This window comes from Brenneria roseae subsp. roseae (genome assembly GCF_003115845.1).
Classification (GTDB): domain Bacteria; phylum Pseudomonadota; class Gammaproteobacteria; order Enterobacterales; family Enterobacteriaceae; genus Brenneria; species Brenneria roseae.
Genome location: NZ_KZ819040.1, coordinates 1 through 56,410 on the forward strand (window position 1 = coordinate 1; position 56,410 = coordinate 56,410).

Annotated in this window: 62 protein-coding genes and 2 tRNA genes (1 of these 64 cut by a window edge); 36 read left to right on the forward strand and 28 right to left on the reverse strand. The window is 50.2% G+C overall.

Going from position 1 to position 56,410, the window contains the following annotated elements:
• The 11 genes from DDT52_RS21005 to DDT52_RS19380 all read left to right on the forward strand — a co-directional run.
• Positions 1-737: bacteriophage T4 gp5 trimerisation domain-containing protein (locus tag DDT52_RS21005; protein WP_425591568.1), on the forward strand; the 737-nt coding region annotated here is incomplete at its 5' end.
• Positions 734-1,312 carry a DUF4123 domain-containing protein gene (locus tag DDT52_RS19340; RefSeq protein ID WP_136157805.1) on the forward strand — a complete coding sequence of 193 codons (579 nt, stop codon included), beginning with the start codon at positions 734-736 and terminating at the stop codon, positions 1,310-1,312. The genes DDT52_RS21005 and DDT52_RS19340, both read left to right, overlap by 4 nt.
• The gene (locus DDT52_RS19345; RefSeq protein ID WP_136157806.1) at positions 1,312-2,160 is read left to right on the forward strand and encodes a hypothetical protein; all 849 of its coding nucleotides are present in this window, start codon (positions 1,312-1,314) and stop codon (positions 2,158-2,160) included. The genes DDT52_RS19340 and DDT52_RS19345 overlap by 1 nt, the downstream gene beginning before the upstream one ends.
• A complete protein-coding gene (locus DDT52_RS19350; RefSeq protein WP_136157807.1) occupies positions 2,150-4,054 on the forward strand; it encodes a hypothetical protein in 1,905 nt (634 codons plus the stop codon). Before DDT52_RS19345 ends, DDT52_RS19350 begins: the two co-directional genes overlap by 11 nt.
• A gap of 8 nt (positions 4,055-4,062) precedes the next feature.
• Complete coding sequence (locus tag DDT52_RS21060; protein ID WP_210732747.1) at positions 4,063-4,968, forward strand: hypothetical protein; 906 nt, start codon at positions 4,063-4,065, stop codon at positions 4,966-4,968.
• Positions 4,969-4,985: 17 nt separating this feature from the next.
• Positions 4,986-5,750 carry a hypothetical protein gene (locus DDT52_RS19360; RefSeq protein WP_136157808.1) on the forward strand — a complete coding sequence of 255 codons (765 nt, stop codon included), beginning with the start codon at positions 4,986-4,988 and terminating at the stop codon, positions 5,748-5,750.
• A 35-nt stretch (positions 5,751-5,785) separates the two neighbouring features.
• Complete coding sequence (locus tag DDT52_RS19365; RefSeq protein ID WP_136157809.1) at positions 5,786-6,055, forward strand: PAAR domain-containing protein; 270 nt, start codon at positions 5,786-5,788, stop codon at positions 6,053-6,055.
• Between the two features lie 84 nt (positions 6,056-6,139).
• Positions 6,140-6,424, forward strand: coding sequence for a hypothetical protein (locus DDT52_RS19370; protein WP_247595599.1), 285 nt, complete (start codon positions 6,140-6,142; stop codon positions 6,422-6,424).
• Positions 6,425-6,470: 46 nt separating this feature from the next.
• Positions 6,471-6,731: a hypothetical protein gene (locus tag DDT52_RS19375; RefSeq protein ID WP_136157810.1), complete on the forward strand. Its 261-nt coding sequence runs from the start codon at positions 6,471-6,473 to the stop codon at positions 6,729-6,731.
• A 253-nt stretch (positions 6,732-6,984) separates the two neighbouring features.
• Positions 6,985-7,227 carry a hypothetical protein gene (locus DDT52_RS21010; protein ID WP_168709810.1) on the forward strand — a complete coding sequence of 81 codons (243 nt, stop codon included), beginning with the start codon at positions 6,985-6,987 and terminating at the stop codon, positions 7,225-7,227.
• Complete coding sequence (locus tag DDT52_RS19380) at positions 7,211-7,477, forward strand: type VI secretion system PAAR protein (protein WP_136157811.1); 267 nt, start codon at positions 7,211-7,213, stop codon at positions 7,475-7,477. Before DDT52_RS21010 ends, DDT52_RS19380 begins: the two co-directional genes overlap by 17 nt.
• A 186-nt stretch (positions 7,478-7,663) precedes the next feature.
• Here the strand turns inward: DDT52_RS19380 and DDT52_RS19385 are convergent.
• From DDT52_RS19385 to rlmE, 6 genes are all read right to left on the reverse strand, one after another.
• Positions 7,664-7,750, reverse strand: a tRNA-Leu gene (locus DDT52_RS19385).
• 61 nt (positions 7,751-7,811) lie between these two features.
• Positions 7,812-8,144: a preprotein translocase subunit SecG gene (gene secG / locus DDT52_RS19390; protein WP_136157812.1), complete on the reverse strand. Its 333-nt coding sequence runs from the start codon at positions 8,142-8,144 to the stop codon at positions 7,812-7,814.
• A gap of 250 nt (positions 8,145-8,394) precedes the next feature.
• Positions 8,395-9,732, reverse strand: a complete 1,338-nt coding sequence (gene glmM / locus DDT52_RS19395; RefSeq protein WP_136157813.1) for a phosphoglucosamine mutase — start codon at positions 9,730-9,732, stop codon at positions 8,395-8,397.
• 8 nt (positions 9,733-9,740) lie between these two features.
• Entirely contained in the window at positions 9,741-10,574 is an 834-nt protein-coding gene (gene folP / locus DDT52_RS19400) for a dihydropteroate synthase (protein ID WP_136157814.1), read from the reverse strand.
• 127 nt (positions 10,575-10,701) lie between these two features.
• Entirely contained in the window at positions 10,702-12,636 is a 1,935-nt protein-coding gene (gene ftsH / locus DDT52_RS19405) for an ATP-dependent zinc metalloprotease FtsH (RefSeq protein WP_168709811.1), read from the reverse strand.
• A gap of 56 nt (positions 12,637-12,692) precedes the next feature.
• Entirely contained in the window at positions 12,693-13,322 is a 630-nt protein-coding gene (gene rlmE, locus DDT52_RS19410) for a 23S rRNA (uridine(2552)-2'-O)-methyltransferase RlmE (protein ID WP_109491393.1), read from the reverse strand.
• 142 nt (positions 13,323-13,464) lie between these two features.
• Here rlmE and yhbY point away from each other — a divergent pair, with 142 nt between their 5' ends.
• Entirely contained in the window at positions 13,465-13,758 is a 294-nt protein-coding gene (yhbY, locus tag DDT52_RS19415) for a ribosome assembly RNA-binding protein YhbY (protein ID WP_109491394.1), read from the forward strand.
• Positions 13,759-13,886: 128 nt separating this feature from the next.
• Here the strand turns inward: yhbY and greA are convergent, their stop codons facing one another.
• Complete coding sequence (greA, locus tag DDT52_RS19420) at positions 13,887-14,363, reverse strand: transcription elongation factor GreA (protein WP_136157816.1); 477 nt, start codon at positions 14,361-14,363, stop codon at positions 13,887-13,889.
• Positions 14,364-14,633: 270 nt separating this feature from the next.
• Between greA and dacB the strand changes: the two genes are divergently transcribed.
• On the forward strand, positions 14,634-16,067 hold the full coding sequence (gene dacB / locus DDT52_RS19425; RefSeq protein WP_136157817.1) for a serine-type D-Ala-D-Ala carboxypeptidase: 1,434 nt from the start codon (positions 14,634-14,636) through the stop codon (positions 16,065-16,067).
• 242 nt (positions 16,068-16,309) lie between these two features.
• On the opposite strand, the gene cgtA is transcribed toward dacB, so the two are convergent.
• The 4 genes from cgtA to rplU form a co-directional block, all read right to left on the reverse strand.
• Entirely contained in the window at positions 16,310-17,482 is a 1,173-nt protein-coding gene (gene cgtA / locus DDT52_RS19430; RefSeq protein ID WP_136157818.1) for an Obg family GTPase CgtA, read from the reverse strand.
• 249 nt (positions 17,483-17,731) lie between these two features.
• Positions 17,732-18,691 (reverse strand): DMT family transporter, encoded by a 960-nt coding sequence (locus DDT52_RS19435; RefSeq protein WP_136157819.1) that lies wholly within the window; start codon positions 18,689-18,691, stop codon positions 17,732-17,734.
• Between the two features lie 91 nt (positions 18,692-18,782).
• Positions 18,783-19,040, reverse strand: coding sequence for a 50S ribosomal protein L27 (gene rpmA / locus DDT52_RS19440; RefSeq protein ID WP_109491399.1), 258 nt, complete (start codon positions 19,038-19,040; stop codon positions 18,783-18,785).
• A gap of 20 nt (positions 19,041-19,060) precedes the next feature.
• Entirely contained in the window at positions 19,061-19,372 is a 312-nt protein-coding gene (rplU, locus tag DDT52_RS19445; protein ID WP_009114476.1) for a 50S ribosomal protein L21, read from the reverse strand.
• A 260-nt stretch (positions 19,373-19,632) separates the two neighbouring features.
• Between rplU and ispB the strand changes: the two genes are divergently transcribed.
• Positions 19,633-20,604 (forward strand): octaprenyl diphosphate synthase, encoded by a 972-nt coding sequence (gene ispB / locus DDT52_RS19450; protein WP_136157820.1) that lies wholly within the window; start codon positions 19,633-19,635, stop codon positions 20,602-20,604.
• Positions 20,605-20,635: 31 nt separating this feature from the next.
• Here ispB and DDT52_RS19455 read toward each other — a convergent pair whose 3' ends face one another.
• Complete coding sequence (locus DDT52_RS19455) at positions 20,636-21,007, reverse strand: DNA-binding protein (protein ID WP_136157860.1); 372 nt, start codon at positions 21,005-21,007, stop codon at positions 20,636-20,638.
• A 252-nt stretch (positions 21,008-21,259) separates the two neighbouring features.
• Positions 21,260-21,646, reverse strand: a complete 387-nt coding sequence (locus DDT52_RS19460; RefSeq protein ID WP_136157821.1) for a DNA-binding protein — start codon at positions 21,644-21,646, stop codon at positions 21,260-21,262.
• A 187-nt stretch (positions 21,647-21,833) separates the two neighbouring features.
• Between DDT52_RS19460 and DDT52_RS19465 the strand changes: the two genes are divergently transcribed.
• Positions 21,834-22,097, forward strand: coding sequence for a helix-turn-helix domain-containing protein (locus tag DDT52_RS19465; protein WP_136157822.1), 264 nt, complete (start codon positions 21,834-21,836; stop codon positions 22,095-22,097).
• Between the two features lie 65 nt (positions 22,098-22,162).
• On the opposite strand, the gene mdh is transcribed toward DDT52_RS19465, so the two are convergent.
• Positions 22,163-23,101, reverse strand: a complete 939-nt coding sequence (mdh, locus tag DDT52_RS19470; protein ID WP_136157823.1) for a malate dehydrogenase — start codon at positions 23,099-23,101, stop codon at positions 22,163-22,165.
• Positions 23,102-23,572: 471 nt separating this feature from the next.
• On the opposite strand from mdh, the gene argR reads away from it, so the two are divergent.
• On the forward strand, positions 23,573-24,043 hold the full coding sequence (argR, locus tag DDT52_RS19475; protein ID WP_109491404.1) for a transcriptional regulator ArgR: 471 nt from the start codon (positions 23,573-23,575) through the stop codon (positions 24,041-24,043).
• A 98-nt stretch (positions 24,044-24,141) separates the two neighbouring features.
• Here argR and tsaD read toward each other — a convergent pair whose 3' ends face one another.
• Positions 24,142-25,155 carry a tRNA (adenosine(37)-N6)-threonylcarbamoyltransferase complex transferase subunit TsaD gene (gene tsaD / locus DDT52_RS19480; RefSeq protein WP_136157824.1) on the reverse strand — a complete coding sequence of 338 codons (1,014 nt, stop codon included), beginning with the start codon at positions 25,153-25,155 and terminating at the stop codon, positions 24,142-24,144.
• Positions 25,156-25,382: 227 nt separating this feature from the next.
• Here tsaD and rpsU point away from each other — a divergent pair, with 227 nt between their 5' ends.
• The 3 genes from rpsU (at position 25,383) to rpoD (ending at position 29,485) form a co-directional block, all read left to right on the forward strand.
• Positions 25,383-25,598 (forward strand): 30S ribosomal protein S21, encoded by a 216-nt coding sequence (rpsU, locus tag DDT52_RS19485; RefSeq protein WP_001144069.1) that lies wholly within the window; start codon positions 25,383-25,385, stop codon positions 25,596-25,598.
• A gap of 136 nt (positions 25,599-25,734) precedes the next feature.
• The gene (gene dnaG / locus DDT52_RS19490; RefSeq protein ID WP_136157825.1) at positions 25,735-27,489 is read left to right on the forward strand and encodes a DNA primase; all 1,755 of its coding nucleotides are present in this window, start codon (positions 25,735-25,737) and stop codon (positions 27,487-27,489) included.
• A 160-nt stretch (positions 27,490-27,649) separates the two neighbouring features.
• Complete coding sequence (rpoD, locus tag DDT52_RS19495; protein WP_136157826.1) at positions 27,650-29,485, forward strand: RNA polymerase sigma factor RpoD; 1,836 nt, start codon at positions 27,650-27,652, stop codon at positions 29,483-29,485.
• A gap of 108 nt (positions 29,486-29,593) precedes the next feature.
• On the opposite strand, the gene mug is transcribed toward rpoD, so the two are convergent.
• On the reverse strand, positions 29,594-30,097 hold the full coding sequence (gene mug / locus DDT52_RS19500; protein ID WP_136157827.1) for a G/U mismatch-specific DNA glycosylase: 504 nt from the start codon (positions 30,095-30,097) through the stop codon (positions 29,594-29,596).
• A 143-nt stretch (positions 30,098-30,240) separates the two neighbouring features.
• Here mug and DDT52_RS19505 point away from each other — a divergent pair.
• Positions 30,241-30,316: transfer RNA gene (locus DDT52_RS19505), tRNA-Ile, on the forward strand.
• Positions 30,317-30,509: 193 nt separating this feature from the next.
• On the opposite strand, the gene copM is transcribed toward DDT52_RS19505, so the two are convergent.
• The 3 genes from copM to DDT52_RS19520 all read right to left on the reverse strand — a co-directional run bounded on the left by copM (position 30,510) and on the right by DDT52_RS19520 (position 32,133).
• Positions 30,510-30,872, reverse strand: a complete 363-nt coding sequence (gene copM / locus DDT52_RS19510; protein ID WP_136157828.1) for a CopM family metallochaperone — start codon at positions 30,870-30,872, stop codon at positions 30,510-30,512.
• Between the two features lie 243 nt (positions 30,873-31,115).
• Entirely contained in the window at positions 31,116-31,613 is a 498-nt protein-coding gene (gene spy, locus DDT52_RS19515) for an ATP-independent periplasmic protein-refolding chaperone Spy (RefSeq protein WP_136157861.1), read from the reverse strand.
• Between the two features lie 223 nt (positions 31,614-31,836).
• Positions 31,837-32,133 (reverse strand): hypothetical protein, encoded by a 297-nt coding sequence (locus DDT52_RS19520; protein WP_136157829.1) that lies wholly within the window; start codon positions 32,131-32,133, stop codon positions 31,837-31,839.
• Between the two features lie 223 nt (positions 32,134-32,356).
• Here DDT52_RS19520 and DDT52_RS19525 point away from each other — a divergent pair, with 223 nt between their 5' ends.
• Complete coding sequence (locus DDT52_RS19525; RefSeq protein ID WP_136157830.1) at positions 32,357-34,360, forward strand: NADPH-dependent 2,4-dienoyl-CoA reductase; 2,004 nt, start codon at positions 32,357-32,359, stop codon at positions 34,358-34,360.
• 1 nt (position 34,361) lies between these two features.
• Here DDT52_RS19525 and rlmG read toward each other — a convergent pair whose 3' ends face one another.
• Positions 34,362-35,501 carry a 23S rRNA (guanine(1835)-N(2))-methyltransferase RlmG gene (gene rlmG / locus DDT52_RS19530; RefSeq protein ID WP_136157831.1) on the reverse strand — a complete coding sequence of 380 codons (1,140 nt, stop codon included), beginning with the start codon at positions 35,499-35,501 and terminating at the stop codon, positions 34,362-34,364.
• Positions 35,502-35,681: 180 nt separating this feature from the next.
• Here rlmG and DDT52_RS19535 point away from each other — a divergent pair, with 180 nt between their 5' ends.
• The 3 genes from DDT52_RS19535 (at position 35,682) to sstT (ending at position 39,501) form a co-directional block, all read left to right on the forward strand.
• Positions 35,682-36,674 carry a Gfo/Idh/MocA family protein gene (locus tag DDT52_RS19535; protein ID WP_136157832.1) on the forward strand — a complete coding sequence of 331 codons (993 nt, stop codon included), beginning with the start codon at positions 35,682-35,684 and terminating at the stop codon, positions 36,672-36,674.
• Positions 36,675-36,935: 261 nt separating this feature from the next.
• Entirely contained in the window at positions 36,936-37,889 is a 954-nt protein-coding gene (locus DDT52_RS19540; protein ID WP_136157833.1) for a TerC family protein, read from the forward strand.
• Between the two features lie 364 nt (positions 37,890-38,253).
• The gene (gene sstT, locus DDT52_RS19545) at positions 38,254-39,501 is read left to right on the forward strand and encodes a serine/threonine transporter SstT (protein WP_136157834.1); all 1,248 of its coding nucleotides are present in this window, start codon (positions 38,254-38,256) and stop codon (positions 39,499-39,501) included.
• Between the two features lie 117 nt (positions 39,502-39,618).
• Here sstT and DDT52_RS19550 read toward each other — a convergent pair whose 3' ends face one another.
• The 4 genes from DDT52_RS19550 to uxaC all read right to left on the reverse strand — a co-directional run bounded on the left by DDT52_RS19550 (position 39,619) and on the right by uxaC (position 44,743).
• Positions 39,619-40,161 (reverse strand): YgjV family protein, encoded by a 543-nt coding sequence (locus tag DDT52_RS19550; RefSeq protein ID WP_109053962.1) that lies wholly within the window; start codon positions 40,159-40,161, stop codon positions 39,619-39,621.
• A 91-nt stretch (positions 40,162-40,252) separates the two neighbouring features.
• The gene (locus DDT52_RS19555) at positions 40,253-41,743 is read right to left on the reverse strand and encodes a UxaA family hydrolase (RefSeq protein ID WP_136157835.1); all 1,491 of its coding nucleotides are present in this window, start codon (positions 41,741-41,743) and stop codon (positions 40,253-40,255) included.
• A gap of 18 nt (positions 41,744-41,761) precedes the next feature.
• Positions 41,762-43,213, reverse strand: coding sequence for a tagaturonate reductase (locus DDT52_RS19560; RefSeq protein WP_136157836.1), 1,452 nt, complete (start codon positions 43,211-43,213; stop codon positions 41,762-41,764).
• Between the two features lie 120 nt (positions 43,214-43,333).
• Positions 43,334-44,743 carry a glucuronate isomerase gene (gene uxaC / locus DDT52_RS19565; protein ID WP_136157837.1) on the reverse strand — a complete coding sequence of 470 codons (1,410 nt, stop codon included), beginning with the start codon at positions 44,741-44,743 and terminating at the stop codon, positions 43,334-43,336.
• Between the two features lie 495 nt (positions 44,744-45,238).
• Between uxaC and exuR the strand changes: the two genes are divergently transcribed.
• The 9 genes from exuR to DDT52_RS19610 all read left to right on the forward strand — a co-directional run bounded on the left by exuR (position 45,239) and on the right by DDT52_RS19610 (position 51,095).
• Positions 45,239-46,015 carry a transcriptional regulator ExuR gene (gene exuR, locus DDT52_RS19570; RefSeq protein WP_136157838.1) on the forward strand — a complete coding sequence of 259 codons (777 nt, stop codon included), beginning with the start codon at positions 45,239-45,241 and terminating at the stop codon, positions 46,013-46,015.
• Positions 46,016-46,633: 618 nt separating this feature from the next.
• Positions 46,634-47,308 (forward strand): DedA family protein, encoded by a 675-nt coding sequence (locus DDT52_RS19575; protein WP_136157839.1) that lies wholly within the window; start codon positions 46,634-46,636, stop codon positions 47,306-47,308.
• Positions 47,309-47,409: 101 nt separating this feature from the next.
• A complete protein-coding gene (gene mzrA, locus DDT52_RS19580; RefSeq protein ID WP_109054005.1) occupies positions 47,410-47,736 on the forward strand; it encodes an EnvZ/OmpR regulon moderator MzrA in 327 nt (108 codons plus the stop codon).
• A gap of 4 nt (positions 47,737-47,740) precedes the next feature.
• The gene (locus DDT52_RS19585) at positions 47,741-48,118 is read left to right on the forward strand and encodes a DUF1090 domain-containing protein (protein ID WP_247595600.1); all 378 of its coding nucleotides are present in this window, start codon (positions 47,741-47,743) and stop codon (positions 48,116-48,118) included.
• A 187-nt stretch (positions 48,119-48,305) separates the two neighbouring features.
• Entirely contained in the window at positions 48,306-48,611 is a 306-nt protein-coding gene (locus tag DDT52_RS19590; protein WP_109053954.1) for an ElaB/YgaM/YqjD family protein, read from the forward strand.
• Between the two features lie 13 nt (positions 48,612-48,624).
• Complete coding sequence (locus DDT52_RS19595; RefSeq protein WP_136157841.1) at positions 48,625-49,020, forward strand: phage holin family protein; 396 nt, start codon at positions 48,625-48,627, stop codon at positions 49,018-49,020.
• Positions 49,017-49,301, forward strand: a complete 285-nt coding sequence (locus DDT52_RS19600; RefSeq protein WP_136157842.1) for a YqjK-like family protein — start codon at positions 49,017-49,019, stop codon at positions 49,299-49,301. The genes DDT52_RS19595 and DDT52_RS19600 overlap by 4 nt, the downstream gene beginning before the upstream one ends.
• Before the next feature lie 306 nt (positions 49,302-49,607).
• Positions 49,608-50,003, forward strand: a complete 396-nt coding sequence (locus tag DDT52_RS19605) for a DoxX family protein (RefSeq protein ID WP_136157843.1) — start codon at positions 49,608-49,610, stop codon at positions 50,001-50,003.
• A gap of 102 nt (positions 50,004-50,105) precedes the next feature.
• Positions 50,106-51,095, forward strand: a complete 990-nt coding sequence (locus DDT52_RS19610; RefSeq protein WP_136157844.1) for a glutathione S-transferase family protein — start codon at positions 50,106-50,108, stop codon at positions 51,093-51,095.
• A gap of 94 nt (positions 51,096-51,189) precedes the next feature.
• Here DDT52_RS19610 and DDT52_RS19615 read toward each other — a convergent pair whose 3' ends face one another.
• Positions 51,190-52,086, reverse strand: a complete 897-nt coding sequence (locus DDT52_RS19615) for a LysR family transcriptional regulator (RefSeq protein ID WP_109053950.1) — start codon at positions 52,084-52,086, stop codon at positions 51,190-51,192.
• A 110-nt stretch (positions 52,087-52,196) separates the two neighbouring features.
• Between DDT52_RS19615 and DDT52_RS19620 the strand changes: the two genes are divergently transcribed.
• Together DDT52_RS19620 and zur are read left to right on the forward strand one after the other, a co-directional pair.
• Positions 52,197-52,895, forward strand: coding sequence for a pirin family protein (locus DDT52_RS19620; protein WP_136157845.1), 699 nt, complete (start codon positions 52,197-52,199; stop codon positions 52,893-52,895).
• A 113-nt stretch (positions 52,896-53,008) separates the two neighbouring features.
• On the forward strand, positions 53,009-53,518 hold the full coding sequence (gene zur, locus DDT52_RS19625; RefSeq protein ID WP_136157846.1) for a zinc uptake transcriptional repressor Zur: 510 nt from the start codon (positions 53,009-53,011) through the stop codon (positions 53,516-53,518).
• Between the two features lie 150 nt (positions 53,519-53,668).
• Here zur and DDT52_RS19630 read toward each other — a convergent pair whose 3' ends face one another.
• The 3 genes from DDT52_RS19630 to DDT52_RS19640 form a co-directional block, all read right to left on the reverse strand.
• Entirely contained in the window at positions 53,669-53,878 is a 210-nt protein-coding gene (locus DDT52_RS19630; protein ID WP_136157847.1) for a CsbD family protein, read from the reverse strand.
• A 427-nt stretch (positions 53,879-54,305) separates the two neighbouring features.
• Positions 54,306-54,914: a transcriptional repressor LexA gene (gene lexA / locus DDT52_RS19635; RefSeq protein WP_136157848.1), complete on the reverse strand. Its 609-nt coding sequence runs from the start codon at positions 54,912-54,914 to the stop codon at positions 54,306-54,308.
• A 109-nt stretch (positions 54,915-55,023) separates the two neighbouring features.
• Positions 55,024-55,389 carry a diacylglycerol kinase gene (locus DDT52_RS19640; protein WP_136157849.1) on the reverse strand — a complete coding sequence of 122 codons (366 nt, stop codon included), beginning with the start codon at positions 55,387-55,389 and terminating at the stop codon, positions 55,024-55,026.
• 141 nt (positions 55,390-55,530) lie between these two features.
• Between DDT52_RS19640 and plsB the strand changes: the two genes are divergently transcribed.
• Positions 55,531-56,410: the 5' portion of a glycerol-3-phosphate 1-O-acyltransferase PlsB gene (gene plsB, locus DDT52_RS19645; RefSeq protein WP_136157850.1), read on the forward strand. It continues 1,592 nt past the right edge of the window; the window shows 880 of its 2,472 coding nt (coding positions 1-880); its start codon is at positions 55,531-55,533; its stop codon lies beyond the right edge, outside the window.

Sequence of the window (56,410 nt, forward strand, 5' to 3'; positions counted from 1 at the left end):
TTATCGTCAGTTTCCTGGAAGGCGACCCGGACCAGCCTATTGTGACGGGGCGGACCTTTCATGCTACCAATCCGTCACCGTATGAACTGCCGTTACATAAAACGCGGATGACCATCAAGAGTAAAACGCACAAAGGCGGGGGATTTAACGAACTGCGTTTTGAAGATGCCGCAGACAACGAAGAAATTTTTATCCATGCGCAAAAAGACCAGAATATTCAGGTCAATCATGATGAAACACTTTCTATCGGCAACGATCAGCGGATAGCCGTAGCGCGTGATCGCACAACCAACATTGGTCAGGATGAAGCCAATACGGTTGGCCGTGACCGCAAAGAGCATATCCGTCAGGATGCCTTTGTCACCATTGACCGTAACGAGGTACGCAATATCGGTAATACGCTGAAGGAAGATATTACCGCCAGCCATCTCGTCACGATTGGCGAGCATGAAAAAGTGGTCATTGAAGGCATACAGTCCATTGAGGCCAGAAGTGGTCAGCGACTGCTGACGACCGAATATGTCCTGCAAGGTACTGACCGTATTTTAATCCGTGGTCCGGCAGGCAAAATTCTGCTCGATGGCAGCGGCATCACACTGGATGCACCAAACATCCAACTGAAAGGCAATGTCAGCATTACTTCTCCCGCTGGCGACCAGATACAAGCTATTGAAGCTGCTATCAATCAGGGCTCCCCATTGGTAGAAGAGTGCCCCCTTAAAGAGGGCAAAAAATGAGTTTCTATCAGCAACTGGAAAAGGCCGGGCTACCTGTCCACAACAGCCGAACTCATCTTTATGTACTGGCTGAAACAAGCGCTGAGAAGCACCTGCTGGCGCGACTGGAGTTTCATGAAGTTGTTCATTATCCGCTATGGCATCTGGATACGCAGGCAGGGCTTGAGCAATACACGCCGTGGCTCTGTGTACCAGAGCCTGACAGCGACTTTGATCTGTGGCTGGGCAAGGCGTTTGAGACGATGCCCATGATTGTGATGTTTGCCCGCATGCCACCGGATGAAGTTCGGCGACATCTGAGGTATTTCAGTAAGTTTGTGGAGGGAACCCGGCGGTTTATTTTGCGTCTGGGCACCCCGTCAGCCCTGCAACTTTATATTGCTTCAATTTCCCATACGCCTTCCGCCGTCTCACGTTTTTTCGCTGATGGCGAGATTGAGGAGATGTACTTCCACGACCCGCAGGCATCACTGTCACGGCGCGTACAACCCCTGTTTGAGCAACAGCGCCATGAAGAAACCGAGTGTGATGGCTGTCTGGTCTGGCTTGATCTTCCCGTTGGTCAGGAGGCCTGATGATGCTGAATGCTATCAATCTCGACATCATGGAGCGCCTGGCAAGAAAGCAGGCGGATCTCCGGTTGTCACGCTACTTGTGCGATACGCTGGCCCCCCTGTTACCCCGGCTGCCCAGCATACCGCAATGCATGCCTGCTTTTGTGGAAGCCGCCGGTAAAGAAGCGATAGCGGCTGGATATAGCAACGGGCGTCAATACAGTACACACGTTAGCCTGAGCTTACTGCTTGGTCTGGGTTGGCAGAATGATATCCATCAAGCCACCCTAAACCCGATTCTGACGGCGGCGGGACTCCCTGAACCGACCCGGCTGAATTTGGCTATTAACACCGCCATTACGCTACGTCAGCAGACTGAGCGCATTTTGCCGCAGGCGCATCAGATTTTTCTCACATTGTTGTCGATAAATCCTGCTGCGTTACAGGCTGAAAACATCTGGCGAGCCTTCGAGCAATCCGCATTGCTGTACGGCATTGATACGCCTCAGGCCATACAGACATTGTTTGAAACCTATGAAGCGGATGCGCTGAGTCAACTTAAGTTGCCTCCTGTCAGTAGGCAGCAGTATTCAGCTTATGAGCTGCTTGGCATGCGTCATATGACTGGACGAATATTTCTGCCCAGTGATGACTTGCAGCATCTGCAACTGAACCAGTTAATTTGCCTGGGCCACCATATATTACTGGCGCTGAGCTTTGGCCGTTTTTTTTACTCCAACCCTTTATTCATCGCCTTGCATGACGGGCTGTATCAAAAATCGGATCCGCGCCAGGTCTGTCATTTCCTATTGCAATTTCTGCAACGGCACCAGCGTATTCTCATGGAGGAGGCACCCAATGACGACTAACGCCCTCAGCGCCAGCTATGAACAATTGTCCCAGGATGCGATGGAGGGGAATGTGCCCAGTCCGGCATCGATTTGTACGGATTGCGCCGGACTTGGCGTACCGTTCTCCCTCAACGGCAGCGACGGACCCCGGGAGGCCGATCAATGGCTGGGGATCCCCTCTCATGATGATGCTGCTACACCGGAGTGGTTTACTCAGAACCCCTGGATCACCGACCGCGTCGAAAATTTTCGTAATACCTATTTGCAGCGAGTGATCCAACAATTGGGGGAGATGTACGGAGACGCTTACCTTGCCGAATTCCATGCTTTTCAGGCTGCTCAGGGGCTGGTGTTCCACTGCCTGGAAGACGACATGGAGACGGAAACCCACGTTACGCCTGCTTTTCTGATGGAGGTGGTTCACGGAGATATAACCGAACTTCCCACGATTTCCTGTAACCAGACTAATTGTGTCTTTCTGGGGAGCCGCATCTACTTCTGGACGTTTACGTCCGCCCGCTATCGAAAGGAGCCACTGATAGGCGCGGATGGTCAACGCCTTGCCCAGACCCAGTTCGAATGGACGGTTTCCGGCCTGTTCGATCCACGACAAGCTGCGCAAGAGCTGGACCGCCACTATCAGCAGGCTAAAACGCTGCACAAACTCTGGATACGTATATTAGCTGTCGCAGAAGCAGGATTTGGCGTCTTGTCCATTATTCCTGTCGTCGGCGCAACCAGAGGACTTTTCGGTATTTACAAGGGGGTCAGATATACTTTTGCGGCAATTGATATTGCAATCGCCGGCAACGCCATTGCCAACGGCAGCACGACACTGATCACTGGCGAAGGAATAGACCACGGCGAAGCCCTTTTTGAAAGCCTGGGTAAATTGTACGATCCGAAAGACGGTGAAGAGCGTGGCCGTCAGGTCTTTATGTTCATCAATCTGGCCATGCTGACCCCCTTCGCACTGGGCGGAGCCCGTTGGGTGCTGCGCAAGATCCGGGGGGATGTGCCCGTCAGCGCCCGCTTCGACACCGATGCCATCAGTGAAGAAGAGCGCCGCAGACTGGGAGGACACAAGAGTGGTGAGCCGCTGGCGATTGAACTGCGTGGTCGCAGACCTGCGGGGCGCCATGACGAAACCGGCGACATCGAATGGCGGGACAGGCCGTCACTGGATACCAATCGCAGTCAGGTTGCGCTGACCACGGCGACGGGTAAGGCCAATTACTTTGTCATGAGTAATACGCTACGTAGTCGCCTGACGATGCTGATTATCCAGCGCGGTGGCAGCCTGAAAGTGATAGGCCGTATCTGTAAAGTAGTAGGCGATGCGGGCGAAGAGGCGCTGGCCGCGAGTATGGTAGAGAAATGGGGCGTCAATCCCCAGCGCATTCTGGGTTACAGTGGTAAAGCGGGTGTGCCGAACCGTTTCGGGCTGACGAACAAGAGCGGTCACGGCCTGGATATGCTGGTCTGGGTACCGCCACCACCGTCGCTGACCGTGCGTGCGCCTACGTCGAAGAGTATGCAGCATTCAATGGATGGTGCAAATGGCACTCCCGCCCCGACCCAGACGCTCAACTTTACGGAAGACACGCTGCTGGTGATTGAGACCAAAACGACATTGGGTGGGACTAAAACACCTGGATTTAATAAGACTCAGGGGACAGGGGCTGGCAAAGTTGCTGACCTCCAAGCGAAGATTGGATTAGATTCTGGAGGATGGAGTAAAGCAAAAATGCTGGAGGTTGACCCCAACGTCCAAGATAAACTCAATGCTCTTGAGGACGCTGTTGCATTAGGAAAAATCAAGTTTCTACATGCCCAAGTATTTTTTGACTCCCAAGGAGCACTAAGTAAAACTGTTGGGAATGGCTCTGGAATTCAGATTAACACCTGGTAGAGGACGCAATGAAAAAGGATAAAAGTAGACTCGACAGTATTTTGCCACAAGTTAGGGAGTGGGCCACAGATGGCTTTCTACCGCGTGATCGAGTTGAAAACTATGTAAATGGACAAGGGCACCTTGCTCTAGCCACTGTTGACTTATTCAAGCATGGCATGTTGGAAGTGAAGCAAAGCCTATTGTCAACTGTTGACAATGCAAACAAAGCCAATATCCATATGGCACATGCGTTCAAAAGGTTTATATATTCTCAATTGATAGACCTTAACGACATGAAGACAAATGATCGCCTATTCATTTATAGCCTCGACACTCTTACCCACTTCATATTGGGAGCTATAGCCACAGGTAATCATAAGTTCATAGAGCCATTTCACAAAGCAATTTTCGATAGTCTCGACGGCGGGTATGGCGTTCATGATGGGCGCAAGCCTCCAATCAGTTCCACGCTTCGCTACGCCGCCTTCGGTCTGACTATCATCGGCGACTGGCTGGGAAAACCCTTGGATCTGGACAAACATGCCTTGCCACGCGACCCTGCCTGGGGCCAGTTGGTGGCGCACTGGCGCGAACCCGACCCGGACAAGCTTTTACCTGTTCTGCTCTCTGCCTGCGATACTCACGTCGAGCGTATTGCTGTGACCGAGCGCGAAGCCAACCAGCAAGCTAAACAATTCGAGTTCAACTCCGTATTCCTCGCTGTTCATCCTACAGAGATCCTGGCCGTATTGCGTCTGCGTGAAACCGTGGGGTTGATGAACCCAGCCCATATTGACCATCCACTGATGCAAACGCCTTATGCCGCGATCACCTGCCAGCCCGGAGAAGTGACTGAACGCGATGAGCTGCTTGACCGCTTTCTTGAAGTGGTACGTCAGCGTGATCCTCAAGTGCTACCGCCAGGCCTATGAGAGAGCGAACCGCTACCATGCAAATCCCAACGTGGGAACAATTTTCTTCTGTATTCACCGCCTCCAACGACAAGCAGGCACAGGCTGTGCGAGAGGCATTGCTCCAGCAATACAACGAATTCGATGACGATCCGGCTGCATCATCAGTAGACAACTACGTGAATACCTTGATCGCAATCTATGGTTACTTTCTGGATTATAAAGAAGGCACTTTCAGTATTGTCGAGTGGCTGGAAGAAAAGCTGGGGGATACCTTCACCGCCGATTTTGATGACAACGACGATACGGTGAAAGTGCGCTTTGGCGACAGGGTGATTGTGCTATCTCATCACTCGATGGGAACGGGTGGGTTCGAGCAGGATTTGGCGAAGCTCGAACGACTGATGAAAGGTCGATACCTCTTCCTCTACCGACGTCCAGAAGAAGGTGTTGTCAATGACACTGAAGAGTTGCTGCTGGTGCCCACAGAGCATTGGCAACGGGCCGTACAGCGTTATGGGCAGGCGCAGGTGTCAGCCTATTTCAGGCGCAGTGCCAATAAAAAGAGTAAATGGGATGTACGTTACCACTTCAAGACCAGAATATTTTTGTGGTTGGTGCTACCCGTGATAGTCGTTTTCTCTCTCTACGTGGCATGGGGAACGCTCAAAGGCGATACGCCGCCACCACCACAGCCGAAGGGGTGTGAGAATGTGGACAGGGCTTTTAGTGACCAGTCAGCACAGGTAGCAGCTATCATGAGAGACCACATGCGCAAGAAACTCGGTTGCGGCAGCAGATAAAATTGCATGGTGCTGTGCACCGAAGGAGAAAGTCTATGTTAGGACGTGGTGCCATTCGCCTGGGAGATGCCCATTCAGGTGGAGGAAAAATGATTGAAGCCAGTGGCTTTCCTATTAATGGCGTTCCGCAGTGTCTGCTTGGCGATAACGCAGTATGTCCCACCCACAAAGGAACGTTTCCGCTGGTTACAGGCGGTGACGGTTCGGCTATTCACAACGGGTGTCCCATGGTATTCGAACCAGCGCAACTCGCATGTGGTTGCAGTGTCGCGTCCTCGTGTCCGGGGAATTACAACAAGGCGTAACCCCCGCTTGGTTTTACGCTGGAAGGGGTTATCAGTGTAGCATTCACGACAGAGGTTCTGTTTGTTGAAGTCGCCCTGAAAGGGGTGGGGATAATCAAAACAGAAGCAGGTTTTAAACTGGATCAACACGATGAAGGCATAGACTTGGTAGGGTATCATAATGGAATTACCGCAGAAGTAGAATTGTTTGCTGATTTAAAATCGGCTCCTCGTCGTGGTGCTAAAAATTTATCAAATAAAAAATATGCATACAAAAATAGAACTGTTTTAGGTGAACCACTAAAAGAATCAGAATCACCAATGAGAATTAATCTATTTGGTAAGGAGAGAAGTCTCACTAAACCAAAATTGATACCTGTGGATTCGTGAACGATGATCTATAAACCAAAGTCATTAAATAAACGAAGGCGATATTATGATAGATAAAATGGGTAAATGGAAAAATTTGGTTTTCTTAGGAGTGATAATGATGACTACTGCCAATGCTGCTAATGAATCGCTAAGAATTCGTAGTGTGTTTGATATTAATTATGCATTTTGCGCTATTAAGACCAATGGCGTGCTTGGTATGGATAACCGTGACTCGGCAGTGGCAGGGAGAGGTTTCGGTTCATCGAGTACCAATGCCATGCTTATCTTAGCGAATGGCGAATGGCGAAAACGATATTACCCTTGAAATAGGTACGTTGGGATGGCTCTCAGAAGAAAAAATAAGTGATGAAGCGCGAAAAAATTTAATCTGGAATCCGGTTGTGAACTTGATCTAACGGCCTTTAAGGGAAAAGACTCAAGGATATTGAGTCAACTCCATGTTGGCCTGAATAAAGATGGAATCCCGTTTGCTAAAACCAGTGAGGAGAAGAATTCAGAAAATCCTGTAAATATTACGGTAAAAAAAATCATCGCTCAGTTGGCCGACAGGCTTTGCCATGGCGATAATCATGCTGTTCAGTGGTGTTAACGGTGTCCATATCCTGCTGTGCTGGCTGATATTGCTTATGGGGTATTTCACTTTTGTTGTGTTCAATCATCGACGCCTTGCTGGGATAGTACAGGAGTACAATTCTAACGATATGGACAGGTTGGCACTCCCTGCAGAGAAGCGGTTAAACGGCAAGCAGCGCGGTGGTGTCAATAAATCAAGGGGAAGAAAATATGGGAAACGCGGTTAAAAAGGGCGATAAAGATACTGGTCATGGCAGCTATCCACCAACGCCAGTTACTGAAGCTTCTCCAACAGTAAAAGTGGATGGTTTGCCACTGGCCCGGCAGGGAGATCCTCTGGCCTCTCATGGTCATGGCCGAAGCATCAGTAGTGGTTCATCCAGCGTGTTTGTTGATGGTAAACTCGCCGCACGTACCGGCGATGCCGTCAGTTGCGGCGGCGTGTTGATTGGTGGTGGAAGTGTAAATATCGGATGACGTTTTATCAGAAGATTTGACGGCTGAATTTTCTGTTATCCGGCAGAGAATATTAACTGTCACTATCGTTTGATAGAAGAACCGATCGGGAAATGGTTATCTGGTTGCTCCATAATGGAAAAGCCAGTAAATTCGTGGGGTTGAGATAAAAAAATAGACGTCGGTTGACGTCTATTGATTCTGTATTGGTACCGAGGACGGGACTTGAACCCGTAAGCCCAATCGGGCACTACCACCTCAAGGTAGCGTGTCTACCAATTCCACCACCTCGGCATCACAATAACTTATTCAACAGTAATGACGGGCATTACCGTGATACTGTTCCAAACGATTACTACTTCGGAATATCGCTAACCGGGGCAGCTGGCGCGGCAGGTGTTGTAGTCTGCTCTACGTTCTCTGGCTGGTTCAGGTTATCCCAGGCGCCGCCTCTCTTCTGCAACGAACTCATATTCCCCAACACCAGACTGATAATGAAGAACAGAGCCGCCAATACCGCCGTCATGCGAGTCATGAAGTTACCGGAGCCGCTCGAACCGAACAAAGTGGCAGAAGCACCTGCTCCGAACGAAGCGCCCATATCAGCACCTTTACCCTGCTGTAGCATAATCAAGGCGATAAGCCCGAGCGCTACTAACAGGAAAATGACCAAAAGAGCTTCGTACATAGTTGTACCCGTAACCGTTTTCCCCATTATTAATGGAGAATGCTATATTCTTGCGGTAAACCGCGTCTAGTCCGCTAGTTCGAATGAATCACTCATCCCTTATTAAGCGGGTCTGAATACTAACCAAAGGCTGTAGCGTACGCAAGGGTAATTTGGCTGTCATTTGCTGATTGAAGAAAAAAACAGCGGCTTTCAGCATGTGATAATAACTGAAAGCCTTATCTTCTTGATTGTCAGTGTTTAACGATCGTCAACCAACCGCCTTTACCGCATCCGCAATCCGATTTGCCAACTCAATAACCGTTGCTTCATTTTCACCTTCAACCATGACACGAATCAACGGCTCAGTACCCGATTTACGCAACAGAACGCGGCCACGACCGGTGAGCTCATTTTCAACATCCTGTGTTACCTGTTGAACGGTGTTATCCTCAAGCGGGTCATGCTCACCAGAGAAACGAACGTTAACCAGAATCTGCGGAAATAGTTTCATACCGCTGCACAAATCATGCAAACTCATGTGGTTTCTGACAATCGCTGTTAATACTTGCAAACCGGCGATCACACCGTCACCCGTTGTGGTTTTATCCAGCAAAATAACGTGGCCGGAGTTTTCGGCACCAATACGCCATCCCTTTGCCTGCATCATTTCCAACACATAGCGATCGCCGACTTTGGCACGAGCGAACGGAATACCCAGTTGCTTCAATGCAAGCTCCAATCCCATATTGCTCATCAGGGTTCCTACCGCCCCGCCGCGCAACTGCCCCTGGCGTAAACCCTCGCGGGCGATGATGTACAGAATTTGATCGCCATCGACTTTATTACCCAGGTGGTCAACCATGATTAACCGGTCGCCATCACCATCGAATGCCAGCCCTACATCGGCTTCTTCCGCCAGAACACGCGCCTGTAGCTGCCTTACATCCGTCGCGCCGCACTCTTCATTGATGTTCATACCATCCGGTTCACAGCCGATGGAAATCACTTTAGCGCCCAGTTCCCGCAATACACTTGGCGCGATGTGGTATGTAGCGCCATTCGCGCAGTCAACCACAATTTTCAGACCACTGAGGCTAAGCTCGCTGGGGAACGTCCCTTTGCAAAACTCAATATAACGTCCTGCCGCGTCGACAATACGATTTGCCTTACCCAATTCTGCTGACTCTACACAGGTCAACGGTTTTTCCATCTCGGCTTCTATCGCTTCTTCCACATCGTCAGGCAATTTGGTGCCATCAATAGAGAAGAATTTAATGCCGTTATCATAGTAAGGATTATGTGAAGCAGAGATAACAATCCCCGCTTCCGCTCTGAAAGTTCGAGTCAGATAAGCAACCGCCGGCGTCGGCATTGGCCCCGTAAAAGAAGCAGATAAACCGGCCGCTGCAAGGCCTGCCTCCAGAGCGGACTCCAGCATATAACCGGAAATTCGGGTATCTTTACCGATAATGATCTTACGCGAACCATGGCGCGCCAAAACCTTACCCGCGGCCCAGCCAAGTTTCAGCACAAAATCAGGCGTAATGGGTGTATCACCCACTTTGCCGCGCACGCCGTCCGTCCCAAAATATTTGCGGTTACTCATAGTCGTTTTTATTCCTTTGCTGCAAGAGTAGCTTCAACGATGCGCATGGCATCGACTGTTTCTTTCACATCGTGAACGCGGATGATTTGTGCGCCTTGCATCGCAGCAATCACGGCACACGCCACACTGCCCTGAACGCGTTGCAATGGGGGAACCTTGAGTAGTTGCCCAATCATGGATTTTCTGGACATGCCCACCAGCAAAGGCAGTCCAAAGCGATGCAATTCCCCCAAACGAGCCAGAAGCTCGTAATTATGGGCCAGATTCTTACCAAATCCGAATCCGGGATCCACTAATAGCTTACTTTTCGGAATATTGCCGATCACGCAACGATCAATATGATGTTGTAAAAAATCCCCGATTTCCGACATCAAATCATCATAATGGGGATTATGCTGCATCGTTTTTGGCAATCCCTGCATGTGCATCAGACAAACAGGTAATCCCGTTGCCGCCGCAGCTTCTAAAGCGCCCGGCTCCTGCAACGATCGAATATCATTGATAAGGTGTGCGCCGGCTTGAGCAGAGGCGGTGATAACCTCGGGTTTTGACGTATCGACAGAAATCCACGTATCGAAACGTTCAGACAACGCTTCAACCACCGGCACCACCCGCTCCAGTTCTTCTTCGGTACTGACTTCATCGGCACCAGGGCGAGTCGACTCGCCGCCAATGTCGATCAGTGTGGCGCCAGCCGCGATCATCTCCTGAGCATGACGCACTGCTGTATTCACGGTATTGTGCTTGCCGCCATCAGAGAATGAATCAGGTGTGACATTAAGAATGCCCATCACATTGGGACGGGACAGATCCAGGGTTGATCCTCTGGCGATCAATTGCATGACATTTCCCTCGACATCGCTGGATTACCTTAAAAATTTTCCCGTGAGCTTATTCAGTAAAAAACCCCGGCCAAAGCCAGGGTTTACAAAAACAACTACGTGCAGTCGAAACATAACCACTGCCGCGTTATTTATCGCTCAGTTGTTCTGACATCGTATTACCCGGATTTGGGGTACGGGGTTCGTCAACAGGCGTCGGGGCCTTTGGTGAGCCACCGTTATCAGAATTGCTATCCGAGCTGGACTCTTCCCAACCGGCTGGCGGGCGAACATCTTTACGGGCCATCAGATCATCAATCTGCGGGGCATCAATGGTTTCATACTTCATCAACGCATCTTTCATTGAATGCAATATGTCCATGTTTGCCATCAGCAGTTCACGAGCACGCACGTAGTTACGCTCAATCAGCAATTTCACTTCCTGGTCGATGATTCTGGCCGTTTCGTCAGACATGTGTTTGGCTTTGGCAACGGAACGTCCCAGGAACACTTCGCCTTCCTCTTCGGCATACAGCAACGGCCCCAGTTTTTCGGAGAAGCCCCACTGTGTCACCATGTTACGAGCAATAGACGTCGCTACCTTGATGTCATTTGACGCACCGGTGGAAACTTTTTCCACGCCATAGATGATTTCTTCAGCCAGACGACCGCCGTACAGCGTAGAAATCTGGCTTTCCAGTTTCTGACGGCTGGCACTGATTGCATCACCTTCTGGCAGGAAGAACGTCACACCCAGAGCACGACCGCGCGGAATAATCGTCACTTTATGCACAGGATCGTGCTCAGGTACCAGACGACCAATAATCGCGTGCCCGGCTTCGTGATAAGCCGTTGATTCTTTCTGCTGCTCAGTCATCACCATGGAACGGCGCTCAGCACCCATCATGATTTTGTCTTTCGCTTTTTCAAACTCGACCATGGACACCACGCGTTTGTTACCGCGTGCGGCAAACAAGGCCGCTTCATTGACCAGGTTGGCCAAATCCGCACCGGAGAAGCCTGGCGTACCACGCGCAATCACGGATGCATCAATGTCCGGAGACAATGGCACGCGGCGCATGTGTACTTTCAGAATCTGTTCACGACCGCGAACATCAGGTAAACCCACCACTACCTGACGGTCAAAACGACCTGGACGCAGTAATGCAGGGTCCAGAACGTCAGGACGGTTGGTTGCCGCGATGACAATAATGCCTTCATTGCCTTCAAAACCATCCATTTCAACCAGCATCTGGTTCAGCGTTTGCTCACGTTCATCGTGACCACCGCCCAGACCAGCGCCACGTTGGCGGCCTACCGCATCGATTTCATCAATAAAGATGATACAAGGCGCCGCTTTCTTGGCCTGCTCAAACATGTCACGTACGCGGGAAGCACCAACACCGACGAACATTTCAACGAAATCTGAACCGGAAATAGTAAAGAAAGGAACTTTCGCTTCACCCGCGATGGCTTTTGCCAGCAGCGTTTTACCCGTACCCGGAGGACCGACCATCAGGATACCTTTCGGTATCTTACCGCCCAGTTTCTGAAAACGGCTTGGTTCACGCAGATACTCGACCAGTTCGCTCACTTCCTCTTTTGCTTCATCACAACCCGCTACGTCGGCAAAGGTCGTTTTGATCTGATCTTCCGTCAGCATCCGGGCTTTGCTCTTGCCAAAGGACATGGCGCCTTTACCGCCGCCGCCTTGCATTTGACGCATGAAGAAGATCCAGACACCGATCAGTAACAACATTGGGAACCAGGAGATAAAGATCGAAGCCAGCAGGCTTGGCTCTTCCGGTGGCTCACCAACGACTTTCACATTCTTCGTTAGCAGGTTATCCAGTAGCTTGGGGTCATTGACAGGAATATAAGTCGTGTATCTGTTGCTATCTTTTTTGATAACATTGATCTCACGCCCGTTAATACGTGCTTCACGGACCTGATCCTGATTCACTTCAGTCAAGAAGGTTGAATAATCCACCCTACGGCCATTCGACTCGCTGGGCCCGAAGCTCTGGAAAACGGACATCAGCACTACTGCGATGACTAACCAGAGAATCAGGTTTTTCGCCATGTCACTCAAGGGATTAACCTCATATTACAACTGTGTTAAAAAACAGCGTTAGGGTACTACAGTTTGCGCCCTGTCGCTACAATATACACTTCACGTGACCTGGCACGCGAAGCGTCTGGCTTACGAATCTTAACCTTCGTAAACAGGGAGCGAATTTCCCGCAGGTATTCATCAAAACCTTCTCCCTGAAACACTTTCACCAGAAAACTTCCGCCTGGCGCTAATACATCCCGACACATTTCAAGTGCTAATTCAACCAGATACATCGATTTCGGAATATCAACTGCCGGTGTACCGCTCATGTTCGGGGCCATGTCAGACATCACCACCTGAACCTTGCTATCCCCAACCCGCTCAAGCAGCGCTTTGAGGACTAATTCATCACGAAAATCCCCTTGAAGGAAATCGACACCGACAATAGGATCCATCGGTAAAATATCACAGGCGATGATACGGCCTTGTCCGCCAATCTGCGTCACCACATATTGTGACCAACCGCCAGGCGCAGCCCCCAAATCGACAACGGTCATACCCGGTTTAAACAATTTGTCGCTCTGCTGTATTTCATCAAGTTTAAACCAAGCTCGTGAGCGTAGCCCTTTTTTCTGCGCCTGCTGCACATATTTATCGCTAAAGTGTTCCTGCAACCAGCGACTGGAACTCGCAGAACGCTTCTTATTAGCCATCTATTTTCCAACTATTCTTGTAAGACGCTCTCGGTGGATAGAAACTTCTCACATATCCCCAATCAGCACAGCCAAATTGGTTATAATCATGAGATGGCGGTAGAATGACCCGTTTTCAATCCCAACCTAAGCAAAAAAGACAATGAACCTAAGTAATAAACAAAAACAACACCTGAAAGGTCTGGCGCATCCGTTAAAACCGGTTGTCATGCTGGGCAATAACGGCCTCACCGAAGGTGTTCTGGCTGAGATCGAACAGGCATTAGAGCATCACGAACTTATCAAGGTGAAAGTCGCTACAGAAGATCGCGAGACTAAAACTTTGATTATTGAAGCTATCGTTCGCGAAACCGGGGCCAGTAACGTTCAGGTCATCGGCCACACGTTGGTGCTTTATCGTCCTGCAAAAGAACGTAAAATTGTGTTACCACGATAGCACTTTTTATTTCAACATACTCTGTTTTAACGGAAAGGTGCCATGCCTGTCTGTTAGAGAAAAGGCCGCAAGCGGCCTTTTTCTTTTCTTTACAAACTTTGCCGATTTAATCGCCAATGCAGCAAAAGTTACAAATATTCAACTTTCAGAATCTCATATTCAACTTCGCCACCCGGTGTACGGATGACCACAATATCTTCTTCTTCTTTGCCAATCAGGCCGCGGGCGATCGGTGAATTAACAGAAATCAGATTTTGTTTAAAATCCGCCTCATCGTCACCTACGATGCGATACGTCTGCTCTTCTTCATTATCCAGATTCATGACCGTCACCGTCGCGCCAAAAATCACACGGCCATTGGCGGACATTTTCGTCACATCGATGACCTGAGCGTTAGAGAGCTTAGCCTCGATATCCTGAATTCGTCCTTCACAAAAACCTTGCTGTTCACGCGCAGCGTGGTACTCCGCATTTTCTTTCAGATCGCCGTGCTCACGAGCTTCAGCAATCGCGGCAATAATCTCGGGCCGACGGACTGATTTTAAATAATCAAGCTCTTCGCGTAATTTTTCAGCACCACGCAACGTCATCGGAAATTGTTTCATATTGTCTATACCTCTAAAAAAATCCGTACGACTCAAAAAATAGTAGTCATCCTGACATGTTAAAAATCAAATACGACGTCGTGTCTATGCACGCCAGCGCCTTCTGGGCATTAAACAAAAGTAACCAGCCCCGGAAAAAAATTTCCAGGCCAGCATCGATTTTGCATTTTGATACGTATTTTAACCCAGAGTTCCATAAGGGTCATCGTTTACTTTAGACCGTATTGCGCCGTAGTATGACCACACGTTACCCTGTTGTTAGCTGAGATTATGCGTTTTTCATCGATTGTTACCGGACTTGCCTGCGCTTTTGTTCTGCATGCCAATGCAGCAACTATTGAAGATCACACCCAATACTTGCCTGATGGCGCCAATCTGGCGCTGGTCGTTCAAAAAATCGGGGCAACGACGCCGACAATGGCCTTTAACAGCCAGCAAATGGCGTTACCTGCCAGTACGCAAAAGGTGATAACCGCATTGGCGGCACTGCTCCAGTTAGGCCCAGACTACCGTTTCGTTACCACAATGGAAAGTCATGGCCCCGTTAATAACGGTATATTGCGCGGTAATCTGATCGTCCGCTTCAGTGGTGATCCAACCCTGAAACGACAGCAAATACGCAATATGGTGCAGGAATTAAGAAAGCGCGGCATACAGGAAATTTCAGGGGATGTCATGATCGACACATCGGTATTCGCCAGTCATGACAAAGCGCCAGGCTGGCCATGGAACGACATGACACAGTGTTTCAGTGCGCCACCCGCAGCGGCGATTGTCGATCGCAACTGTTTCTCCGTTTCTCTCTACAGCGCCCCCAAAGCCGGTGATAACGCGTTTATCCGCGTTGCTTCTTACTATCCGGTACAAATGTTTAGTGAAGTTCGTACCCTGGCGAAGGGCTCTCCCGACGCACAATACTGCGAGCTGGATGTCGTACCGGGGGAACTGAACCGTTTTACGATCACGGGTTGTCTGACTCAACGGGCTGAGCCTCTTCCACTCGCTTTTGCTATTCAGGATGGCGCCAGCTATGCAGGCGCTATCGTAAAAGACGAACTTCAACAAGCGGATATCAGAATCACAGGCAATTTGCGTCGCCAGACTCAGCCAAGCGCCGCCGGTACGGTCTTGTCGCAGGCACAATCGGCACCGTTGCACGACTTACTGACCATCATGCTGAAAAAGTCGGACAACATGATTGCCGATACGGTGTTTCGCACCATCGGGCGCGAGCGTTTCAATGTGCCGGGAACCTGGCGTGCAGGCGCTGACGCCGTACGTCAGATATTACGCCAGAAAGCGGGGGTCGATTTGGGTAACAGTATTATTGTCGACGGTTCCGGCTTATCACGTCACAACTTGATCTCTCCGGCAACCATGATGCAGGTATTGCAATATATCGCTCAGCACGATCAGGAACTGAACTACATTACGATGCTGCCGCTTGCGGGTTACGACGGAACATTACGGTATCGGGGTGGATTACACGAGGCCGGAGTAAACGGTAAAGTTTCAGCGAAGACCGGCGCATTACAGGGCGTTTATAATCTGGCAGGTTTTATTACCACGGCAAGTGGTCAGCGGATGGCATTTGTTCAATTCCTTTCCGGTTACGCCGTTCCACCTGAAGATCAGCGCTCGCGCCGGGTTCCGCTGGTGCGATTTGAAAGTCGTTTATACAAAGACATTTATCAAAGCAACTAATCCAAGACAAAAAAGTACAGCGCAGGAATGCGCTGAGATTGCTGACAAAGCCGCCTGTAAGCCTGAGATACACGGGGGGCGACCACGGGGTGAGGCGTCCCTGCGGGAACCTCATCCCCGTGTTTCCCCTAAAATCTAACTTTGTTAATGACCTGAGCGTACTGCGCTGTACTTATCCTGGAATGGTTCATTGCCTGACGATAATCCTTCACCGGACCGAACGTTGTCAGCCCGGGTAATCATCAACGATGATAGATGATTTCGACGCCTTCTTCATCCTCGTCGTCCCAGTCATCATCCCATTCTTCTTCCGCTTCACTTTCAGCGGCCGCCAGTTGCTCACGGTGATAATCATCCCACATGAATTCAACTTTCTCTGGCGCGCTTTCTTCGATAGCCATCGCTTTAGGCTGCACTTTCAGGAAATTCATCACATCCCAGCACAGTGCATTGACGCCTTCGCGGTTCGCCGCAGAAATCAGGTAATACTTTTCTTCCCAACCCAGTGCAGCGGCAATCTCTTTCGCACGTTTTTCCGCTTCAGCTTTATCGATCAAATCAATTTTATTGAAGACCAACCAGCGAGGTTTTTCAGACAACACCGCGCTATATTGCTGCAATTCATTGACGATCACTTTGGCATTTTCTATTGGGTCGGATTCATCAATCGGTGCTAAATCAACGAGATGCAACAGAACCCGGCAGCGTTCCAAATGTTTAAGGAAGCGAATACCCAGCCCCGCGCCTTCGGAAGCCCCTTCAATCAGACCCGGAATATCGGCAACCACAAAACTTTGTTCGCTGTCCATACGGACAACGCCAAGGCTGGGAACCAGCGTGGTAAAGGGATAATCGGCCACTTTTGGCTTAGCGGCGGAAACCGCACGGATAAACGTCGATTTACCTGCATTCGGCAAACCCAGCATTCCTACGTCGGCCAGCAACAGGAGCTCAAGCATCAATTCACGTTCTTCACCCTGCGTACCGTTCGTTTTCTGACGCGGTGCGCGGTTAACGGAAGATTTAAACCGGGAGTTGCCCAGTCCATGCCAGCCGCCTTTGGCAACCATAAGGCTCTGCTGATGACGAGTCATATCGCCCAGCACTTCTCCGGTTCCCTTATCCAACACGCGGGTGCCGACCGGTACTTTAATCGTAATATCTTTACCGCGCTTGCCGGTACAGTCCCGGCTTTGGCCATTCTGGCCGCGCTCGGCGCGAAATGATTTTTCAAAACGATAGTCAATCAGCGTATTCAGGTTTTCATCGGCCAGCAGATAGACGTCTCCGCCATCGCCACCGTCTCCGCCGTCAGGGCCGCCGTTGGGAATATATTTTTCGCGGCGGAAGCTGACACAGCCGTTACCGCCATCACCTGCGACCACCAGGATGGCCGCTTCATCTACAAACTTCATTGACTTTCTCCGCAAAAAACCAATAGAGAATATCTACTTGTTTTAGGCTTATCATTGGTTCTCTTTGGCGTAACTTTTTGATTTAAAGACAGATAGCTATTTTATCATCTGTCATAAAAAACTGACGCACCAGAACCAGTTCCGGCAAGGGGGCGAATTGTACCCGCTTATCCCAATATTTTCATCTGTATTAAAAATAAACAGTCCACAAGGAATGTCAAAATGCCATTTGACGCAAACGTCCTTGGTTTATTTTGGCACAACAATCGGCGAACGTGGTTTCCGCCCAGGAAAGATACGGTGTCCGATCGCCGAGAACATCGCTCCCGCTACGACAACCAAAGCGCCTGAATATCCGATCCAGTTAAGCACCGGAGCCGCAAAAAAGTCCGGCCACGTCAACGCCAGCAGATCAGAAAAGAGCAATGTAAACAATGGAGTGAGTGTAATTACCGCACTGACTTGTGCCGCCTGCCAGCGTGCCATCGCCTCAGCCAACGCGCCATACCCTATCAGGGTATTCGCACCACAAAACAGCAGGCAGGTAAGCTGCCAGCCACTGAGTTGCAAAACGGTCTCCGGTTTGGCAAAGGGGGTAATAAACAAAACACAGAGGACATAAAGCAGAAACAGAATCTGCGGCGACGTCAAACGACGTAAAAGCACTTTCTGAGCCACGCCATAGGAAACCCAAACCGCTGCCGCACACATGCCGAGTAAAACCCCCAGCGTGTAATCGGTCAGGCGGGTGAAAATCTCAATCAGGCTGGTGTTAAAAAACAGGATCAAACCACAAATCAGGATCACAGCTCCAATGATTTGAGTCGGCCGCATCTTTTCTTTCAAAATAAAGACGCTGGCAAACATCATACCGACCGGAGAAAGTTGACCAATAACCTGAGAAGCCGTTGGGCTAAGATACTGTAGTGATGAACTGAAAAAAACAAAGTTCCCCAGCAGCCCACAGGTCGCAATCAGCAATAAAACCCACCACCGCCGATGCCGGAAAACACGCAATGGAGGAAGCTTATTCCGTGAGAAAAGCACCAATCCAAGGCCAATCGATGCAATAAAAAAACGGTACCAAACAATAGTATAAGGTTCCATGACCACCAAAACCTGCTTCATGGCTATCGGTAAGGCGCCCCAGCATATTGCTGTGGTCAGCGCCAGACAAAGACCGATACCCGTCTGTTGTTTCGTGTTCATGCTTTTCTCAGGTTGATTGCTAAGAATCAGAAACGTAAAAAGCCCCGCAACAAATTGCGGGGCTTAAATCTGCAAGGCCTAACGCGAAATATTATTCAGCAACGATACTGATGTATTTACGGTTTTTCGGGCCTTTAACTTCAAACTGAACTTTACCGTCAGCCAAAGCGAACAGAGTGTGGTCCTTCCCGCAGCCAACGTTACTACCAGCGTGGAATTTGGTTCCGCGCTGACGAACGATGATGCTACCAGCCAATACCGCTTCGCCGCCAAAACGTTTTACGCCCAGGCGTTTACTTTCTGAGTCACGGCCGTTACGAGTTGAACCGCCAGCTTTCTTGTGTGCCATTTAATCCGCTCTCCTAAATCTTAAGCGCTGATGCCGGTGATTTTCACGTCAGTGAACCACTGACGATGGCCCGCTTGCTTACGGTAGTGTTTACGGCGACGGAACTTAACAATCTTAACTTTCTCGCCACGACCGTGAGCAACAACTTCAGCTTTGATCTTACCGCCATCGACGAAAGGAACGCCGATTTTGATTTCTTCACCATTGGCAACCATCAGAACCTGGTCAAACTCAATAGCTTCACCAGTTGCGATGTCCAGCTTTTCCAAGCGAACGGTTTGACCTTCGCTTACTCGGTGTTGTTTACCACCACTTTGGAAAACTGCGTACATAAAAAACTCCGCTTTCCGCGCACTCAACGTATGATTATCCAGAGCGCACTATAAATATTCACAATAGGGCGCGAATTCTACGCAAAAAACCGGGCGATGACAAGTGCATAATCGAAGGATGTGAAGAAAAAGAATACAACGTATTAACTGCCGTTTATCTCTCTCATTTTTCAAGTACAATCGGCTCAATAAGTTCCCTCATATGCCGATATGAAGCAGTAATCTTACGGCAATGTTGAAGAAAACAGCTGGCACATACAATGAATCTAGAACAAATTACAGCGCTAACCGCGCAGGACATGAAAGCGGTTAATAAAGTCATTCTTGAACAACTGAACTCGGATGTCGTTCTTATTAACCAGCTCGGTCATTATATTATCAGCGGCGGGGGCAAACGTATCCGTCCCATGATCGCTGTACTTGCCGCCAGAGCGCTTGCCTATGAAGGCAACAAGCATATTACGGTCGCGGCGCTGATAGAATTCATTCATACCGCCACGCTGCTTCATGACGATGTTGTGGATGAGTCCGACATGCGTCGTGGTAAAGCGACGGCAAACGCCGCATTTGGCAACGCCGCCAGCGTACTGGTTGGCGATTTTATCTATACCCGCGCATTTCAGATGATGACCAGCCTGGAATCATTGCGTGTGCTGGAGCTGATGTCAGAAGCAGTAAATGTGATCGCAGAAGGCGAAGTATTGCAGTTGATGAACTGTAACGATCCCGATATTACCGAAGAAAGCTATATGCGGGTCATTTACAGTAAAACCGCACGTCTGTTTGAAGCGGCTGCCCAAGCGTCAGCCATTCTTTCGAGTGCCACTCCCGAGCAGGAAACCGCATTGCAGGATTATGGCCGCTATCTGGGAACGGCGTTTCAGCTTATAGACGATTTGCTGGACTATAGCGCTGACGGTCAAACGCTTGGTAAAAATACCGGCGACGACCTTAACGAAGGTAAACCGACACTGCCGCTGCTGCACGCCATGCACCATGGCAATGCCGAGCAACGCGCCATGATTCGTCAGGCGATAGAGGACGGCAACGGACGTCATTTGCTTGACCCCGTACTTACCGCTATGCAGCAGTGTGGTTCGCTCAACTACACTCGTCAGCGCGCGGAGGAAGAGGCAGATAAAGCGATCGATGCGCTGCGTCAGCTCCCAGAGACCCCTTTTCGTACCGCACTTGAAGGCCTTGCTCATTTAGCCGTACAGCGCGATTTCTGATCGCATTCCCGCTGCGCCATCGCCATATCGACTATGCTGTCTGGTCATCCGTCACATTATCCAGACGAGACAGCATTGCCCGCGTCCCTTCCCGCAAAATGAAATTAATCAGTTGCGATTGTTCGCTTTCTGACAGCTGATTAAAAATATGTATCCATGACACCAGTAACGCAGGCTCTTTTTCTACCCGATATTCCGGCGACATACTCTCTTTCATTACAAGAGAACTTCTGACTTCATGCGGTAAACTGCGTATGGAATACTCAACGCCGCGTCCTTGAACGCCTTTGCGCCGCCGCTTTTCCCATCCGTCATCACGAGCCCGTTTATTCAACCCTTGGGGAGACTTGGGTAATCCACCGATTCCAACCAATTCACTCGTTGAAAACCACTCTTTGTCCATCATCGTCACTCCCTTGCTTATCCTGTATGGGCAGCCTTGAACTTAGCCCCAAAAAGTTTCCATATAATAGACTATTATTACCTAAACATCTAACCTTTACGCGTTATTGATATCACTAAAGCATGCGCAGTTCATCATCCCGGCAGAAATTAAACGGCATGCAAATAGTGAAAAAATCGTGTTGAAAAAAATAGAGGAGAAATCATTGCCATCCTTCCAGACACACTCCAGATGGCAGGCACCGGCGGGCATTTACTCGATCGTGTCATTGAGATCGGGGGCTTCATTTGATGAAGATATTCCCAGTTGGTTCAAGGTGGCAGACACACCGACTCGCAGAATATAAGCAATGAGTTCATTCCTTTCTCTCTCAGAGAGCTGGGAGTAAATTTGCATCCAGACCGCCAGCGTCGCGGGCTGCTTTATAGAATATGACGGTGACTCGCTTTCAAGTAATAAGGATTTTCTGACGGAATCAGGCAGGCTGTGAATCGAATATTCGACGCCCCGTCCCTGAACCCCTTTACGGCGGCGCTTTTCCCATCCATCCTCGCGCGCGCGCTTATTCAATCCTTGTCTTGATTTCGGAAGGCCGCCAACGCCAACCAGTTCGCTGGTCGCAAACCACTCTTTTTTCATCGCCTTTCATCCTGATAGTGCCACTCCTAACAAAAACCAATCTATTTGGAAATTAATTGAGAATTTTTTAGAAAATTGATGCTATATTATTTCCAAATAATAATGTCATGTTAGCTTGGCATATAACTAACACCTGTTATTTATACCACTAATATACAGTCGTCTTATAGCAAATAAGGGAAGGATTATGAGTTTAAGGAAACATGACTGGCATCCCGCTGATATCATTGCTGCTCTGCGCAAGAAAGGCACTACGCTGGCGGCAGTATCGCGTGCTGCCGGATTGAGTTCATCAACACTCGCTAATGCGCTGTCACGGCCCTGGCCCAAGGGAGAATGGCTCATTGCCGATGCGTTAGGTATTCATCCATCAGAAATCTGGCCCAGCCGATATTACGATCCAGAAACCAACCAACTCATTGATAGAAAAAAATTAATCCGTCCCAGTTAAGTAAAAAAGCCGGAGATTTTCATCTCCGGCTTTATATTTATTGGGATATTAAATCCATGTTGTCATCAGCTATTGATGAATGACTCACCCAAAGCAATATCCTGATTCAACGTCTCCAGCATATTTTTCAGCGCCTGCTGTTCGAAAGCACTCAGCGCACCAATTGCTTTACGCTCAACAATCCCGTCTTTGCCTAACAGAACCGGCTGCGCAAAGAAACGGGCATACTCACCATCACTCTCAACGTATGCACATTCTGTAACGCCGCTTTCTCCCTGCAAAGCACGAACCAGAGACAGGCCAAAACGCGCCGCTGCTTGCCCCATGGACAGCGTTGCCGATCCGCCACCGGCTTTTGCCTCCACAACTTCCGTACCCGCGTTCTGGATACGTTTTGTCAGATCAGCGATTTCTTGCTCACTGAAACTCACGCCGGGGATTTGTGACAGCAGCGGCAGAATAGTCACGCCAGAGTGACCACCGATAACCGGAACGTTGATGTCCTGCGGTTGTTTGCCTTTCAATTCAGCCACAAACGTATTGGAACGGATAATATCCAGCGTGGTGACGCCAAACAGTTTATTTTTGTCGTAAACACCCGCTTTTTTCAACACTTCAGCGGCAATAGCGACCGTCGTATTTACCGGGTTGGTGATAATGCCAATGCAGGCTTTAGGGCACGTACTGGCAATTTGCTCAACCAGGTTGCGCACAATCCCGGCATTGACATTAAACAAATCAGAACGATCCATACCTGGTTTACGGGCGACGCCCGCGGAGATAAGAACGATATCCGCACCCACGAGCGCTGGTTTCGCGTCTTCGCCGCTATATCCCTTGATTTTCACCGCAGTAGGAATATGGCTCAGATCAACCGCAACACCCGGTGTTACGGGAGCGATATCATAAAGAGATAATTCTGAACCTGAAGGAAGCTGGGTTTTGAGGAGGAGTGCAAGGGCTTGACCAATACCGCCTGCTGCACCGAGAACTGCAACTTTCATCCTAAACTCCTTATTATCGTAAAATAAAAAAATGCCGTGAATTCATCTAGTTATAAACTTAAACGCAAAAAGAAAGAGTTACGTCTATCTACTCACCGCTCAGCATGCGCCGTAAGAGACGAAAAAATACGCTATGTCCCTAATAATAAATCAAAAGCAGCCATACATTTTGAAAGGTAAGTAAAGTTAATGGGCTCCAGGGCTAATAATTCGGCGCACATTCACGACCGATTAACTGGTCAGCTACATTACACCGATCAACGACATCCAAACAACATCATTCTGATAACATTTAATTCACTTTTATGTGACGAATGGCGCATTTCTCAGACTACCGACACCATGAGCTTTTAATTATTTCAGAGAGACGACGGTAAACACTAACAGATGATGTTATAGGCATTTTCATTGCATAAAAATTCACTTATCTGCATAATAACAAAACCAACAACCACACTAATCCGGTGCAGAATGCGCAACTCGACAAAACAAGAAGATTTAGTTAAAGCGTTCAAAGCGCTGCTGAAGGAAGAGAAGTTCAGTTCTCAAAGTGAAATTGTGCAGGCTTTACAAGACGATGGATTCGAAAATATCAACCAGTCCAAAGTCTCACGCATGCTAACTAAATTTGGCGCTGTTCGTACACGCAATGCCAAAATGGAGATGGTGTACTGTCTGCCAGCGGAACTGGGTGTGCCAACCACGACCAGTCCGTTGAAAAATCTCGTATTAGATGTTGATTACAATGATGCCGTTGTGGTGATCCATACCAGCCCGGGCGCGGCGCAGCTGATTGCCCGACTGCTCGACTCCCTGGGGAAATCAGAAGGCATTTTGGGCACCATTGCCGGTGATGACACCATATTCACCACACCAGCCAGAGGCTTCAGCGTCAAGCAACTCTACGAAGCTATTCTGATTTTATTCGAGCAGGAATTATAACGCACTCAATCGCGGGAAACCGCGATAGCGCTCTGCAATTTTGCTAAAAATTGATATTAGTTGTATCACCAGCAATAAACGTTGCTGGTGATAGTTGATCAGACGGTGGGTAACTCGGCCAACGGCCAGCGGGGACGCACGGAAACGCCGAGATCGTGGCGTTGTCCGTGCCGTAAGCGAACAACGCCTGCATAAGCAATCATGGCGCCATTATCAGTACAAAACTCAGGCCGGGCATAAAACACCGCGCCGCCGCGCTTCGCCATCATGTCTCCCAGACGCTGACGCAACGTACGATTAGCACTCACGCCTCCGGCGATAACCAGACGTTTGAAGCCAGTTTCATCCAGTGCCCTGCGACACTTGATTGACAGCGTATCCACCACCGCATCTTCAAATGCGCGAGCAATATCGGCACGCGTCTGCTCATCATCTCCATTATTCCGGATCGTATTGGCGGCAAATGTCTTAAGACCAGAGAAGCTAAAATCCAGACCGGGTCGATCGGTCATGGGGCGTGGGAAGGTAAAGCGCGCGGCATCGCCCGTCTGCGCCATTTTCGACAACAGGGGCCCGCCGGGGTAATCCAACCCGAGCAGCTTTGCCGTTTTATCGAAAGCTTCGCCTGCCGCATCATCGATCGACTCGCCAAGCAGCCGATACTCGCCAATACCTGTTACGCTAATCAGTTGGGTATGACCGCCAGAAACCAACAGTGCCACGAACGGGAATTCAGGCGGGTTATCTTCCAGCATCGGCGCCAACAGGTGTCCTTCCATATGATGCACCGGTACTGCCGGCACATTCCAGGCAAACGCCAATGCGCGTCCCACGGTTGCGCCGACCAATAGCGCGCCGACCAGTCCGGGACCTGCGGTATACGCCACGCCATCAATATCGCGGGCCTTTAATCCGGCCTCAAGCAGCGCCGCCTGAATCAATGGCACGGTTTTACGCACATGATCGCGCGACGCCAGTTCGGGCACCACGCCACCATAGTCGGCATGGAGTTTTACCTGGCTGTAAAGTTGATTGGCGAGTAGACCGGCCTGAGTGTCATAGATGGCAACCCCGGTTTCATCACAGGATGTTTCGATACCCAATACGCGCATTGCTGTTCCTACTTTTATTACGGGACAAGCTCTCGGTTAATGCAGCTTGCTTCATGCGGCAGATAGTCTACCATAAGCGCCCTGTTTTCTGCGCTGACGAAGGCTGAGTGTTTTATGATCGCCGCCATGCTTTACAAAGGCATCCCGTTTGCAGTAGAATTCCGCACCATTTTGAAAAGGCTGGCACAAGGCCAGCGGCAAACCGAATTTATTGAGGTGAGAGGCACATGCCGGTAATTAAAGTACGTGAAAACGAGCCGTTCGACGTAGCTCTGCGTCGCTTCAAGCGTTCCTGTGAAAAAGCAGGTGTTCTGGCTGAAGTTCGTCGTCGTGAGTTTTATGAAAAACCGACTACGGAACGCAAGCGCGCTAAAGCTTCTGCAGTAAAACGTCACGCGAAGAAATTGGCTCGAGAAAACGCACGCCGCACTCGTCTGTATTAATTTTAGGAGGATTTCCTCCACCGCGTGATTAATCCGCAGACTTAGCAGTTGCATACGAAGGCCGTGCTTTCCGAAAGGAATGCGCGGCTTGTTGTCGTTTATAAGCTATCGTTTATAAGTTAAAAAACAGGGGCTTATGGCTGGACGAATTCCACGCGTATTTATTAATGATCTGCTGGCTCGCACCGACATCGTCGATCTCATCGACGCGCGCGTCAAACTGAAAAAGCAGGGCAAAAACTATCATGCGTGCTGTCCGTTTCACCACGAAAAAACCCCGTCATTCACCGTCAACGGTGAGAAACAGTTCTACCACTGCTTTGGCTGTGGCGCACATGGTAATGCCGTCGATTTTTTAATGAATTACGATCGTCTCGAATTCGTCGAAAGCATTGAAGAATTGGCCACCATGCATGGTCTTGAGGTGCCGTATGAAACCGGTACTGGCCCAACCCAGCTTGAACGTCACCAGCGACAGAGTTTATATGCCTTGATGGAACAATTGAGTGCGTTCTATCAACAAACACTGAGTCAATCCGTTGGTACCCCTGCGTTGCAGTACCTGCAACAGAGGGGATTAAGCGCCGAAGTGATTCGTCATTTCGCGATTGGCTTTGCGCCAGCCGGTTGGGACAACGCATTAAAACGTTTCGGCCGCAACAGCGACGATCGCAGTACATTGAACGATGCAGGCATGTTGGTGACTAACGATCAGGGCCGCACCTACGACCGTTTTCGCGAGCGTGTCATGTTTCCTATCCGCGATAAACGCGGACGGGTTATTGCATTTGGAGGCCGGGTATTAGGCGATGGCACGCCCAAATATCTGAACTCACCTGAAACAGAAATTTTTCATAAAGGCCGTCAGCTCTATGGGCTTTATGAAGCACAGAAAAATCATCCTGAACTCAAACGCTTACTCGTGGTTGAAGGGTATATGGATGTCGTTGCTCTGGCACAGTTTGGTATTGATTATGCGGTTGCTTCATTGGGGACATCCACCACGGCCGATCACATTCAGTTACTATTTCGTGCCACAGACCAGGTCGTCTGTTGCTATGACGGAGATCGCGCCGGACGGGAAGCCGCCTGGCGTGCGCTGGAAACCGCGCTACCCTATTTGAATGATGGTCGTCAGCTACGCTTTATGTTCCTGCCAGACGGTGAAGATCCCGATACGCTGGTTCGCAAAGAAGGCCAGGCCGCTTTTGAGCAGCGGATGGAGCAGGCACTGCCGCTGTCGCAGTTTCTTTTTGAGACATTACAGCAGCAGGTAGATATGAGTTCGCCTGATGGACGAACCAAACTCAGCACGCTGGTACTGCCCTTGATTGGTCAGGTCCCTGGAGAGACGCAGCGTCTATATTTGCGCCAGCAGCTTGGCAACAAACTCGGGATTCTGGATGACAACCAGTTGGACAGGTTGTTGCCAAAAGTGGCAGAACAGGCTCAGCCCTATCAGCCGCCACAGCTAAAAGTCACAACTATGCGTATACTTATAGGACTTTTAGTACAGAATCCCAGACTTTCTGTGGAAGTGCCTGAGCTTGCACTGGAGGGCATTGAAGAAAACAAGGTAGCAGGTTTGTCTCTGTTTCAGGATTTAGTGAAAACCTGTAACGCGAGCCCCGGCATGAGCATGGGATTGCTGCTTGAGAAATACAGAGACAGTAAATACCGGAAGCAGCTTGAAACCATGGCTTCCTGGAACCATATGATCGAAGAGGATGAACTGGACGACAAGTTCAGAATAAGCCTGACGGAACTCTACGATCAACTGCTGAAGCAGCGTCAGGAAACATTGATTGCCCGTGAGAGAACGCATGGGCTTAACGCCAAAGAAAAAAAAGAACTTTGGTCGTTGCAACTGGCTTTAACCAGAAAAAACTGATTACCGAGGCTTAATTGCCGATAACTAGTAGAGTCGAACTCTGCGAAGAGCCGCTACAGGGGCTGCGGCGATAAGAAAAAATACCCCTAATGCTATTGTTGGCGAACGAACTACGCCGACCGACACCAACCCAAATACTCTGAAGTGTGGATACCGTCTTATGGAGCAAAACCCGCAGTCACAGCTAAAGCTACTTGTCACCCGTGGTAAGGAGCAAGGCTACCTGACCTATGCTGAGGTCAATGACCATCTGCCGGAAGATATCATCGACTCCGACCAGATCGAAGACATCATCCAGATGATTAATGACATGGGCATCCAGGTGATGGAAGAAGCGCCGGATGCGGATGATCTGTTGCTGGCAGAAAATACCAATGACGCAGATGAAGATGCGGCAGAGGCTGCTGCTCAAGTGTTATCCAGCGTTGAATCGGAAATCGGCCGCACAACCGATCCGGTACGTATGTACATGCGTGAAATGGGTACCGTTGAACTGCTGACGCGCGAGGGCGAGATCGATATCGCCAAGCGTATTGAAGATGGTATCAATCAGGTTCAGTGTTCTGTTGCAGAATATCCAGAAGCAATTACCTATCTGCTGGAACAATACGATCGTGTCGAGGCGGGTGAAAGCCGTCTGTCCGACCTGATCACCGGTTTTGTCGATCCGAACGCGGAAGAAGATATTGCCCCTACCGCGACGCACGTCGGTTCTGAGCTTTCGAGTGAAGAAAGGGACGATGACGATGAAGAGGAAGAAGACGACGATACCGAAGACGACAACAGCATCGATCCTGAACTGGCCCGTGAGAAATTTACCGAATTGCGTCAGCAATATGAAACGACTCGTCAGGTCATCAAAATGCATGGTCGTAGTCATGCAAAAGCAGCGCAAGAGATTCTGAATCTTTCTGAAGTCTTCAAACAGTTCCGTTTAGTCCCTAAACAGTTTGATTTCCTGGTTAACAGCATGCGTTCCATGATGGATCGCGTACGTACTCAGGAACGTCTGATCATGAAGCTGTGCGTTGAACATTGCAAAATGCCGAAGAAAAACTTCGTCACGCTGTTCTCCGGTAATGAAACCAACGAAAGCTGGTTCGCCGCCGCGATCGCCATGGCGAAACCCTGGTCGGATAAGCTGCATGACGTAGAAGAAGACGTTAAGCGCAGCCTACAGAAACTGCATCAGATTGAAGAAGAAACCGGCTTGACCATTGAGCAGGTCAAAGACATCAACCGCCGTATGTCGATTGGTGAAGCGAAAGCTCGCCGCGCGAAGAAAGAGATGGTTGAAGCAAACTTGCGTCTGGTCATTTCCATCGCCAAGAAATACACCAACCGCGGCTTGCAGTTCCTTGACCTGATTCAGGAAGGGAACATCGGCCTGATGAAAGCGGTAGATAAATTTGAATACCGCCGTGGTTATAAATTTTCGACATATGCGACCTGGTGGATTCGTCAGGCCATTACGCGTTCTATCGCCGACCAGGCACGCACCATCCGTATTCCGGTGCATATGATTGAGACTATCAACAAACTCAACCGTATTTCGCGCCAGATGCTACAGGAGATGGGGCGTGAACCAACGCCGGAAGAACTGGCCGAACGCATGCTGATGCCGGAAGACAAGATCCGTAAAGTGCTGAAGATCGCGAAAGAACCGATTTCGATGGAAACCCCGATTGGTGATGATGAAGATTCACATCTGGGCGACTTTATCGAAGATACGACGCTGGAGTTGCCGCTGGATTCCGCAACCTCGGAAAGCCTGCGTTCCGCAACGCACGACGTATTGGCGGGTCTGACCGCGCGTGAAGCGAAAGTACTGCGTATGCGTTTTGGTATTGATATGAATACCGACCACACGCTGGAAGAAGTGGGTAAACAGTTCGATGTAACACGTGAACGTATTCGTCAGATCGAAGCAAAAGCGTTACGTAAACTGCGTCACCCAAGCCGTTCCGAAGTGCTGCGCAGCTTCCTGGACGATTAATTAATCGCCGTCAATAACGTACTCAAATAGCCCCGGCTTCTGCCGGGGCTATTTTTTTACCGTCATATTCCCGTTGCGATCTTTACGGACTCTCGCAAGCGGCGTTTTTTATCGGTTTTCATGCAGTGCCTGATAAAGCGCCCGGTAAGACGATACCAGCGACGCCAGTGTTGCACGATTCAATCCACTGGGATTGGGAAGGACCCAGACCTGAGTATCGCCAATCGTCAACGTCTGACACCCCCACGCTACCTTTTTAATACCGAATGCCAGACTGAATGCCTGCTTGCCCAAAATGGCCAGCGCGCGTGGCTGATAGCGGGTCATTTTTTCAATAACGTCCTCACCGCCCCGCAGCAACTCATCTTTCGCCAGTTCCGTTGCCTCTACCGTCGGGCGTTCAACCAGCATGGTGATACCGCATCCGGTATCCAGCAGATGCCGTTCTTCTTCAGGTGCGAGTAAACGCTCGGTGAATCCGGCCTGATGGATCACTTTCCAGAATCGGTTATTGGGATTGGCAAAATGATAACCGTGATGAGCGGTCGATAATCCCGGATTGATGCCGCAGAAAACGACCTGAAGGTTGGTTGCCAGAATATCCGTGATCATACGTCCCCTTTTACGTCATGTTTTCCGCTGTTATCGCAAAATCTGACAGTAATAACAATAAGCTATCCTGCATAGAAAACAGCCATCCGGCCGAACAGCTATAGACCTTCCCCCGCTCATTACCGTATAATCGTCGCCCGTCAGGCCCCTTAGCTCAGTGGTTAGAGCAGTCGACTCATAATCGATTGGTCGTTGGTTCAAACCCAACAGGGGCCACCAGAATTTCAAGGAGTTACGTTAACCGCGTGGCTCCTTTGTTTTTTCTGAGCTATTCACGCCATCAAAATATCCCGATCGTCCGGGGATATTGATAACCTCCCTGAATCGTCATCAATGGCCGTATCCCGGTGCGATGTTACCGATGCCCATCCATACCTTGCCCCCGGAAACGATGCGCATAAATTACGCATGATTATGGCTTTTCATGCTTTTTCAGCCAGGCCTGCATCTGATCGATTTCTGGCTGCTGAGCTTTGATTATCTCTTCCGCCAGCTGACGTAACTCGGGATCTTTGCCGTATTTTAGCTCTGTCCTTGCCATGTCAATCGCCCCTTGATGGTGAGCAATCATGCCTTTGGCAAAAGCAATATCAGGATCGCTGGACTGCATACCTTCCATCATCCGGGCATGCATCTCATCCATCCCTTTCATATAAGCCTGCTGGGATGATTCCGTTTTATCTTCAGAACCATGCCCGCGGTGGGCACTATCCGCAGCAAAAGTACAGAACGGCGCCAATAAGGCCGCCATAATTAACAGATTCACTTTTTTCATCGCCCCCCCTCATTCATTCCTTCTAAGGATAGACGTTCCAGTGAGAGGAAGGTCAAGCAATGGGTAAAAATCGGGCAGAGCCGCGCCGGCGAATCTGAATCGCCGGTAGGCCAGCGCGGCGACAGAACATACGCTCGCATGGTTTCCCAAAAATAAAAAACCGCCGAACCTCTCTCCATCGCAAAACAGTGCCAAGCAATGGAGAAATCCGGCGGTCTTAAACGTTCATTAAGCTATAGAGAATTACTGCTGGGCAGGTGCGGGTGCGGGCGCGGTCCTGCCAGCATGTCTCGGCTGTTGAGGTTGAGTCAGCCGTTTTTCAAAATTCTCGCTGTATTGTTTCTTCTGCTCAGGCGTCAGAATGTTATAAATCTTATTCTGCGTTTCCAGGGCGTTCAGGATCCTGGCTTTACGCGTTGCATCCGCTTTATCCAATTGCGCCTGTGCTTTTGTCGCATCAAAGGTATCGGATGTGATCAGGCTATGCATTTCACGGCGTTCATCCTGCATGGTTTTACGCATATTTTCGCGAGACGCATCTTTGATTTCTTTAATCTGCTGTTTCTGCGCATCGGTCAGATTCAGTCCGTTGAACATCATCTCCATGCCATGATGTGCCCTTCCGTCTTTCATCATTCTGGATTCTGGCATCGGGCCTTTAGGTGCTTCATTCGCATGGGCAATACCCACCGCGCTCAACGCCAGAGAAGAAGCTACCAGCATCGCTGCTAATTTACGCATCATTATATCCCTCACTCAGGTTTAACTTAGTTGGCGACGGTTGTCGCGCTATCGAGGTGAAGTATAGGCCTGACAGTTTCAGTTAATTAGAGCAAGGGTAAATCTCTGCAAGTAATAACTTCACATTTGCATCAATTGTGGAGAGTACGCTGGAATTGTGTAAGGAAGAAGGAGAATTGCGTTAGATCGATTATGACTGACTTCACATCAACCGCGCCGCCAGTTATGGAAGCGAACGACTGAACTCGGAGGCATCCCTGGCCAAAGCATCGAGATGGGCGCTGATAATTTTTACTTTCTGTAGCAGCGGATTACGTTCCGGTGAGCTATCCATCGCGTTCAGTCGCGTCAGCAGTTGCTCAATCTGTGAGGAAAGCTGCGCTTCACGCTGCTTCGCCAACAACAGTTGCTGCTGCAACCGTTGGCAGTCACGCTGCCACTGGTATTGCTGCTGTTGAACGCTTATCTCCAGCGCCTGCAATGCTTCTTCCAGCTGCGTTTCCAACACTTCGAGCCACATGAAAGGTACCTTCGCTTGATTATCGGGCGAATTATAATGACACATGCCCCTGACAACAAACAATCTGATGAATCCTTATCTGCACACCCGCCTTTTTCCACACCGTTCGGAATGATATTTATCACAATAATAAAACAAAAATTTCACAACTTAGCCAATTACCGCTAGATTTATTGCAATAACTCATCAGACCAGTTGCGCTTATTACCTGCCGGAGATTGCAATGACTGCCTACCCTCATCTGTTTTCACCACTCGATCTGGGGTTCACCACATTAAAAAACCGGGTGGTGATGGGTTCCATGCATACGGGTCTGGAAGAGCATCCCGACGGAACAAAAAGACTGGCGGCGTTCTATCGTGAAAGAGTCTCTGGCGGCGTAAGCCTGATCGTAACAGGGGGGATTGCGCCTAACGCCAAAGGAGCGGTTGTAAAAGGCGGCGCCACGTTGCACAACGCATCGCAGTTACCCCACCATCGTGCGGTAACACAGGCGGTTCACGCAGCCGGTGGCAAGATCGCTTTACAAATCCTTCATGCCGGACGCTATAGCTACCAGCCTGACCCGGTAGCCCCCTCTGCGCTACAGGCCCCCATCAATCCGTTTATGCCGCTGGCGATGACTCCCGCCGAGATAAAGCAGACGATTGACGATTTTGCACACTGCGCCTTTCTGGCACAGCAGGCAGGCTATGATGGGGCGGAGATCATGGGTTCGGAAGGTTACCTGATTAATCAGTTTCTCACCGCCCGAACCAATCATCGGGATGACGCATGGGGAGGTGATTTTCAGCGCCGTAGCCGCTTTGCACTGGAGATTGTCCGGGCGGTCAGGAACGTGACGGGGCGCGAGTTCATCATCATTTATCGCCTTTCCATGCTTGATCTGGTTGAGGGAGGATCGAGCTGGCAGGAAATTGAACAACTCGCCCGGGCCATAGAACAGGCTGGGGCAACGCTCATCAATACCGGTATCGGCTGGCATGAAGCCCGTATTCCGACCATCGCCACGCTGGTGCCGCGCGGCGCTTTTGGCTGGGTAACCAAACAGCTGATGGGAAAAGTGGGCGTCCCGTTAATCGCCACCAACCGTATCAACGATCCTGCGATCGCGGAACAGCTACTGGCCGAAGGCTGTGCCGATATGATTTCGATGGCGCGTCCATTTCTGGCTGACGCGGCCCTGTTGCAAAAAGCGGCTGAGGGTCGGGCTGATGAAATCAATACCTGCATCGGCTGTAATCAGGCCTGTCTGGATCAGATTTTTGTCGGCAAGTTGACCTCCTGTCTGGTGAATCCGCGGGCCTGCCATGAAACCGTCATGCCTGTTACTCCGGTGAAAACCATAAAACGACTTGCCGTGGTCGGCGCTGGCCCTGCGGGCATGGCGTTTGCCGTTAACGCGGCCGGACGCGGTCATCAGGTCACGCTATTTGAATCGGCGGAACAGATCGGCGGACAATTCAACATTGCCCGCCAGATCCCCGGTAAAGACGAATTTAATGAAACGCTGCGTTATTACCACCGCCAGTTATCATTGCATGACGTTACGGTGCGATTGGGTATACGGGCGACGGCGGCGGACCTGACGGATTTCGATGACGTGATCCTTGCCTGCGGCATTGTGCCGCGTACTCCGGTGATTGAGGGCATCGAACATCCGAAGGTATTAACTTATCTGGACGTATTGCGGGATAAGAAACCGGTCGGGCAGCGAATTGCCATTATCGGTGCCGGCGGCATTGGATTCGATACCGCGCACTACCTCAGTCAGCCAAAACATGCCGATTTTTACGAAGAATGGGGGATCGATCGCCGACTTGAACAACGAGGCGGTCTGTTGAGCCATAAACCGCAGGCGCCCGGCGGGCCCAGAGACATTACGTTATTACAGCGCAAAGCCGGTAAGCCAGGAGAAAATCTGGGAAAAACCACAGGTTGGATCCATCGGGCCAATTTGCTCCGGCATGGCGTCACCCTGCTCGGCGGCGTGAGTTATGAACGCATTGACGATGAGGGACTGCACATTGTGCACCAACAGATCGCAACGTGCCTGCCCGTAGACAACGTCATTATCTGTGCAGGTCAGGAACCCTGTCGCGACCTGTACCAACCGCTACAAGACGCGGGCCGCCGGGTTCATCTGATTGGCGGTGCCGACATCGCCCAGGAACTGGATGCGCGCCGGGCGATCGAACAGGCCACCCGGCTGGCATTGACGATATGATTTAACGGGACGCCGCCGTTTTCACCGCCCGTAGTACCACAAACTTGGCGTTGCTGGCGATCACCTCGCCGTTGCCAAACAGGCGTTTCAGCTTATGGAAATAATCCAGATGACGATTACCCACAATGCGTAATTCCCCCCCGACCTGGAGACAACGACGCGCATCAAGAAACATCTGCCAGGCTATTTGGTCTGTTACCGCCTGCTGTTGATGAAATGGGGGATTACACAGCACAGCCTGTAACGTATCGCGCCCCACGCCGGCCAACCCGTGATTAACGGCAAAACCGCAACGATCGTTGTCTTGCGGACAGTTAACCTCAACATTCATTTTGCTGGACGCAACCGCCATATAGGATTCATCAAAAAAGCTGACAAACGCATCGGGATTGGCCGACAAAGCCGCCAGCCCGATAACGCCATTGCCGCAGCCTAAATCAACAATTTTGCCTTGCAACTGCTGTGGCAGATGTTGTATGAAAAAACGCGCGCCGATATCCAAACCACTGCGCGAAAAGACATTCGCATAGTTATGGATACGGTATCCGTATTCTTCCAAATCCCAAATATAAGTTGGTGATTGCTCACTGACGTTTGGCTCAGCGAATTCACAGTGAATCAAACGCGCCTTTTTCCAGGCCAGCGAGGTTTTGGTTGGCCCCAGAATGCGTTCGAACAGCTGTAATGTCGACGTATGGATATCGCGGGCTTTTGCCCCGGCGATGATCCGCGTTTGCCGGGTAACCACCTTGCGCAGCATACGCAGCTGATGTTCTAACAGCGCCATGGTTTTTGGAATTTTGATCACCACCAGCGCCGGTGCGGCAGGTAACAAATCCAGACTATTCAACAGCTCTACCGAATCTTCTTCAAAATCGTTCAACGCCAGATTGTGCCGCGTCGCCAGTTGACTCAGGTAAGAATCACTGATGCTGACGGGCGATTGCGCCTGTAAACCACAGGCCAGCGCACCAAAAGCATCGTTAAAAATCAGGCGTGGCCCAGGGGCGATTTCCATCGCAGAAAGCTCGCGCAGCAAGAATTCATCTGCCGCTTCCCACGCCTGTAGCGCCGAGTTATCCGCCACTTGAGGATAACGCACCAGGGTCAGACTACGCGTTTCCAGTTCGAGTTGGCTCATTCGCCTCTCCTGAGTCATAAAATTTGCGCTGTTTATCCCTTAAAACCGCACGCCAGTAAATGCTTTTCTCGATTTGCCGGAAAAATGCACGCCGTCGCGGTATTAACAGTAACATTGTCTTGTTATTTCACCATGGTAATCTGATACTCCGCACGGATGTCAGCAGGATACCAAACGCTTATGATTCGCTTTGCTATTATAGGAACAAGTTGGATCACACGTCAGTTTGTCGATGCCGCCCATGAAACCGGTAAAATGAAGCTGACGGCAATCTACTCACGAACCCCGGAGAAATCGCAACAATATCAGGCAGACTATCTGGTTGACGCGCTATTCGGCTCGCTGGAGGAAATGGCTGAATCCGATCTGATCGACGCCGTTTACATCGCCAGCCCCAATTCACTGCATTGTGAACAATCACTGCTCTTTCTGAGCCATGGCAAACACGTTATCTGTGAAAAGCCGCTGGCTTCCAACCGATATGAAGCGGAACAGATGATCGCCAGTGCCAGAGAAAATCAGGTGGTGCTGTTCGAGGCATTCAAGACCGCCAGCCTGCCGAATTTCGGTGTGGTACAGCAGGCGCTGCCGAAAGTAGGCAGGTTGCGCAAAGTTCTGCTGAACTACTGCCAGTACTCTTCACGCTATCCGAAATATCTGGCAGGCGAGAACCCGAATACCTTTAACCCGACGTTCTCCAATGGCTCCGTTATGGACATTGGCTATTACTGTCTGTCTTTTGCCGTCGCACTGTGGGGAGAACCCGGTACGGTTCAGGCCAGCGCCACCTTGTTGGACAGCGGCGTGGATGCGCATGGCAGTATCATCTTGAATTACGGTGATTTTGACGTAACCATTGTTCACTCGAAAGTCAGCAACTCTGCCATTGCCAGTGAAATTCAGGGCGAGGATGGCTCATTGGTTATCGAGAAATTGTCGGAATGCCAGCGGATTATGTTCATTCCCCGTGATGGAAAACCGCTTGACCTCAGCCAGCCACAGCACATCAACAGCATGCTGTATGAAGCGGAAAACTTTGCCGCACGAGTGGCAGCCAATCATCTGAACCATGCGGAACTCGCCCGTTCACGCGCAGTGGCGGGGTTATTAACCGAAATCCGTCGACAAACCGGGGTGATTTTTCCTGCCGATACCGCGACGCCGGAAAGTTAGACATAAAAGGCATGGGGATAATTATTTGACCCGGATCAAGTTTTCACCTATTGTTTGTCGAGCAAAGGGGAGTAACTTTCCTGCCGGTTAATCGTCATTACGGTGCCTAACGCACCCGGTTACCGGGCAACTTAATGAAACGACTTCATTACTGTTGTAAGTGAGACCTTGCCGGAAGGCGAGGTTCATTTGCAGCTTGATGATAAAGCGGCCAGCGTCTTCCGATGTTGGCCGTTTTTGTTTTCATTAAAGGATATCGCTATGCACACCATTGGCACGCCGTGGTTATGGGGCAGCTTTGCTGTCATTGTTATCGTTATGCTGCTCATCGACCTACTCTATCAGGGTAAAAAAGGGTCTACGGTGATGACATTCAAACAGGCGGCCGCGTGGTCCCTTGTTTGGGTGGCGCTCTCTTTGCTGTTCAATGCGGGCTTCTGGTGGCATCTGGATGGAACGATGGGACGCGAGATCGCCAACGCCCAGTCTCTGGCCTTCCTGACCGGTTATCTGATTGAGAAAGCGCTGGCCGTCGATAACGTCTTTGTCTGGCTGATGCTCTTCAGCTATTTCTCCATTCCGCCGCAATATCAGCGACGCGTGCTGATTTATGGCGTGCTGGGCGCCATCGTGCTGAGAACGCTGATGGTGTTCGGCGGCAGTTGGCTGGTCACCCAATTCCAGTGGCTGTTGTATGTCTTCGGGGCTTTCCTGCTGTTTACCGGTATCAAGATGGCGCTCGCCAGCGAGGATGGCAACGCGATTGGCGACAAGCCCGTGGTTCGTTGGCTGCGCGGGCATCTGCGCCTGACCGACACTATCGAAAACGACAGGTTTTTTATTCGTCGTAACGGACTCTGGTACGCGACGCCGCTTTTCCTGGTGCTGATCCTGGTGGAAATCAGCGATGTGATTTTTGCCGTCGACAGTATCCCGGCCATTTTTGCGGTAACAACCGATCCCTTTATTGTTTTAACTTCCAACCTGTTTGCGATCCTGGGATTGCGCGCCATGTATTTCCTGCTGGCTGGCGTAGCCGAACGTTTCTCGCTGCTGAAATACGGACTGGCCGTGATTCTGGTCTTCATCGGAACCAAAATGCTGTTGATTGATCTCTTCCACATTCCAACTGCCGTTTCGCTCGGCGTGGTCGCCGGAATTTTGACCCTCACCCTGTTGATTAACGTTTGGGTCAACCGCCGCACTGCACAATAATTCGTCTTTTCGGTCTCTCCGAGCCAAATCCATGCGGTATGGAGAGACTGATGCATTAATAAATTCCGCTTTGAGGCATAAAAAACAGGATCTGCTCTTTTCCAGCTATCAAATTTTCATATACTGATACGCGCAAACACATCTCGTTACGGAACATACCCTGAATAATTCGAGTTGCAGGATAAAACGTTGTCGTTTTGAACAACGCAAAGCGTTGGCCCCGGCGGGGCCGGGCAACCAAGCCAGCGCACATGCGACTTGAAGTATGACGGGTAATAGAACAAAACCCAGTGCTCATTGACACCAGAGGTTATGCATCCGTAAAACACAACTACTCAGCGGAAACGGTCACACCGTCAAAACTATGGAAAAGAATAAGTCACGTTTTTTGCAGTACATAACTCAAGGTAGTCTGGTTCAACAAATTCTTCTGGGGCTCATTGCCGGGATTATTTTGGCGTCGGTTTCCACACAGGCCGCTATCGCAGCAGGATTGTTAGGCTCGCTGTTCGTTGGCGCCCTGAAGGCCGTTGCTCCCGTGCTGGTGCTGATGTTGGTAATGGCATCCATCGCCAACCACCAGCAAGGCCAAAAAACCAATATTCGCCCGATACTGGTGCTTTATCTGATCGGAACCCTCTCAGCCGCGCTGGTTGCCGTGGTGCTCAGCACCCTCTTCCCTTCGACGTTGGCGCTCAATGCACAGGCGGCGGATATCACGCCGCCATCAGGGATTGTCGAAGTGCTCAAAGGCCTCTTGATGAGCACTATCGCCAACCCGATTCATGCCCTGCTTAATGCAAACTATATTGGCATTCTGGTCTGGGCGATTGGACTGGGGATCGCTTTCCGCCATGGTTCCCAAAGTACCAAAAGTATGATTACCGATGCTTCCAACGCCGTTACTTTCATTGTCCGCATCGTGATTCGCTTCGCGCCGCTGGGTATCTTTGGTCTGGTCTCTTCAACGCTGGCAGAAACCGGGTTCGGCGTACTGTGGGGCTATGCGCATCTGTTGATGGTGTTAATCGGCGGCATGCTGTTGGTTGCGCTAGGGGTTAATCCATTGATTGTGTACTGGAAGACGCGCAACAACCCTTATCCGCTGGTACTCCGTTGCCTGCGGGAAAGTGGCGTTACCGCCTTCTTTACCCGCAGTTCCGCCGCCAATATTCCGGTGAATATGGAACTGTGCCGTAAGTTGAATCTGGATGAGGATACATACTCCGTCGCCATTCCGCTGGGCGCGACCATCAACATGGCCGGCGCGGCCATCACCATTACCGTGCTGACGATGGCAGCAGCCAACACGCTGGGTATCCATGTGGATTTACTGACAGCCCTGCTGCTGAGTGTGGTTGCTTCAATCTGCGCCTGCGGCGCTTCTGGTGTGGCGGGCGGCTCACTGCTGCTTATCCCCCTGGCATGCAGTATGTTTGGTATTTCAAACGATATCGCCATGCAGGTTGTTGCCGTTGGCTTCATCATCGGTGTGTTGCAGGATTCTGCTGAAACCGCGGTAAACTCCTCAACGGACGTGATCTTTATTGCGGCGGTTTGTGAAGCTGAAGACGCCAAACTGGCGGAAAAAGAGCGGCTGAATATACTGTAACCGATCGTAGCGCCTGCATTCTGTCGTCCCTGCTTAGGCAGGGACCTGCTTTAACCGGTCCTGAGAGGAGAGGCTTCCTTACGGGAAGGACAAAAACGTTTTTTGCTCCACAGACTATCAAACTTTTCCAGTTTCTTTCTTCTCAATCTTGAACGGATCGATACCGCGTTTCAGCATCCGCCGGAAACGGATGATGTTAAAACCATTCATCAGCAGGAAACTACCTTCAATCAGTGACCCACCTATCGAGCCCAGCCAGATATTGTGCACAACCCAACAGGCGGTTGCGCACCACATGACGCAGCGCGTGGTTAAACCGGAAGTACGGAACAACGCCCAGGTACTGGCGACCGTACCCAAGATTGGCAACAGTTCCATGGCATGTTTCAGGTTGGAGAGGCCAAACACCAGCGTCAGGGCAATGAACACAAACATCACGGCAATGTTATGCGTCTTTAGCGAGATCAGTGTACGGGCCGAATTGAGTACCGCACTGGCTCCCGCCGCATTCGCGCCCATCAGAAAAAAGTGTAACCCGATAACGGCGCTGTAAGCCGAAAGCTGTAGTTTGAATTTCTTATCGTCACGATTAAAAAACATGGTGATGCCGACCAGAAAGGCAAACACGCCTACAGACTGGGCAAACCAATAAGATGTCATGATCCCTGCCTCTGAAAAAATTACTGCGGAAAAAAGAAAAACGGCGCCAATAAATGAAACGCCGTTTTATTTTAAATAGAATATCTCCGCTTTACAATGTCACACCGCTTTTAAATATCGCCAGCTCGCGGAAATCATTAATTTCATTCTTAGCCCGCTTCCCATCGGCAATCTCGACAATCAGATCGATAAATTGCGCCAGCAACTCATCCATCGGCATGCCGTGAATCAGTCGGCCCGCGTCAAAATCGATCCAGTGCGGCTTTTTGTTCGCCAGTTCACTGTTGGTCGCCAGCTTGACGGTTGGAACGAAGCCGCCGTAAGGCGTGCCGCGCCCGGTACTAAACAATACCATATGGCAACCCGCTCCCGCCAATGCACTGGTTGCGACCGCATCATTACCCGGCGCGCTAAGCAGGTTAAGACCGGGAGTATGTAAGCGCTCACCATATTTCAGAACATCCATCACCTTGCTCTGTCCGGCTTTTTGCGTACAACCGAGAGACTTCTCTTCCAGTGTCGTAATTCCCCCCGCTTTGTTACCCGGTGACGGGTTCTCATAAATCGGCTGATCGTGGGCGATGAAATACTGTTTGAAATCATTGACCATGTGCACCGTTTTTTCAAACGTGGCTTCATCATGGCAGCGGCTCATCAGAATGCGCTCAGCACCAAACATTTCCGGTACTTCAGTCAGAACGGTTGTGCCGCCATTGGCGATCAGATAATCCGAGAAACGGCCCAGCAGCGGGTTGGCGGTAATACCAGACAAACCATCCGACCCGCCGCATTCCAGACCGAATTTCAGTTCACTGAGTTTACCAGGTACGCGTTTGTCATGACGCATCGCCTGATAAAGTGCGTGCAGTCGTTCCAGACCCGCTTCCACTTCATCATCCTGCTGCTGGCAAATCATAAAGGTGACTCGCTCAGCATCATATTCACCCAGCGTCGTGCGGAAGGCGTCAACCTGATTATTCTCGCATCCCAGACCGATGACCAGTACCGCACCTGCATTCGGATGACGGACCATGTTTTGCAACATGGTTCGCGTATTCTCGTGATCCTGCCCCAGTTGAGAACAGCCGAACGGGTGGCTGAACAGATAGACGCCGTCAATATCCTGCGCATCCTGCGTTTCTTTCAGGAAACGCTGCTGGATTTGACGGGCAATACCGTTAACACAACCGACCGTCGGCAGGATCCACAGTTCATTACGAATACCGACATCGCCGTTCTTGCGGCGGTAAATCTGCACCTGCCGATCCTGCATTTGCCGCGGCAGATCGATAAACGCCGGCTGATACTGATATTCATCCAGATCGCTCAGGTTCGTTTTGGCATTCTGTGAATGAATATGTTCACCGGGTGCAATCGAAACCAGAGCATGACCAATCGGCAGACCGTATTTGGTTATCATCTCCCCCGGAGCAATGGTTTCCAGCGCGAACTTATGTCCACGAACCACAGGTTGCCGCAGAGTGACCGAATGCCCTTCCACCGCCACCGTTTCACCTTGTTCCAAATCGCGCAGAGCGACAGCCACATTATCCAAAGAATGGATTTTTATGATGCTTTGCATGGATACGCCTTTTTGCTGTTAGCAATAATCTTCCACCGCCGATCGCATACCGCGCTCAACGATCGTTTGCACCTGTTGTGTTACCTGCGCGGCCAGTCCTGGAACCTGTGTCAAATCCTGCTCCCAGTGCCCGGCATCGCTTAATACGACAGTCACCAGTTCACTCAAACTAACGGTGTTGTCTTTCACACCGAGCCAAAGTGCGGAATAGCGTTCCAGCCAATGCGCATCATCCTGCAACGGATAGCTTTCGCCGTTGCGTTCACCACGATAGAACGTAATCAGTGCCGCAAGCGCGAATGTCAGACGCGGCGGCAGCTCACCCTGACGTTCGCGATAAGCCAGCAGCTGCGGCAGAATGCGGGTACGGAATTTAGTCATGCCATTCAACGCGATAGACAGCAGTTGATGTTGTATGAAGGGGTTACGGAAACGGCTTAGCACCGCCTGGGCAAAGGACATCAGCTCATCATGAGGCAAGTCAAGCACCGGGACGATCTCTTCCGCGATGGTTTTTTCCACAAATCGGCTAATCTGCGCATCATTCATCGATTCGCCAACGGTATCCAGACCAGCCAGAAACGCGACCGGCACTAGCGCGGTGTGCGCGCCGTTCAGAATGGCGACTTTGCGTTCTTTATACGGCTTGATGTCGTCAACGATACGAACGTTCAGATTCAGCTTGTTCAGGCGTAATTCTTCTGCCAGCCACTGTGGCCCCTGAATCACAAACAGATAAAAGTATTCGGCGGTATCCAGAAAGGTATCCTGATAGCCCAGTTCCTGCTGTAGCTCGTTGACCTCGGCACGCGGATAACCCGTGACAATACGGTCCACCAGCGTTGAACAGAACGTATTGCTCTCATTCAGCCAGGCAACAAACGCGGGCGCCAGTTCCCACTGGTTTGCATAACGCAGTACCAGTTCTTTCAGCGCAACGCCGTTATAGTCAATCAGTTCACAAGGCAGCAGCACCCAGCCTTTGTCCGCGGCGCCGTCAAAATGGCGGAAACGCTCATACAGCAAACGGGTCAGCTTAGCCGGGAAGCTGGTCGGAGGCGCATCGCTAAAGCTATCGTCGGCGCTATAGCTGATCCCCGCTTCCGTCGTGTTGGAAAAAACAAAGCGGATGTTCGGATCGTGAGCCAAAGCCAGATAGTCATCAAACTGGCGATAGACGTTGATTTCGCGGTTTACGGAGCGAATCAGGCGTGGTTCGCGTACCGCATCGCCCTGTTCGTTCAAGCCACGGATAATGGTGGTATACAGGCCGTCCTGAGTATCTAGCGCTGGCGGGAAATCCGTATCGATTGGACGAACGACAACAATACCGGCATCCAAATCGGTATGCTCATTCAACAAATCCAACTGCCAGTCGACGAAAGCGCGTAGAAAATTACCTTCACCAAACTGAATGACACGATCTGGATGCTGACGACCGGGAAAATTACGACGATTTAACGTTTGCATTAACAGGCTACCTCAGGACAGAGATCACTCGCATTCCAGGCACGGCTGATTCCAACCACCCTCATCCTTGCCCAAAACTCATTAAAACGGCAAGCCTCCATACGAGGCCCGCCAACGGTATTACAGCTCAATGGCAAAATAGTTTTTGGCGTTATCAAAACTGATGTTTTTCACCATTTCGCCCAGCAACGGAAGATCGGCTGGCGCTTCGCCATCCTCCACCCAGCGGCCAATCATCTGGCACAGGATACGGCGGAAATATTCATGACGGGTGTAGGACAGGAAACTGCGGCTGTCAGTCAGCATACCGACGAAGCGGCTCAGCAGACCAAGCTGCGCAAGCTGGGTCATCTGACGCTGCATGCCGTCTTTCTGATCGTTGAACCACCAGCCGGAACCGAACTGCATCTTGCCCGGCATACCTTCACCCTGGAAGTTGCCGATCATGGTGCCGATAACTTCGTTATCGCGCGGATTCAGGCAGTAAAGGATGGTTTTCGGCAGCAGGTTTTCTTCATTCTGTTTGCTGAGCAGGCGGGAAAGCTCCTGTGCCAGCGGACGATCGTTGATAGAATCAAAGCCGACATCCGGCCCCAGCAGTTTGAACTGGCGCAGGTTGTTGTTGCGCAGCGCACCAATGTGATACTGCTGAACCCAACCGCGACGGGCATATTCCGCCCCCAGCCATACCAGGACAGCGGTTTTAAACTGGGCGACTTCATGTTCATTCAGCGCTTCCCCGGCCAGTCGGCGAGCCAGAATGCTATCCAGAGTGGCTTCGTCCGCTTCGGCGAAAAGCACCACGTCCAGTGCGTGATCGGAGACTTTACAGCCGTGAGCCGCGAAGTGATCCAGTCGTTTGGTCAATGCGGCTTGCAGATCGCTGAAACGGAGAATGTCGGTGTCAGACACTTCGCCCAGCTTCGCCATATAATCGTTGAAGGTTGCCTGCTCAATATTGAACGCCTTGTCCGGGCGCCAGCTCGGCAGCACTTTGATGTGGAAATCCCCATCCTGCGCGATGGTTTTGTGATGGCGCAGATCGTCAACCGGATCGTCCGTGGTTCCCACCATTTTCACGTTCATCTGTTGCATGATGCCGCGCGCGGTGAAATCATCGCGTTCCAGCATCGCGTTACAGCGATCCCAAATATCTTTTGCCGTTGACGGCGACAGCAGCGTGCCAGCGATCCCGAATGGGCGGCGCAATTCCAGATGAGTCCAGTGATACAGCGGATTACCGATAGTATGAGGAACCGTTGCCGCCCATGCCTCGAATTTTTCCCAATCACTGGCATCGCCCGTACACAAACGCTCAGGCACCCCATTGGTACGCATTGCACGCCACTTGTAGTGATCGCCTTTCAACCAGATATCATACAAGTTTTTGAAGCGATAATTTTTCGCAATCTGTTCCGGTGGTAAATGGCAATGGTAGTCGAATATTGGCTGGTCGACGGCATACTCATGATACAGCCGACGGGCAAATTCGCTATCTAACAGAAAATCTTCATTAAGAAACTGGGGCATGTTTTTCTTCCTTTCCGTGCTTCTTATACACCACATTGGTTGATCGTTTAAAGATATCACACCAATTATGTTCTATATCTCACAGCATTAGTGAGGCCATGATCGCAAAAATCTAACAGACGGTACAACATTGCAGCATTTTTGCCATTAACTCTCCAATAGAGGCGTTTTTGTGGAAAAACTCGCGTATTTCACCTAAAAATATGGTTTTTTGGTATCACTCAATCCATAAAGTTGTATGACAAATTATTGTGACGCGATATCAAGCAATACCTTCAATCTCTCTCTTACAAATAGAGTGGTTTTTCCTGTGGAGGACAAACAAGACAGCCGACTCACCCGCGCAATTTAAAAGATGATGATGATAACTGTGACAACGGCATGAGTTGCAGTTAATATTAAGTGGTATAACAAATCATTCCTCAAAAATTAACAAGATAGTACTTCAGGCCCTGACGTCGCACATGGACCGTCATCTATCTAAGAGCAGGCATTATGGAATTCACAGAACCACGACGTTTATACCGGCAGCTAGCCGCAGAATTAAAGCAGCGTATCGAAAGCGGTATTTATCAGGTCGGCGAGAAATTGCCGGCAGAACGCTATATTTCTGAAGAATGGAATGTCAGCCGCACCGTCGTGCGTGAAGCGATCATCATGCTGGAAGTCGAAGGATACGTTGAGGTTCGTAAAGGGTCGGGTATTCATGTCATTTCCAACCAGCAGAAAAATCTGTTACCCAATAATGGCGACGTTGAATTTGTCACCGCCGGCCCGTTTGAACTGCTTCAGGCCCGCCAACTGATCGAAAGCAATATCGCTGAGTTCGCGGCAACCCAGGTTACCCGGCAAGATATTGTGCTATTGATGGAAATTCAGGAGCACGCCCGGCAGGAAGATCGCTTCCGCGATTCGCAATGGGATCTGAAGTTCCATGTGCAGGTGGCTCTCGCCACGCAAAACTCAGCGATGGCGACCATCGTTGAAAAAATGTGGAGCCAGCGCATCCACAACCCCTACTGGCGTAAACTGCACGAACATATCGATGATAAATCAATTGAAAGCTGGTACGAAGAACACGATGAGATCCTCAAGGCGCTGATTCGCAAAGATCCTTATGCCGCCAAACTGGCCATGTGGCAACATTTGGAAAATACGAAGCAAATGCTGTTCAGAGCCACCACGGATGACTTTGAATTTAATGTGGATCGCTACATGTTTTCCGAAAACCCGGTGGTTCATCTGGAGCAGATGAATACCAATAAATCCTAGCGTTTTCCCGCTATTGCCCCCGGTGCCTTATTGGGGGCAAAAAGTCAAAAAGCGTCGGTTTCTGTCAGTGAGTGTAAAATATGGCAGAAATATCAATGATCCCTCCTAAACCGCCTTAAATCCACCTGCTTGCTGTGATATTTTCCTGTCTCAGCCACACCTATTTTGTTACAGTTAGAGCGCTTTTCTTACGCTTAATTCGTGACTTCGAGTGCCAAAATACGTTAACGGCAGACAATTCATCATTGAATGGTCGCGTCCACGATTCGGATAAGGCGGACACAGGAAGGAATCGGCCCAGAGACTCAATATCATCATCGGTGCGGCGCAGAACCCGAGAGCATCCATACCCACATAGATTCCGGGTTGCAGGAAGGGGCAAGTGGAAAAACCGGTGAGTTTCAAATCAGTGATTTGAACACGGCCCGAAAGGGCGAGCGGTCCAGGGAGGAGGCCGGGTAATGCAACCAACACACCTGCAACGTGAAAAATGACGGGTATCATAACCATAACAACGTGTTGAAATGGATCGCCAGGTGAACCACAGTCACCCTTATCATGACCGGACTCTTTTCATAGAGCCGGATTTAATGAAATGCAGCAGTATTAGGATACCGGATGGATATTATTAAAGAATTATTGCACGCGCTCTGGCATCAGGATTTCGATATCTTAGCCGATCCCAAACTGGTCTGGACTATCTACATATTGCTGTTTTTAATTCTCTTTTTAGAAAACGGCCTCTTACCTGCCGCCTTCTTACCCGGAGATAGCCTGCTCATTCTGGTGGGTGTGCTGGTTGCCAAAGGCACCATGAACTTTCCCTTTACCATCGTATTGTTGACGACTGCCGCCAGTCTGGGGTGTTGGATCAGCTATATTCAGGGGAAATGGCTGGGTAATACACGAGTAGTACAAAGTTGGTTATCACACTTACCGGCACACTATCATCAACGCGCGCACCAGCTTTTCCATCGTCATGGCCTTTCCGCCTTGTTGATTGGGCGCTTTCTGGCATTTGTGCGTACACTGTTACCAACTATCGCCGGCTTATCGGGTCTGAACAACGCACGTTTCCAGTTCTTTAATTGGGTGAGTGCGTTGCTATGGGTATTGATTCTGGTTTCACTGGGTTTTGCTTTGGGAAAAACCCCCGTATTCCTGAAATACGAAGACGAGTTGATGTTTTTCCTGATGATGCTGCCGTTAGCTCTGCTGTTTATCGGCCTCTTTGGTTCGTTATTTGTGCTTTGGCGTAAAAAACGAACCGCTAATGCAGAAAAAGGAAATTAACTGTGTCGATCAGGTGGTTACGTTTTTCAACGTCACGCAGTGACGGCCCGAAGGGTGGAGGTCATCGCCATAAAAAAATATGGCGCCTGCTGCTCTTGGTCATGCTACCGATTCTCGCGATCACCCAATCGCCGCACCGCTATCAGAACGATGCAATGCTGCACATCAAGCCGCTGTATCAGGGGGCTGCGCTGCCGGACGGATTTTATATTTATCAACGGCTCAATGAACGCGGCATTGCCATAAAAAGCATTACGACCGCGCAGGATAGTCTGATCATCCGGCTCGCCTCTCCTGAGCAAAGCATCGCTGCCAGGGATGTGTTGCGTCTGTCATTATCCAAGGTTAACATCACCACGCTGCAAGTGGCTAAACCCACTCCATTCTGGCAGCAAAAACTTACGCAGATACAATCCAAACTGGGGTAACGATTTGAAAATACGTGTATTGGGCATCGCCTTATTATGTGGAACCTTTGGAATATCGCTGGCTAATGCGGAAAGCATCCCTGGAGGTTGCCTGCAAAAAGAACAGGAAATCCAGCGTCAGATCGACCATGCACGCCAATATGAAAACGCCCCGCGAGTCGCAGGGTTGCAAAGAGCATTAGCTGAGGTGAAGGCCCACTGTACCGATGAAGGATTGGCCGCCGAGCGCCGGGAAAAAATCGCCGAGCAACGACAGAAAGTGGCCGAGCGAAAGCAAGAGCTGAGTGAAAGCAGGCAAAAAGGCGACGCTGAAAAAGTCCTGGTGCGGGAGAAGAAACTGGCTGAAGCAGAACAAGAGTTACGCGAGTTAGAAGAGAATTAGTATTTACCATTTTCGTCTGAACATATAATTTCCCTTCGGTATCATTATTGTCTAATTTATAGCCTAAATATAAATTACTAAAATTTACAGTACGTTATCAGAATTATCCGGGCTTCGATTTACAGGCATAAATCAAAACTTCAGCTATAGTTAAATCTCTGGATTACAACATTAAGGGTTATTTAATATGGCTAAAGATCAAAATTCTGAATTTTTACGCGCTGAATTAAAATCACTGGCGGACACACTTGAAGAAGTATTAAGCACCTCCAGCGATAAATCCAAGGCAGAATTGGATAAACTGCGTAGCAAAGCAGAAACGGCCCTGAAAGAAACCCGTTCCCGCCTGAGCGATACCGGCGAGCGCATTGCCAGCCAGACTCGTGAAGCGGTGGGATGCGCAGACGATTACGTCCGTGAAAATCCGTGGACAGGCGTTGGTATCGGTGCAGCAATCGGTGTTGTGCTCGGTGTTCTACTCTCCCGCCGTTAATTAATCTGTAATTATGACTGATAAACAACGACAAGGCCCCGCAAGCGGGGCCATAGCGTCTGCGCAACGTATCATTTCCATCCTGGTCAGCATGGTGGAAACGCGGGTTCGTTTGGCCGTCATCGAGCTGGAAGAAGAAAAAACCAATCTGATTCAATTATTGATGATGGCCGGGTTGACGCTGCTTTTCGCCACGTTTGGCCTAATGACGTTAATTGCGTTAATTATTTTGGGAATTGATCCCCAGGATCGCCTGCTCGCTCTCGGGTGTATTACCGCCACGCTGCTGGGATTGGCGCTGATTATCGGGATCTGGACACTGGTAAAAGTACGCAAATCCACACTGCTTAAAGCCACCCGCAAAGAGCTGGAAACAGACCGCGCCTTGCTGGAGGACGAATCAAAATGAGTCAGCAACAGCGCAACAGGGAAAAAGCGCAACTGCTGCGCACAATACAGCAACAGCGGCTGGATCTATCCGCAGGAAAGCATGAGTGGCTGGATTCAACCGCGCATTACGATCGCTACTGGCACAGCCTGATGCAGTGGCGCAGATACTGGATTGTGGGTTCCAGCCTTATCGCGCTTTATGGCGCTCGTCACCCAAGCCGATTGATTCGTTGGGGCAGACGGGCTTTGGGTCTCTGGGGCACCTTCCGGCTTTTCCGCAAAACCTTTCCTCAACGCTGATCCCTCTCTTTTTTCAACCTAACCATACGCTGCCGCCTGGGTATGGCGTCCTGTTTTTGTCCCTTTTCTGGTCAAAAAATTTGCTATGACGATGGCAATCTCCCTCCGTTGACGGTCAAGATTATCCCTTTTAAAAGAACATCAATTTTTCTGAAAAAAACCAACAATTATACTCGCTGGTGCGCCATGCCGCGCCACTATACCATCTGTCCATAAGTTGATGACCGGGCGGATGTTCGTTTGCGACCAGCCAGTCACCAGAACATCACAGGTAAGTAAGCCTTGTAAAAATTGATTGGAGACATGATGAAAAATTTAGAAAGTACCGCGCTGTTGATCGCCCGTATTTTAATGCCGATTCTGTTCATCTCGGCAGGATATGGAAAACTGGGCGATGCCTATGCCGGCACCCAACAGTATATGCAGGCGATGGGGGTTCCGACCTTCCTGCTGCCGTTGACCATTCTGTTGGAACTGGGCGGCGGTCTGGCCGTTCTGTTTGGTCTGCTGACCCGCACCGTGGCGCTGTTCACCGCGGGCTTTACGATCCTGACGGCGCTGATTTTCCATACCAACTTCGCTGAAGGCGTGAATCAAGTGATGTTCATGAAAAACCTGACCATCGCAGGTGGCTACATTCTGCTGGCGGTAACGGGTCCGGGCACATTCAGCATCGACCGTATTCTGAATAAAAAGTGGTAAGGCAAGGCGTGCTCTGCCTGTACTACACTTAATATTCAGATAAACGACGACAAACGCAAAACGTGTCGTCGTTTTGCCATTCTTCAATTAGCGGGAGGAGTTATGGGGCAACTGATTGACGGCGTATGGCACAATACCTGGTACGAAACAAAATCTACCGGCGGACATTTCAAACGTTCGGAATCACATTTTCGCAATTGGGTCACCCCCGACGGTCAGCCAGGCATCACCGGTAATGGCGGTTTTCAGGCGGCATCAGGCCGTTACCACCTCTATGTTTCGCTTGCCTGCCCCTGGGCACACCGCACTTTATTAATGCGCCAATTAAAAGGATTGGAAACACATATTCCCATTTCTGTGGTTCATCCCCTGATGCTGGATCACGGCTGGACCTTTGGCGTCGATTTTCCAGATACGACGGGGGACACCCTTTACCAGCACGAGTTTCTCTACCAGCTCTATCTCCATGCCAAATCGGATTACAGTGGTCGGGTCACGGTACCCGTGTTGTGGGACACGGAGCAGCACACCATCGTCAGTAACGAATCCGCCGATATTATCCGCATGTTCAACAGCGCATTCGATCATGCGGGCGCCAAAGCGGGAGATTATTACCCGGCCGCGCTGCGCCCGCAGATTGATGAATTGAACGGCTGGATCTATGACAAAGTGAACAACGGCGTCTATAAGGCCGGTTTTGCCACCAGTCAGTCCGCGTATGACGAAGCAGCCACGAAAGTTTTTGTCGCCTTATCCCGGCTGGAATCCATCCTTGCGCAACAACGTTATCTGACGGGGTCTCAGTTGACCGAGGCAGACTTGCGGCTATGGACAACGCTGATACGTTTTGATCCGGTCTATCACACCCATTTTAAGTGTGATAAATACCGCTTAAGTGATTATCCGAATCTGTTTGGCTTTTTACGTGACATCTATCAGATGCCTGGCATCGCTGATACGGTGAACATGGCACATATCCGCCACCATTATTACCGGAGTCACGTCACGATCAATCCACACGGCGTGATTTCACTGGGCCCGGAACAGAATCTGAATCGCCCCCATGGGCGCGACAGAGAGTTTGCCGGTTAACTCTGGTTGATGTCAGGTTCTTCAGCTCTCCCCTTTACCGGTAAAGGGGACATTGATGGCAACGCCCTGAACGTTGCCCGCCGTCGGCAGAGTCTCAAGCCTGATTGAGCAATTTGGGAATTTCCCGCAAGCACCAGGATTTCGCTTCGCCCATACTATCTCGTCGCCAGGCCATGATGATCTGGCTCTCCATTGAGTATTCGGGGCTGACGACACGTAACCGACCTGCGGCAATATCCTGAGCAACCATGGGATAAGGCATCGTCGCCACCCCCAATCCTGCCAGCAAAGCGCGGCGTTTATCGTCCAGAGAGCTCAACGTCAGGCGCTGCTGTTTATCCAGTAACTGTACCGTTAACACCGGACGTTCACGCGCGGTATCGGCAACGGCAATCCCACGGTATTTTATCCGGGTGACATCCGATAGCGGTTCCGGCTCCTGATGAATAGGATGGTCCGGGCTGGCCACATAGACACTCTTCAACGTATAAAGTTTGCGTGTATTGATTTCGGAAGACGCGCGGAAATGCATATCCGGCGCAATAACAATATCTGCTCGCCCTTGTTCCAGACGCTCCCACGCCCCGGCTAACACTTCAGTCAGGATGGAAACCTGGGTATTGGCCTTCAGGGATAACTTATCGAGCAATGGGAAAAGCCGCTGACTGGGGATCAGTGCCTCGGTCACAATCGTCAGGTGTGTTTCCCAACCGCGGGCCAACGCCTCCGCATCCGTCGTAAGTTTGTCCGCCGCTTCCAGCAGAATACGTCCACGTTCCAGTAACATACGGCCAACGTTTGTGAATTTGGTTCGATGCCCGGAACGATCAAACAGCACCACATCCAACTCTTCTTCCAGCTTTTGCATGGTATAGCTCAGCGCAGAAGGCACGCGCCCTAACTCATCCGCCGCTGCGGCAAAGCTTCCCCGACGATCAATCGCGTCCATGACCCTTAAGGCTTCCAGCGTCAATGCCCGTTCTTTAGCCATTTGCGTACTCATTCAGGAATTTTGAATATACCGACCAGATTAACTAGCTAACAATCCAGCGTCCACACAATTACTATCTGTTTAAGAAATAAATAGTCAGGGCAATCACCATGATCATAAGAAGAGCGGCGGAGCAATGCGGTCAAGCTGACTATGGCTGGTTGCAAGCACGTTATACTTTCTCATTCGGCCACTACTTCGACCCTCAATTACTGGGCTATGCTTCGCTGCGTGTGCTAAATCAGGAAGTGCTGACGCCAGGCGCTTCCTTCCAGCCGCGCACTTATCCGCCCGTGGACATTTTAAATATCGTTCTCCAGGGAGAAGCGGAATACCGCGACAGTAACGGCCATCATATCTATGCCAAAGAGGGTGAGGTTTTACTGCTCGCGACTCAGCCGAATATCAGCTATAGCGAGCACAATGCCAGCAGCGGTAAGCCGCTGACGCGCATGCAACTGTGGCTGGATGCTTGCCCGACGCGAGAAAACGATGCGCTACAGCGCTTATCGCTGAACAAAACCGGCCATCGTTTATTGGCCTCACCAGAGGGTGAGCAAGGCAGTTTGCAACTTCGCCAACAAGTGTGGATCCATAATTTGGAATGGCAAGGAAATGAGCAACAGACCATTATGCTGCGAGGCAATCGGGCTTATTTGCAGTTGATTCATGGTTCCCTGCGCATCCATGAACAGTCAGGTCCCCAGGTGCTGCACTGTGGTGACGGTGCGTTTATCCAACATGAAACGGCGTTGACCCTAACGGCTGAAACATCACTGCGGGCCTTGTTAATCGACCTGGTTGCCTGACACTCGCCGTCTTCGCTAACGCACCTGATGAACCGGCGTCACTGGCTCGGTGTTTTTCTCTAGCCGTGATAAGATATACGCTTCGTTTCTCTATCCGTCAGGGTGATATGGCAATGGATTCAACCACACAGGACAAATTACTTGCCCAGGCTGAACAGATTTGTCAGCAGCGCGGCGTTCGTCTGACGCCACAGCGACTGGAAGTGTTACGTCTGATGGCGCAACAGTCTGGTTCCATCAGCGCCTACGATCTGCTCGATCTCTTACGGATATCAGAACCGCAGGCTAAACCGCCGACAGTTTATCGCGCCCTTGATTTCTTACTGGAGCAGGGTTTTATTCATCGGGTCGAGTCAAACAACAGCTACGTACTTTGTCACCATATTGAAGATCATAGCCACACGTCCGCACTCTTTATCTGCGACCGATGCAGTCAGGTTACCGAACGGCAGACTGAAGGGGTGGAAGAAACACTCCGTAATTTGGCGCAACAGGCGGGTTTTACTTTGCGCCACAGCGTGATTGAAGCGCATGGGCTATGTGAAAGCTGTCAGGAAGTCGCGGCATGTAAACAAACGGATCATTGCGATCACGACCACAGCATACCGATCAAAAAGCGTTAGCCCTCACGATAACTCGCAAGGGCTAATTCAGCAGACACCTCCCTGTGTATCTGGCGCATCCGCGTAGACCCGCGGTATCGTTCCTTGTCATGCCAGCTTATCCTGACTCAGCCAGCAGGATTGCCATGCCGTCAGGAATGATGGTTTTCCTTACCAGAAGTATTTGTTATGGCTTTCCCAGTCTTTGACTTCTTTCTCGGCGGCTTCCTGCTCGTAACCATAGCGTTCCTGGATCTTGCCAACCAATTGGTCACGTTTACCTTCGATAACCTTCAGATCATCGTCAGTCAGCTTACCCCACTGTTCTTTCGCTTTACCTTTAAGCTGTTTCCAGTTACCGCTGGTTTGGTCCTTATTCATAGTAATCTCCATAACTTAGGTTAAAATGGCATAAATAAATAGTTAGTTACTTATATCCATATCATCAATTTCAGCATCCATCATCAAATAAGATAAAAATGCTTACCTTTAAAATAATTATAGTAAATAATTCTGGTTATTTTATGTAAACCAGACCCTAAGTCTGAAAAAATGATTTTTATAATGATGAAATAATTTAAAAACCATATAAAAACAGGAAGTAACGCAGATATTTATTTACTCCCATCAAATGTAAATAAATATATCAACGGTATAACCCAAAAAGATCGGAGTACAGCGTCGGCAGGCAAGGTATCAAGGTGTAATGAATGAGGGGGAAGGGAATAAACAACATCGCCCCGGAACGGGGCAATGCATGAATAAATGTCAGGACGGCAAACTTATCGCCTGGCGTAGGGTGCTAAAGTCAGCTCCAGTCACCGTTACGAATTACGCCAACGGCCAGACCTTCGATTGAGAAACTCTGCTCACGCAGATCGACAACGATAGGAGAAAACGCTTCGTTTTCAGCCAGCAACTGAACCGTATTCCCCTGTTTTTTTAGTCGTTTTACCGTCACTTCATCTTCAATTCGGGCGACGACGACCTGACCATTATGAACATCCTGCGTTTTATGTACGGCCAGCAGATCGCCATCCATAATACCGATATCTTTCATCGACATGCCGTTTACCCGCAGTAAGAAATCCGCTCTGGGCCTGAACATACCGGGATCGACCTGATAATGACATTCAATATGCTCTTGCGCCAGAAGCGGCTCACCCGCAGCAACACGGCCAATCAACGGAATGCCAGCCTCTTCTTCCATCAGCAACCGGATACCACGAGATGCGCCAGATACGATTTCAATCACCCCCTTGCGCGCTAATGCTTTCAAATGCTCTTCAGCGGCATTAGGAGAACGAAACCCCAGTTGTTGGGCAATTTCTGCACGCGTAGGCGGCATACCGGTCTGCGCAATATGATCGCGGATCAGGTCATAAACCTGTTGCTGTCTGGCTGTTAATACTTTCATTCCGCCCCCTGGTTGTTTATACAGTCTTGCTGTGAGTATATACAGGTCATATCCAATTGGGAACCGGGATGTGAGTAAACCCCGGTTTTTTATTAATTTCTGCCAACCTTCACGCAAAATGCCGCCACAGAATACTGCCCCAGACGACAGCCGCCAGCAGAATAGCCACAAAAACAGCAGCCGATCCGATGTCTTTCGCCCGGCCGGATAATTCATGATGCTCCGTACCCACGCGATCCACGACGGCTTCAATCGCACTGTTCACCAGTTCAAAAAGCATGATCAACACGACCGACCCGATAAGCAACAGCTTCTCGACCAGCGTGACAGGCAGCAGACAGGCAATAACCACCCCGACTACCGTCAGCACCGTTTCCTGACGAAAAGCCGCTTCGTGCCGCCATGCCTGTTCCAGCCCCTTAAGGGAATAGCCGGTTGCCTTGATAATCCGGGTCATTCCCGTTGCTTTATTCATTTATCCTCCGTTTTTTTATAAAAATAGCTTATAAGAGATCGCCCGCATTTTAACGCTTAACCGTTGTCTCATAACCACAGATCTCCAGCGCAGTTTCTGGTATCCTTGCGACGCATTGCTAACAAGAGGCTTCAAGTTGTTATGTCAGGTTGGCGTAAAATTTACTATAAATTATTGAGTTTCCCACTCGGGCTGTTAGTGAAAAGTAAAGTCATACCCATAGATCCCGTGACTGAGCTGGGTTTAGACCCGTCACGCCCTATCCTCTATGTGTTGCCTTACAATTCTCAGGCAGATTTAATGACACTGCGGACAAAATGTCAGACGCTGGGTTTGCCTGATCCCCTGCTGCCCGTAGACATTGGCGGAGTGGAACTGCCCAGTCATGTCTTTATCAATGACGGTCCTCGTCTTTTCCGGTACTACGTTCCAAAGCAGAAATCGGTAAAACTGTTTCACGACTATCTGGATTTGCATCGCGCCAATTCCGATCTGGATGTGCAAATGGTGCCGGTTTCCGTCATGTTTGGTCGTTCGCCCGGCCGTGAAGGACAAAATCAGGCGACCCCACATTTGCGGTTGCTGAACGGTATCGAGAAATTCTTTGCCGTACTGTGGCTGGGCCGCGACAGCTTTGTCCGTTTTTCCAGTCCGGTGTCATTACGTTACATGGCCACCGAGCACGGTACTGACAAAACCATCGCCCACAAGCTGGCGCGGGTCGCCCGCATGCACTTCTCCCGTCAGCGATTGGCGGCGGTAGGGCCGCGTCTGCCGGTACGCCAGGAGCTGTTTAATAAGCTGCTTGATTCCAAGGCGATCAAAAAAGCCGTAGATGACGAAGCGCGCAGCAAAAAAATCTCCCATGAGAAAGCACAGCAAAACGCGATTGCCCTGATGGAAGAAATTGCCGCCGACTTCTCTTATGAAGCGGTTCGCCTGTCGGATCGGATATTAAGCTGGACGTGGAACCGCCTCTATCAGGGCATCAACGTCCACAACGCCGAGCGCGTACGCCAAC

Bases quoted from the DNA above. Each gene is read 5' to 3' on its own strand.
- cgtA (WP_136157818.1), bottom strand. From the start codon at position 17,482: ATGAAGTTTGTAGATGAAGCGGCCATCCTGGTGGTCGCAGGTGATGGC.
- DDT52_RS21060 (WP_210732747.1), top strand. From the start codon at position 4,063: ATGAAAAAGGATAAAAGTAGACTCGACAGTATTTTGCCACAAGTTAGG.
- mzrA (WP_109054005.1), top strand. From the start codon at position 47,410: ATGCTACCGATTCTCGCGATCACCCAATCGCCGCACCGCTATCAGAAC.
- DDT52_RS19380 (WP_136157811.1), top strand. From the start codon at position 7,211: ATGGGAAACGCGGTTAAAAAGGGCGATAAAGATACTGGTCATGGCAGC.
- DDT52_RS19360 (WP_136157808.1), top strand. From the start codon at position 4,986: ATGCAAATCCCAACGTGGGAACAATTTTCTTCTGTATTCACCGCCTCC.
- DDT52_RS19575 (WP_136157839.1), top strand. From the start codon at position 46,634: ATGGATATTATTAAAGAATTATTGCACGCGCTCTGGCATCAGGATTTC.
- mdh (WP_136157823.1), bottom strand. From the start codon at position 23,101: ATGAAAGTTGCAGTTCTCGGTGCAGCAGGCGGTATTGGTCAAGCCCTT.
- dacB (WP_136157817.1), top strand. From the start codon at position 14,634: ATGCGTTTTTCATCGATTGTTACCGGACTTGCCTGCGCTTTTGTTCTG.
- sstT (WP_136157834.1), top strand. From the start codon at position 38,254: ATGGAAAAGAATAAGTCACGTTTTTTGCAGTACATAACTCAAGGTAGT.
- DDT52_RS19555 (WP_136157835.1), bottom strand. From the start codon at position 41,743: ATGCAAAGCATCATAAAAATCCATTCTTTGGATAATGTGGCTGTCGCT.
- DDT52_RS19550 (WP_109053962.1), bottom strand. From the start codon at position 40,161: ATGACATCTTATTGGTTTGCCCAGTCTGTAGGCGTGTTTGCCTTTCTG.
- DDT52_RS19615 (WP_109053950.1), bottom strand. From the start codon at position 52,086: ATGGCTAAAGAACGGGCATTGACGCTGGAAGCCTTAAGGGTCATGGAC.
- DDT52_RS19340 (WP_136157805.1), top strand. From the start codon at position 734: ATGAGTTTCTATCAGCAACTGGAAAAGGCCGGGCTACCTGTCCACAAC.
- DDT52_RS19620 (WP_136157845.1), top strand. From the start codon at position 52,197: ATGATCATAAGAAGAGCGGCGGAGCAATGCGGTCAAGCTGACTATGGC.
- DDT52_RS19460 (WP_136157821.1), bottom strand. From the start codon at position 21,646: ATGAAAAAAGAGTGGTTTGCGACCAGCGAACTGGTTGGCGTTGGCGGC.
- exuR (WP_136157838.1), top strand. From the start codon at position 45,239: ATGGAATTCACAGAACCACGACGTTTATACCGGCAGCTAGCCGCAGAA.
- lexA (WP_136157848.1), bottom strand. From the start codon at position 54,914: ATGAAAGTATTAACAGCCAGACAGCAACAGGTTTATGACCTGATCCGC.
- DDT52_RS21010 (WP_168709810.1), top strand. From the start codon at position 6,985: ATGGCGATAATCATGCTGTTCAGTGGTGTTAACGGTGTCCATATCCTG.
- DDT52_RS19520 (WP_136157829.1), bottom strand. From the start codon at position 32,133: ATGTGGCTCGAAGTGTTGGAAACGCAGCTGGAAGAAGCATTGCAGGCG.
- DDT52_RS19630 (WP_136157847.1), bottom strand. From the start codon at position 53,878: ATGAATAAGGACCAAACCAGCGGTAACTGGAAACAGCTTAAAGGTAAA.
- DDT52_RS19375 (WP_136157810.1), top strand. From the start codon at position 6,471: ATGATAGATAAAATGGGTAAATGGAAAAATTTGGTTTTCTTAGGAGTG.
- DDT52_RS19640 (WP_136157849.1), bottom strand. From the start codon at position 55,389: ATGAATAAAGCAACGGGAATGACCCGGATTATCAAGGCAACCGGCTAT.
- glmM (WP_136157813.1), bottom strand. From the start codon at position 9,732: ATGAGTAACCGCAAATATTTTGGGACGGACGGCGTGCGCGGCAAAGTG.
- argR (WP_109491404.1), top strand. From the start codon at position 23,573: ATGCGCAACTCGACAAAACAAGAAGATTTAGTTAAAGCGTTCAAAGCG.
- DDT52_RS19595 (WP_136157841.1), top strand. From the start codon at position 48,625: ATGACTGATAAACAACGACAAGGCCCCGCAAGCGGGGCCATAGCGTCT.
- tsaD (WP_136157824.1), bottom strand. From the start codon at position 25,155: ATGCGCGTATTGGGTATCGAAACATCCTGTGATGAAACCGGGGTTGCC.
- rlmG (WP_136157831.1), bottom strand. From the start codon at position 35,501: ATGAGCCAACTCGAACTGGAAACGCGTAGTCTGACCCTGGTGCGTTAT.
- DDT52_RS19600 (WP_136157842.1), top strand. From the start codon at position 49,017: ATGAGTCAGCAACAGCGCAACAGGGAAAAAGCGCAACTGCTGCGCACA.
- ispB (WP_136157820.1), top strand. From the start codon at position 19,633: ATGAATCTAGAACAAATTACAGCGCTAACCGCGCAGGACATGAAAGCG.
- zur (WP_136157846.1), top strand. From the start codon at position 53,009: ATGGATTCAACCACACAGGACAAATTACTTGCCCAGGCTGAACAGATT.
- DDT52_RS19465 (WP_136157822.1), top strand. From the start codon at position 21,834: ATGAGTTTAAGGAAACATGACTGGCATCCCGCTGATATCATTGCTGCT.
- dnaG (WP_136157825.1), top strand. From the start codon at position 25,735: ATGGCTGGACGAATTCCACGCGTATTTATTAATGATCTGCTGGCTCGC.
- greA (WP_136157816.1), bottom strand. From the start codon at position 14,363: ATGAAACAATTTCCGATGACGTTGCGTGGTGCTGAAAAATTACGCGAA.
- DDT52_RS19535 (WP_136157832.1), top strand. From the start codon at position 35,682: ATGATTCGCTTTGCTATTATAGGAACAAGTTGGATCACACGTCAGTTT.
- copM (WP_136157828.1), bottom strand. From the start codon at position 30,872: ATGAAAAAAGTGAATCTGTTAATTATGGCGGCCTTATTGGCGCCGTTC.
- rplU (WP_009114476.1), bottom strand. From the start codon at position 19,372: ATGTACGCAGTTTTCCAAAGTGGTGGTAAACAACACCGAGTAAGCGAA.
- spy (WP_136157861.1), bottom strand. From the start codon at position 31,613: ATGCGTAAATTAGCAGCGATGCTGGTAGCTTCTTCTCTGGCGTTGAGC.
- rpsU (WP_001144069.1), top strand. From the start codon at position 25,383: ATGCCGGTAATTAAAGTACGTGAAAACGAGCCGTTCGACGTAGCTCTG.
- DDT52_RS19525 (WP_136157830.1), top strand. From the start codon at position 32,357: ATGACTGCCTACCCTCATCTGTTTTCACCACTCGATCTGGGGTTCACC.
- secG (WP_136157812.1), bottom strand. From the start codon at position 8,144: ATGTACGAAGCTCTTTTGGTCATTTTCCTGTTAGTAGCGCTCGGGCTT.
- rpoD (WP_136157826.1), top strand. From the start codon at position 27,650: ATGGAGCAAAACCCGCAGTCACAGCTAAAGCTACTTGTCACCCGTGGT.
- DDT52_RS19455 (WP_136157860.1), bottom strand. From the start codon at position 21,007: ATGGACAAAGAGTGGTTTTCAACGAGTGAATTGGTTGGAATCGGTGGA.
- DDT52_RS19540 (WP_136157833.1), top strand. From the start codon at position 36,936: ATGCACACCATTGGCACGCCGTGGTTATGGGGCAGCTTTGCTGTCATT.
- yhbY (WP_109491394.1), top strand. From the start codon at position 13,465: ATGAACCTAAGTAATAAACAAAAACAACACCTGAAAGGTCTGGCGCAT.
- uxaC (WP_136157837.1), bottom strand. From the start codon at position 44,743: ATGCCCCAGTTTCTTAATGAAGATTTTCTGTTAGATAGCGAATTTGCC.
- rpmA (WP_109491399.1), bottom strand. From the start codon at position 19,040: ATGGCACACAAGAAAGCTGGCGGTTCAACTCGTAACGGCCGTGACTCA.
- DDT52_RS19350 (WP_136157807.1), top strand. From the start codon at position 2,150: ATGACGACTAACGCCCTCAGCGCCAGCTATGAACAATTGTCCCAGGAT.
- DDT52_RS19590 (WP_109053954.1), top strand. From the start codon at position 48,306: ATGGCTAAAGATCAAAATTCTGAATTTTTACGCGCTGAATTAAAATCA.
- DDT52_RS19560 (WP_136157836.1), bottom strand. From the start codon at position 43,213: ATGCAAACGTTAAATCGTCGTAATTTTCCCGGTCGTCAGCATCCAGAT.
- DDT52_RS19605 (WP_136157843.1), top strand. From the start codon at position 49,608: ATGAAAAATTTAGAAAGTACCGCGCTGTTGATCGCCCGTATTTTAATG.
- DDT52_RS19435 (WP_136157819.1), bottom strand. From the start codon at position 18,691: ATGAACACGAAACAACAGACGGGTATCGGTCTTTGTCTGGCGCTGACC.
- DDT52_RS19610 (WP_136157844.1), top strand. From the start codon at position 50,106: ATGGGGCAACTGATTGACGGCGTATGGCACAATACCTGGTACGAAACA.
- rlmE (WP_109491393.1), bottom strand. From the start codon at position 13,322: ATGGCTAATAAGAAGCGTTCTGCGAGTTCCAGTCGCTGGTTGCAGGAA.
- mug (WP_136157827.1), bottom strand. From the start codon at position 30,097: ATGATCACGGATATTCTGGCAACCAACCTTCAGGTCGTTTTCTGCGGC.
- DDT52_RS19365 (WP_136157809.1), top strand. From the start codon at position 5,786: ATGTTAGGACGTGGTGCCATTCGCCTGGGAGATGCCCATTCAGGTGGA.
- ftsH (WP_168709811.1), bottom strand. From the start codon at position 12,636: ATGGCGAAAAACCTGATTCTCTGGTTAGTCATCGCAGTAGTGCTGATG.
- folP (WP_136157814.1), bottom strand. From the start codon at position 10,574: ATGCAATTGATCGCCAGAGGATCAACCCTGGATCTGTCCCGTCCCAAT.
- DDT52_RS19345 (WP_136157806.1), top strand. From the start codon at position 1,312: ATGATGCTGAATGCTATCAATCTCGACATCATGGAGCGCCTGGCAAGA.